Here is a 44,582-nt window from a genome sequence, read left to right as displayed (position 1 = left end):
TGGTGAGCCATGAAGGACTCGAACCTTCGACCCTCTGATTAAAAGTCAGATGCTCTACCAACTGAGCTAATGGCTCATCTGCTATGCAGAAAAACATATATAAAAAAATGGCTGGGCTAGCTGGATTCGAACCAACGCATGACGGAGTCAAAGTCCGTTGCCTTACCGCTTGGCTATAGCCCAACGAATCAAAATAACAAAACATGACCCGTACGGGATTCGAACCCGTGTTACCGCCGTGAAAGGGCGGTGTCTTAACCGCTTGACCAACGGGCCATATCATAATGGCGGAGAAGGAGGGATTTGAACCCTCGCGCCGCTCGCGCGACCTACACCCTTAGCAGGGGCGCCTCTTCAGCCACTTGAGTACTTCTCCATTATGGCTCCGCAGGTAGGACTCGAACCTACGACCGATCGGTTAACAGCCGATAGCTCTACCACTGAGCTACTGCGGAATAATAAGACATGTTTCATTATATCTATGCCAGAAAAATGTGTCAAGAATTTTTAAACGTTTCATTCCTGCTCCATTTGCGACGGCTTTTATAATTTAACATATACTAATATAACAGTCAAGCCTTTTTCCATGCCATTTGTTTAACTTGGCAGAAAGCCCCCGACCTCCACGTAGACCAAGGGCCTTGATGCAGCCTTCCTCATAAGATTAAGACAAATGAAACTTTCGCATCCACTTATAAAAAGTACTTCTTGGCACTCCTGCTAACCTCGCTGCTTCTGACACATGACCTTTTGTTTTATGCAGTGCGTCTATCACTGTTTGCTTTTGAATGCGTTCCCTGAATGTGAGTTCTTTTGAAGTCTCCGGTTGCTCTGCTGGATGCAGCTTCTGTTTTTTCTGATCAATCGCCTCTAATACTGAAGCATATTGCGATTCACCAATCCATCCGCCTTTCGGAAAGAGGACCCTTAGATGTTCAAACAGGTTAAAAAGCTCTCTTATGTTTCCTGGCCAATGATACGCCTGTAATTTCTGAAAAAATGATTCAGGAAACGCTGCATTCCAGTGATGCTTCTTTTGGTAATAACGATACAAATCATGAATGTCTTCTTTTCTTTCTCTAAGCGGCGGGATATTGATCGGATAGACATGAAGACGGTAATACAAGTCTTCTCGTATTTTTCCTTCTTTCAGCAGTTCGTTCATATTACGGTGAGTCGCTGTAATGATTCGAATATCCAAAGGGATTTCGTGTGTCCCGCCGAGCGGTACGACTGCCCTTTCTTCTATCACCCTAAGAAGCGCTACTTGCATCGCATATGGGATTTCGCCTATTTCATCTAGAAAGAGTGTTCCTTTATGGGCTTGTTCAAATTTACCTTTACCTCCGTGGCGTTTTGCTCCTGTAAAAGCACCTTCAGCATAGCCAAACAGCTCACTTTCTAACAGGCTTTCAGGAATGGCTCCGCAATTAACAGCAATGAACGGCCCTTTATGCCTTTCACTGGCGGAGTGAATGGCTCTAGCGGCGAGTTCCTTCCCTGTCCCTGTTTCTCCCCAAATATACACATGAGCATCTGTTTGTGCCGCTCTCTTCATCTCACTAAGCGTCTGTTGAAATACCTTACTTGTTCCTGATTCCCCGGGAAATTGAGCAAAAGAAACGGTCATGCTGCTTTTCGCTACTTCTTCAAGAGAAAGGGATATGCCTAGCACCTTCCCATCTTGCTCTGATTGAATGATCTGCTTTCCCCGGATAACAAATGGATGATCCTTAAGCCGATCAACATCCATTCCATGCCAGTCTGAAAATCGATCTCTAATCGACCTGCTGGCAGACACAATTTGCTTTTTTTCATTACAGACTACATACGGTTCATCTGCTTCCACCTGCTGGAGACAATGAGTGATTAGTTCCATCTCTCTCCTTTTTTGCTGGACTTGAATTTCTCTCTCTATGGCATATGCAACCGTTGAAGCCATTCCAAGCATAAAAGGGTGCTTGTTATCCGTCATACAGGAGATATCAATCACCCCTATGATCGTACCGTCCGCATCGCGAATTGGAGCAGCTGAACAACTCCAATGATGAGAGGCGATAGAAAAATGCTCCGTTCCGTTGATCGTCACCGCTTCTCCGATGACGAGTGCCGTTCCGATCGCATTTGTCCCTACATCTGTTTCAGTCCAGCGTGAACCCTCCATAAAATTAATTCTTCTGGCTTCCACCATCGTTCTTTCGCTTCCTGTCAGACTTAGCACATAACCATCTGCATCGATGAGTAAGGCCAGCATATCAGAATCTTTTAATTGCTGATTGATTTTATTTAAGTAAGGAAGAGCCGCATTTAGGAATAATGAATATTTCTTTTTTTGGGCACTGAATCGTTCCTTTTCTAACAACGACTGTCCTTTATCTAAATACGGATTCACATTTGCCTGTTTACACCTGTGCCATGATTCTGCCACTCTCTTATTCAGACGAGACTGATCAAGCAAACCTTCACGAACAAAACGTTTCCACGTATTTAAATAACAAGGCGTCGGATTCATTCCATCCTCTCCTCTGGGGGCTTTTTATTCATTATAGATAAACATAAAAGCGCTTTCAATTATCATTGGCTAACCCAAGAAGTCAATTGGATAGAAAAGGAGTCTCTTTCAGCAGTGCACCGCTCTTCCAATGGTTTGCAGAACGGCTTCGTGTATTGCCTCTGAAAGTGTCGGATGTGCCGCAATAAACTGCTCTAATGTATCAGCGGTCAACTCTGCATGCATCATCACCGCCGCTTGTCCAATCATTTCTGTTGCATTCGGTCCAATGATTGAAATGCCTAATATTTCTTGATATTGCGGCTCTACAATGACCTTTACGTGACCGGCTGGTTGATTTAAGATTAATGCTTTTCCATTTGCAGAAAATGCACATGTCCCTATCCGAATCTCCTCATATTGTTTTCTAGCACTCTCTTCATTTAAACCAACACTCGCGATTTCTGGAGAGGTGTAGATGCACCTCGGAATCACTTGTTCATTGACCTTTAGATGTTCACCTGATGCATGGGAAGCCGCAACCGTCCCTTCATGAAAGGCAGTATGAGCAAGCTGGACACCACCTGTCACATCACCGCACGCATAAATATGCGGGAGATTGGTTTGCATATGTTCATTGACGTAGATTCCGTTTCTATCAAATTCAATTCCAATCTGATCAAGATTCAACTCCCCAAGTTGCGGAGTTCTGCCAATCGCCATTAAGCAAAGATCCGACTGGATGTCACAACGTTCTCCTTGATTATTCTCCACCACTACTTTTCTTGAAGTGGAATCAAGCTGTTTGACTGTGGCGGACGTCAAAATGTTTACACCCGTTTCTTCGAGCTGCTCGTGAAGACATTGTGCTGTATCACGATCTTCTTCTGGTAAAATGTGCACTGCCCGTTCAACCATGACAACCTTTGATCCCATTCTGCTAAAGATGCTCGCAAACTCACAGCCAATCACCCCGCCCCCAATGATACAAAGTGAATCTGGGATCGAAGAAAGTGACATGGCCTCCTTGCTGTGAATGATCCATTCGCCATCAAAAGGTGCAAACGGTAAAGCCGCAGGCACAGCCCCTGTTGCAATAATGATTTGTTTGGCTTGAATGATTTCAGACTTCCCTTCACTTTCTATGAATAGCTCATGTGCTGATAGAAATGAAGCCTTCCCATTTACCACGGTAATTTTGTTTTTATTCATCAAGTAACGAACACCATCAGTGAGCTGCTTGACGACAGACTGTTTCCGCTTTTGGACAGCATTCCATTGAATGATAGGCTCATGTTCTGGAAGCTCAATTCCAAAATGTCCAGCCGATTTCACATGCTCATACATATCGGCGCTTTGCAAAAGTGCTTTGGTCGGGATACAGCCGTCATTGAGGCAGGTACCTCCCAGCTGACCTTGATCAATTAACACAACCTCTCTGCCAAAACGGGCGGCTGTTATGGCCGCCACATAACCTGCTGGTCCTCCTCCTATAATGACCAGTGTCATGGTACATTCACCTTCTTTCTATAAAAGAATGGATAATGGTTCTTCTAAGTGTGCTTTGACCGTTGATAAAAATGCAGAGGCAGGCGCCCCGTCCAGCACGCGGTGATCAAACGTAAGACTGAGTGTTAGGATGGTCCCTTTGCACAATTCATCTTCTCGATAAACAGGGGTGTCATACATTGTTCCGACACCAAGGATCCCCGCTTCCGGCGGATTCAAAATTGGTGTGAAATGCTCTACACCATACGCTCCAAGATTGGTGATGGTAAAGGTAGAACCTTTGATTTCGTCATGTAGAAGCTTTCCTTCACGTGCTTTTTTACCATACAATTTAATGCCCTTCGCCAGCTCTATCAGCGTTAACCGCTCCGCATGCTGAATGACCGGTACAGCCAATCCGTTATCTAACGCAGCAGCAATCCCAAGATGAACATTCTCAAAAGTTTCAACAACTCCGTTATGATATTGACTGTTCATCGCAGGATGTTCTAGCAACGATAGGATCGCTGCTTTGGCTACAAAATCGGTGATGGTCAACTTTGTCTCGTAACGTGCGATGGCTGTTTCATTCAGCTGTTGTTGTAGGTTTTTCAGTTTTGTCACGTCCGCTTTCATCGTAATGGTTAATTGTGCACTTGTTTGCAGGCTTTCCATCATTCTTGAGGCAATTGTTTTCCGCATCATGTTAATAGGCTGTTGCACTGTCTCGTTTTGTTTCTTCTCTTTCCGTTCAGGAAGTGCACGAAGCACATCCTCTTTCGTAATTCTTCCACCTGGTCCTGTCCCCACTAGCGTATCAATGTCTAGGTTTGCGCTATTCGCCATTTTACGGGCAACAGGGGAGATTTTTTTTCTCTCTTTCTTTGGTTTTGACTGGATTTCTTTTTCTTTCTTTCTCTCCACCTGTTCATTTCCTTCACCGATATAGCAGATGACCGTGCCAGGCGGTACACCTTCTCCCTCGGGCACTTTTATATCCAATATGGTTCCTTCTGCAGGTGATTCGATCTCCATTTCAATTTTTTCTGAGTTGATACTTGCAATGCTTTCTCCTTTATTTACGGTCTCACCGACCTCTTTATTCCAAACAGATACCGTTCCTTCTTTCATCGACATGCCCAATTTAGGCATCACAACTTCGACAGCCATCTCCCTCTCTCCTTTCTCTAGTTCAAGATCTTGTCATAACTCTTGCCAATCATCTCTAATACGGTGTTCACAACTTTATCAGGTGTTGGCAGATAAATATCTTCAAGAGGTGGTGAAAATGGTACCGGTGTATGAGGAGCCGTCACTTTTTTGATTGGTGCGTCAAGTAAATCAAATCCTTTATCTGCAACAAGAGAAGAAATATCAGCGGCAATTCCGCACCTTGGATTTGCTTCATCGACAATGACAAGTCGATTTGTTTTTTCTACTGAAGTCAGAATGGCCTCTTCATCAAGCGGTGACAAGGTTCTTGGATCAATCACCTCTGCTTCAATTCCTTGGGCAGCTAATTGCTCTGCCGCTTCGAGTGCTGTATGCACTTGTTTGCCTACTGCAAAGATGGTTACATCAGATCCTTCTCTCTTCACATCTGCTTTTCCAAGTGGCAGTGTGTAATACCTTTCCGGCACATCTCCTGTGATATTGTAAAGCGTCTTGTCCTCAAAAAAGATGACAGGGTCCTGATCCTCGATCGCTGCCAGCAGCAGTCCTTTGGCATCATAAGGTGAAGAAGGCACAACTACTTTCAATCCAGGGATGCTTGTAAATAGTGCATACAAACTTTGCGAGTGCTGAGCTGCTGCTCTAAAACCCGCCCCATGTGTCGTTCTAATCGTGATTGGTACCTCTGCTTTTCCGCCAAACATGTATCGAAATTTTGCGCCTTGATTCAGCACTTGGTCGAGACAAGTACCGATAAAATCATTAAACATAAGTTCCGCAATTGGTCTTAACCCTGTTGAAGCAGCTGCCATGGCCGCGCCTACATAGCCAGCTTCACTAATCGGTGTATCAAGGACACGTTCACGGCCAAATTCCTGAACGATTCCTTTCGTTACACCAAGTACACCGCCCCATGCTTCATCATCCTGTAAGTGATCTACATGAGCACCTCCTGCAACATCTTCCCCCATTAAAATGACATCTTCGTCTCTTCTCATTGCCAGTTTAATCGCTTCATTCAAAGCACTAGACATGCTGATTTCTCTTGTCATTTCCCTCTCTCCTTTCAGATTTATTGATACGAAACATACACATCAGTTAGCAATTCAGTATGATCTGGATATTCACTTTCTTCACTAAATCTCACGGCTTCATCTATCGCTTCTGCTACAGACGCTTCAATACTTGATATCTCTTGATCCGTTAGCAGCTGCTGCTTTAATAATTCATTTTTAAAAAGAGTGATCGCATCTTTCTCTTCTTGATGTTCGGTTTTTTCTTGATTGGTTTTGTAGCGCTGAGCGTCTCCTTCAAAATGACCATAATTCCGATATGTCATGCATTCAATCAATGTCGGACCTTCTCCATTTTTTGCTCGTTCTATCGCTTGTTCTGCTGCTTGATAAACGGCTGTCACATCTTTTCCATCCACTTGAATACCCGGAATACCATAACTGGCGGCTCGATCCACAATCGATTTGCAGCTTGAAGCATACGAAAATGGCGTCGCTTCCCCGTAACCATTGTTTTCTGCGATGAAAATGACTGGCAGTTTCCAGATGGCGGCGAGATTGATTCCTTCGTGAAAAGTCCCTTGATTATTAGCACCATCCCCAAAAAAGCAAACGCTTACATTATCTTTCTTTTTATATTTAGCCGTGAGGGCTGCCCCGCACGCAAGTGGAAAGCCGCCTCCAACAATCCCGTTAGCACCGAGCATTCCTTTATCAAAATCTGCAATGTGCATAGATCCACCTTTACCTTTACAAAGACCTGTGGCTTTTCCATAGATTTCTGCCATCATTCCTTTTAGATCACAGCCCTTGGCGATACAATGACCGTGGCCACGGTGTGTACTTGTAATACTGTCTTGTTCATTCAGATGAGCGCAGACTCCTACAGCAACAGCTTCTTCACCAGCATAAAGATGGACAAAACCTGGCAAGATCCCTTTTGTAAAAAGCGTGTGTACTTGATCTTCAAATTGGCGAATTTCTTGCATTTTTTGATACATCCAAACGGCTTTTTCTTTTGTAAGTGCCATTTCCATGATAAAACCTCCTATCTTTTTTGCTTGCACTTCTATACAAGCAAAAAGCGTGCCAACATCATGGCGCTTGAAAGCTTAGGATTTGAGCGATTCACATCGATGAAAAAAGAGACAAAATGAGACTCGCGTCTCTATTTGTCTCAATATGTCTACTTCATCTCACAAAAAAAGCACCCCATAAAGGAATGCATATCACTCTGAACCGATTGTACGCTGCCATTTTAATTTTCCTTTGCAGACGCCGCACACATAACGAGAGGTATCAATTTGCCTTTTCCTGATAAAATACTGACCGCATCCTGTGCAAACATATTCTTGTCGCTTCTGTCCACGTCGTTTATTTTGTACGGTCTTTAGAGCTGTACAAAAACGCGGGGCTCCTACTTGTTTTAATAACTCTTTAAAGGATCGGTCACGATGCTGATAGCCTTTTCCCTCAAGATGCAGATGATAATGACACAGCTCATGCTTGATGATCCCGATTAATTCTTCTCGTCCATGTTCTTCTAGGTATCGGCGGTTCAATTCGATATTGTGTGTTCCAAGTAAATATCGCCCGCCTGTCGTTTTTAAACGGGGATTGAAAACAGCCTGATGGCGAAACGCCTTACCAAAGAACTGCTCTGAAATGTCTTCTGTTAACTGCTGTAACTCTCTCTCGTTCAATCAAGATCGTTCCTTTCTATAAAAACCTCGAACGGGACAATTTCCCCTTTGCATACATTGAAGGTACACCCACTGTTTTGATCAAAGGAGGAATGGGCGATGCCCAACTGGCTGAAAAATCAGATGCAGAAAGCATTTTATGAGAAAAATCATTATCAAATCAAATTGCTTAATCAATGCTGGTACTTCTATAGAAAAAAACATTCAGTCACATCAAGGCACACCCCATCCTAAGGTGCGCCTCGTTTTTTGTTTACTCTGGTTTTAGCATCGAAAGAGCCACTCGGCCTTTTGCCTGGTCAACGGAGTCTACCCATACGGTCACAATGTCACCAACTGACACGACGTCAAGTGGGTGCTTCACAAAGCGGTTGCTCAGCTTCGAAATGTGGACAAGTCCATCCTGCTTGACACCAATATCAACAAATGCGCCAAAGTCTACGACGTTTCTCACCGTTCCCTGTAGCTCCATCCCTTGCTTCAAGTCCTCCAATTTCAACACATCTGTTTTCAAAAGAGGTTTTGGTACTTCATCGCGCGGATCACGCTCAGGTCTTGTGAGCTGATCAATGATATCCTGGAGTGTAATTGGACCAATGTCAAGCTGCTGTGCGGCTTCGTCTAGCTTGACCTCTGCGATTTTCTCTTTTAACTGCTCTGTACCAAGATCGTCTGGCGTCATCTTAATCATGCGTAAAAACTGTTTTGTTTCTTTATAGCTTTCAGGGTGAATACCTGTGCGGTCAAGTGGATCTTGTCCATCTGTGATGCGCAGGAAGCCGATACACTGCTCATAAGTCTTTGCACCAAGCCTTGGGATATCCTTCAGCTCTTTTCTGCTTGTGAATCTGCCAATCTCTTCGCGGCGCTTGACGATGTTCCCTGCGACGGCTTTTGAAAGACCTGACACATATTGCAGCAGTGCCTGTGAAGCTGTATTAACGTTCACACCGACTTGGTTGACGACCGTCTCCACCACGAAGGTTAACGAGCTGTTTAATTGCTTTTGACTCACATCGTGCTGGTATTGTCCCACACCGACAGATTTTGGATCTATTTTGACAAGCTCTGCTAATGGGTCCTGCAACCTTCTGGCGATGGAAATGGCACTTCTTTCTTCCACTTGCAAGTCTGGAAACTCTTCTCTTGCCAGCGCAGATGCAGAGTATACACTTGCCCCTGCTTCATTCACGATCAAATATGAAACTGGCTGGTCCAGCTCTTGGATCAAGTCTGCGATGAATTGTTCGGTCTCTCTTGAGGCTGTTCCGTTTCCGATCGCAATGACTTCAATGTTGGATGATTGAATGATTTCTTTCACTTTTTGTTTGGCTTCCGCTTTTTTCTGCACAGGCGGGTGCGGATAAATGACGCCAATATGATGGACTTTTCCTGTATCATCCACGACGGCTAATTTACAGCCTGTACGAAACGCAGGGTCCACCCCAAGTACACGTTTCCCTTTCATCGGCGGTTGAAGAAGGAGCTTTCTTAAGTTTTCAGCGAAAATATGAATGGCTTGTTCCTCAGCTTTTTCTGTCAGCTCTTTTCGTATTTCCCGTTCAATTGATGGCTGAATCAGGCGTTTATATGCATCATCAATGGCCGCTTCAATATAAGGCCTCGCCGTCGTTTGCTTGCCTTTTAAGACTTGTTTATCGAGGTAGAAACGAATATTTTCAGCAGGTGGTTCGATGGCTGCTTTCAAAATCCCTTCTTTCTCGCCTCGATTGACCGCGAGTACACGATGAGGCACAATTTTTTTAATCGGCTCTTGATAGTCGTAATACATTTCATAGACGTTTTTCTCATCGTTTTCAACGTCTTTTCCTGATGTGACAAGACTTCCCTTTTGGTACGTCTCACTGCGAATCCATTTCCGCATATCAGGATCATCCGCAAGCTGTTCAGCAATAATGTGCTGGGCGCCCTCCAGTGCTTCTTCTGCTGTTGTGACTTCTTTTTCTTCATTGATAAAAGCCGATGCTTTCTTTTCGATCTCATCGTTTGGCAGCTTCAGTAAATACTCCGCCAACGGCTCAAGTCCTTTTGCTTTGGCTACATTTGCCTTTGTTTTACGCTTTTGTTTAAATGGTCGATATAAATCTTCGACCTCTTGCAGCTTATGCGCCTGTTCGATCTTCTGTTTTAATTCATCTGTTAATTTGTCTTGTTCAGCGATTAAGCGAATCACTTCTTCTTTTCGATTCGTCACATTTTGGATATATGTATAGCGTTCAGAAATGGTTTGAATTTGCACCTCGTCTAGCGAGCCTGTCTGTTCTTTCCGGTAACGTGCAATAAACGGGACGGTGTTGCCATCCTCTAATAGCTGGATCACACTTCCAATTTGTTTTGTTGAAAGCTTTAATTCTGTCGCAATTTGTTTCAATAAAAAGTCAGATGTCTTCATACTTTGCATCCTCTCACTGTGTCTTCTCTTTTAGTGTATCAAAAAAACCGGCAAAACAGAAAAAAGGTCAGCTATTTCATGTAAGCTGACCAAGTACATAGGTGAGATCGTCTTTCTTGTCTTGTGTGTATGTTTCAAGTTGTTTGGCGATATCTGCAACTGAATGGCTATGCTTTAAACACATTCGCATGTTTGGCACATTCAGTCCGTCTGAATACATAATGAATGTCGATCCTTTTTCGTAGGAATAGGTGTATGTTTTGTATTTTCTAGGTTTACCTGAAAGATATCCTGATGTCGGAAGTGGATAAATATAGTCGCCAGAAGGTGCATTCAAGATAAAACGAATGTTACCAACCGAACAATAGGTAAACTGCTGCTGGGAAAAATTCACCTTTAATATGGCCACAGTGGCCCCGCGTTTATTTTTCATGGCCTGATTGCATCTATCAATGAGGGTTGTTACATCCTCATGTCCATATTCTTCGACAATTTCGCTGACTAAAGAAGATGATTCATTGGCGAACTGGCCGCTGCCTAATCCGTCTGCGACAGCACAAATTAGTTCTTCATCATCTGCTTTAATAAAAAAACTGTCCCCGCAGCATGATTTTCCTTCTTTGTTCGATTGATAGATAATGGCGTTTACATGCTCATGCTGTTCGATCTGCTTCATTACCCTAGCTCCATAGACGCATCTTCTGACAGTGCATCTCGTAGCTTTTTAACAGCCTTCCGCTGCAGCCTTGATACATGCATTTGAGATATGCCGAGTAAATCGCCTGTTTCTTTCTGGCTTTTATTTTGCAAATACGTGAGATTGATAATTTCTTTTTCTCTATCTGTCAGAACGTGAAGCACACTTTCAAGCATCATTTTTTGGTTTACACGTTCGTACCCTTCTTCTTGTGAGCCGACGACGTCTAAAATCGTCACAGTGCTTCCTTCAGAATCTGCCTCTACGCCTTGGTCAACAGACAGCGCTTGATAGCTTTTGCCCATCTCCATTGTTTCAAGAACTTCTTCTTCTGTTACATCTAGATATTCTGCAATCTCTTGTACTTTAGGTGACTTTTGTGTTTCCGTTGTCAGGTGATCAACTGCCATCTTGATTCTTGGTCCAAGCTCTTTAATTCGTCTTGGTACATGGACACTCCATGTTTTATCACGTAAAAAGCGTTTGATTTCCCCGATAATGGTTGGAATGGCAAATGCCTCAAATGACTTACCGACAAGTGGATCATAACGCTTAATTGCGCCGAGTAGACCAATCATTCCAACTTGTCTTAAATCCTCATGAAAGCTTTTTCCTTTGGAGTATTTCTTCGCGAGCATATCCACAAGATTTGTATAACACTCAACTAGTGTCAGCTGCGCCTGCTCGTCTTGGTTGGATTGATAGCTTTGAATGAGGCGATCCACTTCATCTTTAGTTAGTTTCATAGTTTTGGATGGTTGTGTCATGGTCAACTCGCTCCCTGTTTAAAAACTTTGTCATCGCCACGGTAACTCCGGAGTTTGCTTGCACCTCGACTTCATCCATCAATGTTTGCATTAAGTATAAACCAAGACCTCCTTCTGCCAATTGATCCACCGTATGAGCAGATGTGTACGGCCCTAGGTCTTCCTGCTTTTGCTTAAAGTCAAAGCTACCGCCTTTATCAGCGACAATGATTTCTAGACGATCTTCATAGACAAGAAAGCGAACTGCTACCTCTCCATCTTCGCCATCTGCACCTTTATAGGCATGCTGAACTGCATTTGTACATGCCTCACTGACGGCAATTTTCAAGTCCTCAATCTCTTCGTAGGCATAGCCCATCCGGCTTGCAACGCCTGAAAGAGTCAGACGAATGATGCCTACGTATTCTGGTTTCGCCGGTATTTTCATCTCGATTAGATCTACTGTTTCGTTCATTGTACCCCACCCTCTGACTTTGCAGAAATGTCAATGATGTCCTTTAGTCCAGTGATTTCAAACAACCTTACAAGCCGCTCTGATAAGTTCTCAAGCTTTAGTGTTCCACCTGCTTTTTGAGCTGCTTTAAACAACCCAACAAATACACCTAATCCTGTACTATCCATATACGTAACATCCTTCAAACAGATCTCTAGATGCTCTCCCGCCTCGGCTTTAGGCATGAGTGTTTCTCTTAGCTGAGGAGCAGAGTACACATCGATTTCTCCACTAACACTAATTTTTGTTTTTTGATCTATTTGATGCTCTTTTACAGACATATTCATTATGCATTCACCTCGAAATTCTTGTTTCCTTGAATTTTATATACCCGTCTATGCACTTTCTAAACCTTCCTTTTGAGGACAAGTAACGTAAAATCATCATGCAGCTGAAATTCTTGCAGCTTGAGTAAGCTGTCATAGATGGAATCCACCATTTCCTGAGCTGAATAGGATAGGTTCTCAGATATCAGGGCTTTGATATCCTCACGCTCTAGGAAGCCATCCTCCGATTTGGATTCTGTGACACCATCAGAGAATAAGATCACCATATCCCCTACGTCCAAATGCTTCTCATACTGCTTATAATCAAAATCTGGTGCAATTCCAAGGACCAGACCTTTTGCATCTAAATCGTAAAATTGATTCTCTTTTTTGCAATAGAAAAAGCCCGGCTCATGTCCAGCCGATGCGTACTTAAATTCATGTGTTTCTTTATTATAGCTGCCATAAAACATGGTGATAAACATGCTTGGGTCTACGTTTTGCTCGACCACACGATTAAGGGTTTTGAGCACTTTCGTTGGGCCGCTGCCTGACTCTGGCAAGGAATCCATCGCATACTTAATCATCGACATACAGAGCGCAGCTGGAATGCCTTTCCCAATGACGTCTGCAATCGCGATATTGATTGTATCGTGATCTGTTACGAAATGGTAATAATCCCCACTCATCTGTTTTGCCGGCACACTGATGGCTCCGATATCAAATGTATCTCCTTCTGGAATTTTCGTTTCCAGAAGGGTTTGCTGAACATTTGCAGCAATTTCAATTTCCGACTTAATTTCTTGCTGGATGCCTCTTAGTGTTAAATGCTCCTGGTAGGCAAGTCCGTATCCAATCATGACTTCAATTAAGAAGTCTAGTGAATGAAAGACATCTTCCGGCAAATCAGGGTAAAGCTCCTGAATCACTTTTCGGTGAACACTCACTATTTCTTCAGGAGGTATTTGATGCTCAATGGTTTTACGGCTAAATTTTTGAGCTTGATAAAGCGATGTTTCAGTTAAATCACTGATATAACGACTGAGCAGCTGATGGTACCGCTGCTCCATTACCTCCTTAAAATCCATGGTTTCCCTCCTAGCGAAGCCACTTGACAGCTTGTATCTCAGTTCCTTGTTCTGGTGCGGAATCTAATTTAAATTCATCCATCAGTCTTCTGACGCCCGGCAAGCCTGCTCCGAGTCCGCCTGATGTAGAAAATCCGTCTTCCATTACTTTACGTATATCCATGATGCCAGGCCCCTCATCGGCTGCGATGACTTTGAGTCCACGCTTTCCGCGCTCCATCACTTCTTCTATACAAATCTGACCTTTACCAGCGTATAAATAGATGTTACGAGCTAATTCTGAAATGGCCGTCGTAATTCTTGCTTGGTCAACTGTTCCAAAACCAAGTTCTTTTGCAACATTGCGCCCCAATTGTCTTGCTGCGACTATGTCCCATTCCGTCAATATTTTTACACAGGATTGGTCTTTCATATCTATTCCCCCAATTCCCGCTTCAGTGTCTCAAGCCCTTGTTCAAGATCTAGTGCTGTCTGAATTTCTTCCAGTGAAATGCCAAGTTCAATAAGCGTCACAGCGACTGCCGGCTGTATTCCTGTTAATACAACTTTTGCCCCCATGAGCTTGGACATGGTGATCACATCGCCTAATACCTTTGCGATAAATGAATCAATCATATCGACGGATGTTAAGTCAATGACCACACCGTTTGCTCCTGTTTCATGAATTTTATTCAGTAAGTCTTCTTGAAAGTGAAGAGCTGTTTGATCATCAAGCTCCCACTGTATTGAAATCAGAAGACAATTATATAATTTTAAGATTGGAATCTTCGGGTGATTTCTCAATTGGTTATCCCTCCAATGAAACAATTTTTCGATTTGTCATTTCCAAAGCAGTTTGAATTCCTTTTTGAAGGGTATTCTTTGTTGTAACCTGAGATAAATCAATTCCAAGGTTAACGATCGTTTGGGCTATTTCTGGGCGAATACCGACAAGTAAACACTTCGCTCCTACTAATCTCACAGCCTCTGACGCTTGAATAATATGGTGTGCCACCATTGTGTCTACGACAGGTACACCCGTGATATCAATCAGGACGACCTGTGAGCGATGTTTGACGACACCATTAAGCAGGTTCTCCATAATTTTTTTCGCACGATCTGTATCAATTGTGCCAACAAGTGGCATGACGGTGATGTGCTCAAACACAGGGATTAGCGGGGCAGAAAGTTCCTGCAGCGCAATTTTTTGAAGGCTGACGGTTTTTTCCCATGAGATGGAATACTGGTTTAAGATCTCATTATGGATGGGTGTGATGAATCGATCGATTTGCCAGATGAGGTCATGACTTTCTTGTGTTGTATCTTTGTCATCGTTCATTTTTTCATATAAATGTGTACGGATTTCCGTTAGACCGTTTGCCAGTAACTTAAGTGATATACCCATTTGAACGATTTTCAAAGCAAAATTTTGCACTTTTTCTTCAAAATCTTCATTATCCCCCTCTGAAAGAGATGTAATGATGAGTTGAACATATTCCGAACAGATGGTTTCATACATTTTGTCGTTCAGCATCATGTCCGTTTCTTTTTCTCCGAGTCGTTTTAAAATGTCCGTCCACTCTGTTTCTAATTCCTTTTGGTGCTTTCTTGCAAAAGCTAACACGATATGATTCGACATGTTTTACCCCCTACTTACATTTAAAGCTCTTCTTTAGTCTTTCTTCATTATAACGTTAAAAAAAATTGAACACAAAAAAAGTTGCTCCCAATAGAGCAACCAAGTATCACCATATTAAAAATCAATAAGAGCCAAACTAACTTGTAAGGCTTCATCAACCTTCTCCATCATCTCATCATCAAGATGTGTGATTTTATCTGTCAATCTTTGTTTATCGATCGTACGAATCTGTTCCAAAAGAATGACAGAATCTCGTTCAAAGCCGTAGCGCTTTGCATTAATTTCGACGTGAGTCGGTAATTTCGCTTTTTGTATTTGGGCTGTTATGGCTGCAACGATAGCAGTCGGGCTGAAGCGATTTCCAATGTCATTTTGAATCACCAATACTGGGCGAACCCCGCCCTGCTCGGAGCCAACAACAGGAGATAAATCAGCAAAGTAAACATCACCGCGTTTAACAATCAAATGTTTAACCCCCGCTGACTAATCGCTCAACTGTATTCTCAGCCTCAAATTCTGCGTATTGTGCCTCTGAAGAGATATTCAGATTAATTTTCGCCATCTCCATGTAGCCGCGTCTCATCGATTCACGATTTTGTCGAATATTACGTTCACGAATATACGTTTTTGTCGCTCGGTAGATCAATTCATTTCTTGTTACCTTATCCTGCTCTGCTACTCGTTCGATCTCAGACATCAAAGTCTCCGGCAGTCGAATCTTCATTTCGTTTGTTGCGCTGGATTCAGACAAAAAACATACACCTCCACAAAACTTACGGATACCGTATCGATCCATTCCAAGACTAATCATACCATTATTCAATGCACAAGCAAAGCTGTTTTTTCATGATTTCTTATTAGAACATGAAGCGGCTCGCCACCCGTAAATCAAGATGATAATGGAGTTCCTCTTTCCCATTATACGCTTTTTTCCGAAAATCATACGGTATTTCCAAAATCTCTAAAAATGGGAGGATGTTTATGATGCCTTTGTAGAATAAAAGAGAACGATGTCAGTTTGAACATCGTTCCCGTGGATGCTGTTTATAAAAAGCTTGGCCCGCCTTGAAGCAGCGGATTACGTACATGAACCCTTTTGCCGTCCTCTATATAGACTCTTGGGACGCGGTAGCCAACAGAACATGTGACTTCGTAGTTAATGGTTTCAAGCCGCTTGGCTATTTCATCGACAGATATCTTGTCTTCGCCTTGTGCCCCGATGAGCACGACTGGCTCCCCTGCCGGAATGTCCTTTTTCAAATCAACCATGAATTGATCCATACACACCCTTCCAGCAATCTTTCGGCGTTTTCCGCCAACGAGCACTTCTGTTCCAGCAAGCTTCCTGATCCAGCCGTCTGCATACCCGATTGGAATCGTACCAATCCATGTATCTTGATTCGCTGTATAAGTTGCACCATAGCTCACGCTCTCACCCTTTTGAATGGGCTTTACATGTGCAAGTTTTGTATGAAGAGATAATGCTTCTTCCAGTTGAAACGGCAATTCATCTTTGATTTCTTCCGACGGTGACAGCCCGTACATACTGATGCCAAAACGAACCATATTAAATAAAGTGTCTTTAAACCTTAGACCGGCTGCACTGTTGGCACAATGAATGAGCAGTTTGTCCGTATGAAGCGGTTGAAGCAATGTTTTGAACGTATCAACCTGCATACCGAAGTAGTTTTCATCTTTTTCATCCGCTGTGGCAAAGTGAGTAAATACTCCTTCCAGCTGTAAAAAAGAATGATCGTGGACAAGCTCTTTTACTTCGCTCACCTGCTCGATTGTTTTCACGCCTAACCGATTCATGCCGCTGTCGATTTTCAAGTGGAAACGAATGGGTTGTCCCATCTGCCCTTTCATCACTTTGACGACTTCTCTTAGCCAATCGATCGAGTAAGCAGTCATGATAACGTTGTATCTAACGGCGACTTTGACATACTCTGACGGTACTGCGCCGAGCACAAGAATAGGTGCTTTTACACCTTTATTTCTTAAAGAAATGGCTTCATCTAAAAAAGCGACGGCTAACAGGTCTGCTCCTGCTTCGAGGGCAGCTCTTGCCACTTCTATATCTCCATGTCCATATGCATTGGCTTTCACAACGGCCATTAGTTGGACATTTTGACCGATATGATCTTTCATATGTGAAACATTATGCTTAATTGCTGTTAAATCAATTTCTGCCCATGTGTCTCTATAAAAGGCATTTGTGTCCATTCATCACACTTCCCTATTGAATGATTCAATACTTCATTATGATACTAAAAATCCAGAATAATGTGAAACAACTCAAAGAAAATCAGCCCCTGCACAGGGCTGATTTATTGTTATGTTAAGAATCTCGCCTATTTCGCTGACTGTCCTTCTACACTTTTGGCGACCATTAAGAGTTCTTCTTTCGATAAATCACTTGAAGAAATCAAGTAGTCAACTCCATCAGATGTCCAAGAAAGAGATTTGTCTGTCAGAACACCCACTGTCATGCCAAGGTCGACTGGCTCGCCATTCATTGTCACAGGCGTAGACGCTTCTGCTACCCGCGCTTTTTCCTGAATAAGCGTGAAGGATTTCTTTCCGCCATACGTCATCACATACCGCTTTCCAGCATCTGTTGTCATTTCTTTCTCTTCCATTTTCTTCACGCCCTCTGGCATATCCACAGGTGTTTTCACCGCAAAGCTGTCAGATGGATCTGCACTTGTGGCAACATCCATTTGAGAAAGTGTCATATTTTTCTTCTCATCAAAGGCGTCTTTGTCAAAGGATTTGTTGAATTCAAAGTGAGAGAATTCTACTTTCACCATTGGCTTTTTATCGCTATCCAGTACTTTCACACTGGCAGGCGCCATTGTTTTTTTATGAAAGGTAATCTCTTGGGTCGGCAGCATTTGGTTGTGCTGATAGTTGGTTTTTGTTTCAAAAACGTACTTCGACTCTTTTGCTTTGAACTGAGCTGCACTGTCATTTTTAATGTCTTTCACAAGTGATTCAAATAAATACACCTGACTGCTGTTGTTCGGCCAATCGCTATGGAAGCGGAAGCTTTTGTTTAATGAAGGTGTCAGCACAAATACACCATTGCCATTTCTTAAAATGACTTGACTCTGATCCTTCTTCGGATTTTCTAAGTAGACACGGTAAAGCTCCGGCTTCTTGTACCAAATTTCCACATGGTATTCCTGCGGATCATTTCCTGTCTCAATGGTCATTTTTGCTTTGGCTTTGTATGATGTCATTTCCTCTGCCTTTTTGTTTAAATCTCCAACGATATCCTGTTGAGATTTTTGACCGCATGCGGAGAGAATCAGTACAAAAAGGATCCCCGTTACAAGCAAAACAAAGCTTTTTCTCACCCTTTTCAACCCCTTCGTTAATTGTGTTAAAAGGAAGAAACCGCTTGTTTGACTTTAACAGTACGCCTCAAGAGTTAACTGCGTACCGCGAACCATCAAAGCCTGTTAGCAACTCGCCCTTCCTTATCGCACTACCCAATATATGAAGGGGGGACAAACAATATGCAGACTAGCTTGACAACCTTTCAATTAAAACTTGTGCTGCAGCATATTCTTTTGTGTGTGTAATGGATACATGAACGTAGTCTTCTTTTGTTTTCTCACTTTTGATGAGAGGTTTTCCGTTCGCATCTTTTTGTATCTCGATGTCGTGAAAGCTGACATACTGACCAATTCCCGTACCGTATGCTTTTGCGAATGCTTCCTTCGCCGCAAAACGGCCTGCTAGAAACTCCAGCTGTCTCTTTTCACTTAGTGTGCGAAAGACTTCCTGTTCACGTAAAGTCAAAATTCTTTCTGGTAAACGGGGCTGCCTGCTAAGCACTCGTGACAGCCGGCCGATCTCTACAATATCCATACCGATTCCTTTAATCATGAGGTACCTCCTATGATACTCGTACTAATTTGGTTGTTCGCTTCATAAACGTGTTACTATAAACTTACCATTATCTAGTCAAAAGGGGTTTGTTATGTTTATTCGAACGGAGAGCTTTCAACAATTTATTAGATCGTATCCAATCGTAACAGCGATCCTTGCTTTGCAAATCGGCCTATGGCTTTTATTTGCAATCCCTATTCCAATGATCCAGCTTGGGCAGGACCATCTCGTTGGTTTTAATTATGGTGTTGCAGCAGGAGAATGGTGGCGGCTTTTAACGCCTATTTTTCTTCACGGAAGTCTGACACATATTCTGTTCAATTCCATGTCGCTCTTCCTATTCGCTCCAGCACTTGAGTATTTGCTTGGAAAGGTTCGATTTCTTGTGATTTATCTGGGTGCTGGATTCATTGGCAATCTCGGAACCTATTGGGTGGAGCCTTTAGAGTACGTACATGTCGGGGCTTCTGGTGCGATATTTGGTTTATTTGGCGTCTATCTTTATCTTGTCCTATTTAAACCACATATGATGGACCGTGGTAATTCTCAGGTCATCTTAACGATTCTCGGCGTTTCTGTCATTATGACGTTCGTCAACTCGAACATCAACATCATGGCCCACTTATTTGGATTGATAGGCGGCATGATCCTAGCACCGATCACCCTATTCTTCCATTCAAAAAAACGACGCTATTAAGCTCATAAAAAATGTCGATCACTCTGTTTAACGGGAGCTGATCGACATTTTTTGGTTTAAGTTGATTGATTCGTTTCATAGGAATACCAATCGCATACACGTGCAGCGTCTTCCTCTTCAAGGTGATGCACACCAAAGGAATCAAGCAAGGCAGAGGACTTCACAAAGGTGTGAATACTTGCCACCCTCCCTTTCTTTTGAAAATAAGATTGGGTCATCGTATAGTTTTGCATTCGTTTTCTTAAAACAATTCCGGTGGTCTTGCCGATACCTCTTGTCGTTAATTGAATCAGTTGATCTTTGATCACATATCCTGATTGTTTATAGGCTAAATACCCAAAAAACAAGGCAAATGGTAATGGAATCAGCGCCAAATATCCCCATGGTGGAAAACGTACAGAAAGGATTATACCTACAAGTAATGGAACAAATCCGTAAGATATCAGATAACGTTTCAGTGAACGCTTCGGCACTTTTTTCAATTCACTTTCTGGTGCCAGCTGATATTGATCTGTAAATTGCGTTAACAATTCATTGATTTTTTTCTTCCGTATGAGTGGAAATAAGACAGAAGAAGTCTCTTTTTCTGTAATGGAACCTCCTGCGCTGACAAGCATGACCGTCGCAAAACCAAATGGTTCACGCAGAATATTTTCTTTGATTTTCACTGCTTGAATTCTCGCAAGCGGAATGGTCATTTGATGCCTTTCGATGAGTCCTCTTGTGATGATGATGTCTTTCCCTTTTCGTTTTGCGTTAAAATTCGCATATTGAAGGGCTGTTACCCCAACACTAAGAATCCACGCAATCAATACGGCAATAAATATGAGAATCGCATAAATCTCAACACTCGCATGACTTAAAAAAGAAAACCGTTTGAAGAATCCGTCCAAAGGCAGAATTTCATCTATTTGTGTGTAAATGGCGAGACACCCAGAAATAATGACGCCGATTCCGCTTGAAGTGGTCGCAGCCAAAAGCAGCTCTGGTATACCCATTCGGTAGGAAACACTGATTTCTTTTTCTACAGGCTGTTGCGCTGTCAGAGGATCAGGGAGATCTAAATTTTCATCATTCATTTCTTCTTGTTGCAAGCTTTTCTTCCGGTTGAAAATCGATTGCTTTAATTGCTCAGCTTCTGCTTTTGTAATGGCCGTCAGGCTCACTTCAGGTCCATCCGTCCCGCCTGCCGTTTCGATTTGCACCCGAACCAAACCGAAAATCCGCTGGAAGATGCCTTCACTTGTATTCACCGTTTGAATTCGTTCTAATGAGATATACTTTTTCTTTTTGGTGATGACACCTGATTCTACTCGAAATTCATCGTCTTCCATTCGGTAGGTGAATCGTCTCCATGCTAAAACGGTTGAAACAGCTTTCCATAAAAGAAGCACACCAAGAATGATAAACGCATAAAAACGAATACTTGAATTCGAGTTCACAAAAATAAGCACGAAAAAAGGGATAATGAAGTTTTTGATCATGGATACGGCATCTGATATAAAATCAATGAACATCGAGATTGGATGTACACGTTTTGGTTCAGACATCATCTTCCGTCACCCTTGCTAATCGAGATATGTAATCGCGAAGCTCATCTGCCTCTTCTAATTCCAGTGCCGGAATATCATGCACTGTCGCAGCAGTAGAAATTTGAACAGATGCCAACCGGTAGCGCCTTAAAAGCGGCCCTTGGGATGTATCCACATGCTGAACACGTACCATTGGCACAATGACACGTGTGACACGTATCAGTCCGTGCTGTATTTCAATTTCGTTCTCAAATACTTCGTAGCGCCAGATGTGATGACGGATTTTCGGTATGAGCCAGATTCCGAAGATGACCTGTAAAATCCACAAACCGATGAGGATGGCTCCAATCCAATATGGCCATTGAAAATAATAACTAGCTACAAATACCCCAATGATGATGAATAAGAAAATCAATGAGATAATTCCATTTTGAAGACGCCATACTTTTAATCCATTTAAGCTGATTTGACGTTGCGGCTGTTTTCTCACATTCTTCCCCCATTCTCTTACTTTTCTATCAATATATTACGAAAGAAAGCCTAAAAAGTTTCATTAGGCCTGTTAAAAAAAGCGAACCCTGCAAAGGATTCGCTTTTGAATTAGTTGTTATAAGATTTCTTTTGACGACGATCGTTAGAAGAACGATTGCGGTCATTTGAAGAACGCTTTTTATCACCGTAAGATGAACGGCTTTTTCCGCGATAGCCGCCTCCGCCGCCACCGTCTCTACGTTTTGAAGAGCTGCGGTTGTTACGATTGCGTTTTGAAACCATTGGTGCTTCATCTGTCAAACGAACAGGCGTTGCATCTGGCTCTTTTGTCATCATTTTGATGGCAGCCGCAACCACTGTAACAGAATCATGATCTTCTAATAATTCAGCAGCTGCTGTCATGTAGAAGTTTAAGTTGTTTTCACTGATGATTGTGCGCAGACGATCAATGGTTACTTGTTGTTGTCCTTCGATTGCCTCATCTAGTGTTGGTTCTTTCATACGATCCATTTTACGTTTAGTCGTTTGCTCGATCGCACGAAGCATATCTTTTTCACGTGGTGTGATGAATGTCATCGCCATACCTGTACGTCCAGCACGTCCAGTACGTCCAATACGGTGTACATAGCTTTCTGGATCTTGTGGCACGTCAAAGTTATACACGTGTGTTACGCCTGAAATATCAAGTCCACGTGCTGCAACGTCTGTTGCTACAAGCACATCGATTGAACCTTCTTTGAATTTACGAAGCGCAACCATACGTTTCGCTTGAGTCAAGTCACCATGAATTCCTTCAGCTGTATAACCTCTAAGGTTCAGTGCTTCAGTCAATTCGTCAACGCGGCGCTTTGTACGGCCGAAGACAATTGAAAGTTCAGGTGATTGAATGTCAAGAAGACGAGTCAATGTATCAAACTTTTTACGTTCATGGATATCCAAGTAGAACTGCTGGATGTTAGATACAGTCATTTCTTTCGCTTTTACTTTTACGTGTTCTGGGTTTGTCATGAAACGTTCTGCAATACGCTTAATTGGTGCAGGCATTGTCGCAGAGAATAAAAGTGTTTGGTGTTCACTTGGTACATTTGAAAGGATCGATTCAATGTCTTCGATGAAACCCATGTTTAGCATTTCGTCTGCTTCATCAAGCACGACTGTTTCAACATTTTGAAGACGCATTGTACGACGGTTAATGTGATCGAGTAAACGTCCTGGAGTCCCTACGATGATATGAGGATTTTTCTTGAGCGAACGGATTTGGCGACCGATATCTTGTCCACCGTAAATCGGAAGTACGCGCGCACGCTTGTCTTGGCCAATTTTGTATAGCTCTTCAGATACTTGAATCGCTAATTCTCTTGTTGGCGCAATGATAATCGCTTGGATATTTGGAGACGCTGGGTCGATTTTTTCTACAAGAGGAATACCAAACGCTGCAGTTTTTCCTGTTCCTGTTTGTGCTTGTCCAATGACATCTTTATTCTGAAGACCGAGAGGAATTGTTTCCGCTTGAATCGGTGTTGCTTCTTCAAATCCCATGCGGTTAATAGCTTTCATGAGACTTTCGCTTAATTGAAAATCTTGAAACGTTATAGTCAAATTATTCAAACTCCTTCTAATTGCTGTTTCAGTAATCTCGTGAATGATCATTAAAAACTGCCCTTTGTATGAAAGGACAGGTCCATTATATACAAAGCCCGAATTACCCTACATTATATCTTACCATTACACTATTTGTTTTTCAACAAGACAGAAATGGATATATCTACTGCTCGACAATGACCGATTCACCTTCACTTTGATCTCCGTCCATCCATTTCCACTTTTCAAACAGTTGAATTTTTCCGTTATCCAGCTGCTTAGGAGTGGAATGACATGAACCGCTTCTCATGCTGCCATCCTTACTTACATGGTGATATCTAAAATGAAGTGCTCCGTCTTTATTCACAGTTCCTACAAGCACGCCAGATTGAATACTGCCGCCTTGATATGTGCCCGTTAAAATATTCCCGTCCTGACGATATTGAAATATGGTTCCTTCCGATACTTCCCCATTGCTCGAATTAGACTGCGGGATAAAGGTTTTTCCGTCATATTGAAACAACCGAATCGACCACCTTTTCTTACCTATTGTAACATAGGCCTGTCACTCATTCGACAAAAATGATGCAAATTTTAACAAGTGGGATTCAATTTATATTAGTTTAGCCACATTTTAGCTTTTCTATAGATTAAATTGTTTTTTTTAGAAATTGTTCGACTTTCTCAAACAATTGCTGTGCACAAGGCTCATGACAAACGTGATGTTTACAATCAGGTAAATAGAACATTTCTTTCTGACGGGACGGGATTTTATGATAAATGAATTCTGCACTAGAAGCGGGGACGATCCCATCACTTTCACCTTGAACGATCAAGACAGGTAGATGAAGCTTTTCAAGAGAACCTTTCGTTTGCTTCACCAATTTCATAAATTCTACAGCAGCTGATAGCGGTGTACTCGTCAGCTTATGACGATATCGATCATACAATGGGTTCGTCTCAATCAAACCAGACAAGGATTCCTTCACCATCTGCCTTGTGTCTTGAATCATTTGTTTTGGGTTTACATATTTAGCAGCAGCACTTAACAGAACAAGACGGGCCACTGGATACTTCGCTGCTAAATATGAGGCAATCATCCCGCCCATAGAAAAGCCGACCAAATAAATGGTGTCACATGTTCGGTAAAGGGATAAGAGTTCTAATTCAGCGGTGGCAATCCACTCCTGATAGAGAATGCCTTTGAGCTGAAGTTCCTCCCCATGCCCCGGAAGCGTGACAGATTGTACCGTCCAATCTGTCGTCTGCTTTAAATATTCCGCAAGCGGCTCTACTTCATACGGGGCACCAGTAAAACCGTGTATACATAGACAGCCAATCACCCTGTCACCTTCTTTGCCGATCTGATTTATAGTGCAGTAATAACGTCTTCCAATCTCATGCCACGGGAAGCTTTGACCAGAACGACATCGTCAGGTCCTGCCACATCCGCTAGTTTTTTCTTCAATTCTTCTTTGTCCATATAAGAAGACACGCGGTCGTCTCCAAATGCTTTCTTCGCTCCTTCAGCAATGAATGCGCCAAGACGGCCAAACGTTAAAACATGATCAATAAACTCAGGCTTGATGTACTCCCCTACTTCAAAATGATAGGTCTCTTCTTCACTGCCCATCTCCAGCATATCTCCGAGTACGAGAATGCGGTTAGCAAAGCCATCCATATCTCCTACAAGATCAATCGCTGCTTTCATCGACGTAGGACTCGCATTATACGCATCGTTGATAACCGTGATGCCCTTATCTGTTTTAAACAGTTCTAAACGCATGCCTGTCAATTTCGTTTGCATTAGCCCTTGGGCAATTTGTCTTTCATTCAGACCGAAATGCTGGCCGATTGCAATAGCTGCAAGAGCATTCTTTACATTGTGTTTCCCTAATACAGGAATGAGAAACCCTTGAGCATATCCCTCCACTTGAAATTCAGTGCCTTCAGCGAGTTGGTGGATGTGAATCACCTTGATATCACAGTCCTCTGATTCTCCAAACATTTTTACGCTGCGTGCCAGGGCATTTGCTCTTTGGCGGAGTAAAGGCTCGTCTCCTAAATAATAAAAAGTCCCATCCTCTTTTAACCCTTTTGTGATCTCACATTTTGCATCTGCAATGGCTTCTCTTGATCCTAAATCCTGCATATGAGATTCTCCAATATTGGTGATGACAGCTGCATCAGGTTCAGCGAGTTTAGATAAAAATTCGATTTCCCCTTTTGCACTCATGCCCATCTCTAGTACAGCAATCTCGGTTCCTTCTGGCATCGCAAGGATGGTCAGTGGAAGTCCAATGTGATTATTAAAGTTGCCATCCGTTTTGTGGACTCTGTATGTCGTTTGTAAGACTGAATGGATCATATCTTTCGTCGTTGTTTTGCCATTACTTCCAGTAATACCGACAACTCGAGGATTTTCCTCTTTTAAGTATGATTTTGCAAGCTGTTGGAGTGCTGTCAAAGTATCCTCTACAAGTATGACAGGTACATCGAACGGTGGATTCGCTTCTGTTTGATTCCAAAGAACCGCTGCCGCTCCAAGCTCCACTGCTTTTGAAGCAAAAGTGTGACCGTTAAAATGTTCCCCAATAAGCGGGATAAATAGTGCGCCTTTTGATACTTTTCGTGTATCTGTTGTCACTCCGTGTATCTGTTCTTCGCCAAAAGCTTCATTCGATAATGTGCCACCAGCCATTTGGGCGACTTGTTTCACTGTACGTTTGATCATGTTTTTTCGCCTCTCTTTCTCATTTCACGTTTGAAGGAAAAGAGACACTACCTGTAGGATAGTGTCTGCTTGCTTCTTACATTAAAAAGTGGTTTTAATGGTTTGTTTTTCTTGATGGCGTTCAATTGCAAGTGACACCAGCTTCTCAATCAGCTCAGGATACTCTACACCAGTATGTTTCCAAAGCAGCGGGAACATACTAAAAGGTGTGAACCCTGGCATTGTATTCACTTCATTGATCAGCACTTCGCCTTCTTCTGTTAGGAAGAAATCTGCACGTACGAGGCCAGATCCATCAATGGCTTTAAATGCCTTAATCGCCATATCGTGAATCGTCTTGTACTCTTCCTCTGACACACTCGCAGGAATGATCAAATCTGTATCGCCATCTTCATATTTTGCTTTGTAGTCATAAAAATCTGTTTTAGGTGCAATTTCACCAACGACTGAGCATTTCGGCTCGTCATTTCCTAATACACCAATTTCAATTTCTCGTCCTACAACGCCTTCTTCCACAACAACACGACGATCATATTGGAAAGCCAAATCAAATGCTGTTTGCAGCTCTTCTTTACTGCGGCATTTACTAATTCCGACACTTGATCCCATGTTGGCAGGTTTCACAAAACAAGGATACCCGAGAACTGCTTCTACCTGTTCTAGACTGTCTGATATGGCTTTCTCATAATCCTTTTTATTGAAGGAAAGATGCTTTGCCTGCGCAAGCCCAGCTTGAGCAAACACATCTTTCATCATGACTTTATCCATACCCGCAGCAGACGCGAGAACGCCGTTACCGACATACGGGATATTCAATAGTTCAAGTAACCCTTGCATGGTCCCATCTTCACCATTTGGCCCATGTAGCAATGGAAAGACGACATCAATCTTTTCATCAGCTGATGCAGGCTGTGGAAACATGCTTTCATTTAAAGAAGTTGGTAAAAACGTCTTTGCATTTTGTTCAAATTGAAGCATTTTGACGTTTGATACTGGTTCAGTGAGTTTTTCTCCTCTTAGCCATTCGCCCTCTTCTGTAATATAAATTGGATGTATATCGAACTTCTCAGTGTTAAGTGCTTTTGTAACTGCAAGGGCTGTTTGCAGTGATACATTATGTTCGGCTGACTTTCCGCCGTAAACCAATCCTAAACTTATTTTCAATGGATACTCCCCCCACTAAAATTCATCTTTACTATCTTATCACTTTCAAGCAAAAATGCTCTAATTAATTTTTGTTGTTACGGAATTGAAATGATTTGTAAAGGTTGTAAGCGCCCCCCGAGCATTTGTATGTCATTCGCCTTTATTTTATATTAAAATGACATTGAAAAGGAGTTGTGACAAATTGAAAAAAATTACAAGCACTGAACAATTCAACGAAATCATTCAATCAGACAAAGAGGTCATCGTTAAATTCTTTGCGACATGGTGCCCTGATTGCACTAGAATGGACATGTTCATTCCAGACATCTTAGAGGCTTATGCTCAGAATGAATGGTTTGAAATAAACAAAGACGACTTTCCTGAGTTAGCGGAAACGTATCAGGTCATGGGAATTCCTAGCCTGTTAATTTTCAAAAATGGCGAAAAAACAGGTCATTTACACAGTGCCAACGCTAAATCACCTGAAGAAGTAACAGAGTTTCTTCAAGAACACGTTTCATAACTCATTTGAATGGAGACATCAGCCAACTCATGCTGGTGTCTTTTTTTATATCCTTTTAAATCAAATCTCTTCATAAGACGAGATGTGCGGCTAAAATGTTTCAACATCGACAGGAATGTTTGATCTGATTTCATGACAAGGTTTGACAGCGGATTATTTCCTGGGAAAGAATTCATCGTCGATATGGATGGGAATATGTCGGTTACGTGAATTTTCTGAATTGAATCTTTACTTATGACATTCTGCTTTGTATAATGGAGTTGCTAATTGAAAGTGATTATCAATTTCATCTGTGTGAAATCTTATAGAGTCCATTCTACCAAAGGAGCGTTGAGTTACATGTCTAAGAAGAAAATCAAAACGTATCAGCAATTGATTGAAGAAAACAAGGAAGCGATCATGCGAGACCCTAAGATGATGGAAAGTATATACGCAACCATCGACAAAAAGCACCAGAAGCAGCTTGCCGCTGCTGGACGTGAATCATAAACACAAGAAGAGCAGTCAAACAGATGGCTGCTTTTTTATTTGCCTGAAGAAAAGAAAAAGCCGATAAAATCTATTCTTCGATTTTATCGGCTTTTGTTTTAATGTGATTTCGCTACACGGTCTTGTTTCATTCCTAAATAGATGAGCATATATGTTAGATAACCCATTGTCATCGTTAAACCACCGAAGAAGAATTGTGAAAACACGGGTTCTTCAAATGTCGTAACGGCAGCAAGAACGATCCAGCTCGCATATAAATAGACCATGAACCATTTCATGTTTCTTTTAAGTGTATACAGAAAGAAAAGACCCGCTAATGAAAAGATCCCTAGCGCTAGTCTGAAATAAACAAGATGATCAAACTGGAAGGCAAAAGACACAAACGAAAACGACAACAGCAGCAAAATAGGTAAAGCCGTAATAAAATTTTTCACGATAGTGCCACCTCCATGACTCTGTCTTATTATAAGACAAAATCAGCCGGTTATCGTGAAATACAGACTCGTTTTCACAAAGATGTCACGAATTTTTCTTGTTATTTGACACAATTTTTACACATTTACATCACGCTTCCAAAAAAGGAGCCAAGCAGCACCAACAAAGAAAACGAAATGCGCCCCTACAATGAATAGCGAAAACAGAGGGCTCATGCCCTGAAAGAGCGGCGGACCTTGAAAACTGTATTGTGTGAAGTCCGTATTAGCGAAAAGTAGAATTTTCCCCCACTGATTTTCTAACAGAGACATGATCGACACTAATGATTTCGCCGCGTATAAGACGAAAAATGAAGTCACAAGTGCAATCAGACTGTTTCTAAACAAACTTGAGCACAGAAAAGCAAAGCTTGCCATCATGACCACTTCCACCCACTGTGATCCAATCACAGCAAATGTGTGCAGAAATAACCGCCCAGTGCTTTCATCAAAATCAGTACCAAAGAAAATAAGGCCAAAAAGAAAAGCGAACACATAATAAAAAACAAACAGGTAAAGGACCATCAGCACAAGAGTGATGTATTTTGACAAGAAAATATGAAGCCTTGTCTTCGGCCGAATCAACAAGAACTTGATGGTTCTTTTTTGAAACTCTGTTGAGATCAATGTGGCGCCAATCACGACAGCGAACACTTGTAAAATAAACACAACATTCGTGGAATAAGCAAAATAGTTCGCGACTGTATCTTGCCCGCCAAGCCCGGAAATGACTCGTTTTAATGCTAGTGCCATCGTCAATTGAAAGACAACAATCAGTCCAAGTGCAATGAATGTGATCTTTTGTCTCGTGATTTTTTTATGTTCATTCTTGATGAGTTGAAGCATCTGCCGTCCCGCCTTCCGTCCATTTCATAAAGGCCTCTTCAATTGATTGTTTTTGAGGCGTCATTTCAAGTACATCAAATTCTGCTAAGACAAGCTGTTTATTCAGCTCCGGCACACGGTCTTTTTTCAGTTGAACCAGCACATGCTGCTCCCTTTGTTCATATGTATATCCTTGCGTCTCTAGCCATGAAACTGCCTTTTCTACTGGCTGAATATTCATCAGCACCTGCTCTTTTCCTTCCATGTCGCGAAGGTTTGTATTGGCTTTGATCTGTCCTTTTTGGATGATGATCATGCGGTCACAAAGCTCTTCTACTTCATGCAAAAGATGTGTAGCAAATAACACAGAGACACCTTCTTCTTGTACAAGCATTTGCAAGTGCTCTCGAAACTCCTTCATTCCTGCGGGATCAAGCCCATTTGTTGGTTCATCTAAAATGAGCAGATTGGGCTTATGCAAAATGGCTTGTGCAATTCCGAGCCTTTGTTTCATCCCTAGTGAATACGTTTTGACCTTCTGGTGAATGGCGTGCTCCAGACGAACTCTTTTTACCACTTCAAAAATGCGCTCTTCTGAAACTCCATCATGCATAGACGCATACAGCTCAAGGTTTTCAAAACCTGTTAAATATGAATAAAATTCCGGATTTTCTATGATCGCCCCAACAGATGACATCGCCTTTAGATGATCATCATCTTGAGAATATCCATTAATGATGATCCGGCCGTTGTTTTTTTTCATCAAGCCAACAATCAATCGAATCAAGGTCGTTTTTCCAGACCCATTTGGTCCAAGTAAACCGACAATTTCCCCTTGCCTAATGTCCATCGAAATATGTTGCAAAATTTGATGCCGGCCAATTTGTTTATCGACGTTCTCTATGTGTAGAACAGCAGACTGCAAAGTGGTTCCTCCTTCTGATGTAAAACCTATGGCGGCAGTTACGGCCGCTCATCCTGTAAAAAGTATATCACGCTAGACAAGCCGTTCCACGAAAAAAAGGGCTGATCCAGTCAGCCCTTCTTGTTGTTACAGTGATAAATTAGGTGTTGGTGCTTCCTTCTCATGTTTCTTCTCGGTTTCAGAAACAATCACCGCACATGCTGCGTCACCTGTAATATTGACCACGGTTCTAGCCATGTCTAATAAGCGGTCTATGCCAAGGATCAGCGCAATGCCCTCAACTGGAAGATTCACGGAATTTAAAACCATGGCTAGCATGATGAGCCCTACCCCTGGGACACCTGCTGTGCCAATACTTGCTAGTACTGCCGTTAAGACAACTGTCAGCATTTGAACAAGGGTTAATTCAACTCCATACACTTGTGCGATAAAAATAGTCGCAACCCCTTGCATGATCGCTGTACCATCCATATTAATGGTCGCACCTAGCGGCTGCACAAAGCTTGAAATAGGTTCTGGCACCTTTAAGCGCTTTTGAGCTGTTTCCATCGATACTGGCAGCACTGCGTTACTGCTTGATGTACTAAATGCCACAACCATCGCTGGAGAAAATCCTTTGAAGAATGCCATTGGATTTCGTTTAGCTAATAGGGCAACGGTTGACCCATAGGTCAGGAAGAAATGCAAGATCAGCGCAATTAAGACGACTGAGAAGTAAAGTCCCATCGCTTTCATAGCATCGAGCCCCTGACTGCCAATCGCCGTTGCGATCAAACCGAATGTCCCGTACGGTGCGAATTTCATCACAACACCGACAAGATACATCATTAATTCATTTCCTTGTTCAAACAGCTTCAGCAAACCTTCTGTTTTTTTACCGAGCAAGGCAATGCCAAGACCCAAAAATACACAGAAGACGATAATTTGAAGCATATTTCCTTCAACTAGAGATTGGACTGGATTGGTTGGAATAATATTGAGTAGTGTGTCTGCCATTGATGGGGCTTCCTTAGCGGAATATTCTGCCGCTTTCGTATCAAAATTGCCAAATGCGCCTGGCTTAATAAGTAAGGCCAATGAAATGCCAATAATGATGGCAAAAGTCGTAGTGAGTAGAAAGTAAGTAATGGTTTTTACGCCGATTCTGCCAAGTTTTTTCGGATCGCCAAGGCCTGCTACACCAAGTGTGATCGAAAAGAAGACAATCGGTACAACTAACATTTTAATCAGGTTTAAGAAGATTTGACCTAGAGGTGTAAATAGATAAGGGTCTAACACTTTGAATACATTTGGAGCAAAAATGTTGAGCAGTAGTCCTGTGATTGCACCTACAATTAAAGCAATAATAATTTTCGTCGCAAGCTTCAATAAAATCTCCCCTTCCTCGTCAAAAAGGCCCACGAGAGAGTCTTCTCGTGGGCCTGCGTGTCCATACGTGTACCACTGTCTACTCTCTTCACGCTGATGAGGTTAGCTGACGGGTTAGGACGAAGAGATGTCCTTTTTTCTTAAATAAGAAAAATTCACCCCAAAAACTTGGGTCCCCCATTCCTTTAGAAGGATTAAGCGTGTGGTAATATGATATTTTCATACTATTTATACCTTATTTTTAGAAAATTGTAAACAGGTTCATATGAACTTTTTAATTACTTTCTTCCTTATTTGTGACCTCCAAGATATCTAAGATAAACACAAAGATTGGGATGCCGATAATCAGTCCCCAAATGCCAATATAGTGTTCAGAAAAGATCAGGACAATAAACGTGAAGAAAATAGGGAGCTCTGTTTTAGCTGACATGAGCTTTGGATTTAAGAAGTAGGCTTCAATGGCATGGATGATCACGATCACCAGCACAATATATAGGACGTACATTCCGCCTCCAAGTGTATACGCAATGATGCTGAGTGGAACGAGGGAGATGACCACACCCGCTACCGGAATTAAACCTAACAAGAAGACCATGACCGCTAATCCAAATAATTGCGGGAAGCCCATAATGCCAAGCGCAATTGTCGTTAAGACACAGTTAACTGTTGCAATGATGAACTGTGCTTCAAGTACCTTACCAAATGTTCTGGAAAACTTACGTCCAAAGAAGGCAATTTCATGATAGAACACGGAGATTTTACTCGTTTTGAACTTATTCATGAATTGAATGAGGCGTTCCTTTTCGAACAGGAAGAACATGCTTAATATTAAGGACATAATGACCTGGATACTGAACGTGCTGAAATCTGTTAAGTATGTATAGAGGAAATTAAACCCTTTCTCGAAGAAAGAAGATATTTTGAAATCTCCGAACACATTGGTGACGACGTCAAAGAAGGGTAAATCTTGTGGATGATCTGCAATCTTTTTCCCTAAATGAAATAACTGTTCCACCTGTTTAGCAATGATGGGCACAAACACAAAGCCGCCAAACGTCAATCCACCAGCCAGAAGGATGTACAAAATGGTGATGACTGATTTCTGTCCTATTTTCAGGAAGCGATTTAAAAAGCCTCTTATGACCTCTTCTAACCGGTTCATTAAAAAAGTGAAAATGAAGGTTAGGAGGATTAAATTCATCATTCCTCTTAATAGATATAATGCTGTGGCTAATACTACAAATACTGAAAACCTCTTGATACCAGGTTTTTCGAACAATTTAAAAAATGCCGCCATACGTTACACACCTGCCAGGACTAAAGTCTATTTTTCGTTGGATCTCCTATTCATTATATCGGATCTTTCTGTAAATTATATAACAAAAGGTCAATGAGGTCTTACGATTCGTCCTAAATTAATCAAGCTTTTATGTTTTTTCTTTTTTTACACAAGAAAAAACCGAACCCCATGTAGACATAAGGTTTCGGTTTTTGGTTGTTTTTATACTAAACAGCCTGCTTGATATTTCGCATTTCCTGAAGCGCTGTTTTACTCTTCGCTTCGTCAAATTCCCCTTCACTTTTCGCTACAACAATTGTAGCAATTCCATTTCCAATCAGGTTCGTAATCGCTCTTCCTTCACTCATGAAACGGTCGACCCCTAATAGCAGTGCAAGACCTTCTAGCGGGATAACCTGAAGTGCAGCAAGTGTAGAAGCCAGCACGATAAATCCGCTTCCTGTGACTCCAGCTGCTCCCTTTGATGTGAGCATCAGAACAAGGATAATCGTGATCTGCTGTCCGATGGATAGATCCACCCCAAACACTTGCGCTAAGAAGACCACGGCCATGGACAAGTAGATTGAGGTTCCATCTAAGTTAAAGGAATAGCCTGTCGGAATGACAAGTCCAACAACCGACTTAGAGCACCCGTAGCGTTCCATTTTATCCATCATTCTTGGCAAGACAGATTCTGAAGAACTTGTGCCAAGAACAATTAAAATTTCATCTTTGATAAAACGGAGATAACCGAACAGGCTGAAGCCATACATTTTACAAATGATGTTCAGCACGACGAAAATAAACAAGAACATCGTCATATAAACGGAAAGCATCAGACTAGCTAGTGGTTTAATTGAAGCTAAACCGAAGTGTCCGATTGTATAAGCCATTGCTCCAAATGCCCCTAATGGCGCGGCACGCATGATGTAACCAATGATTTTAAAGAAGACAAGCGACAGCTTATCAAGCCATTCGATGATGCCTTTCCCCTTCTCGCCAAGTGCAGCGAGCGCAACACCGAATAAAATAGAGAAGAATAAGACCTGTAAAATATCTCCCTTTGCAAAGGCATCTACCATGTTAGATGGCACAATGTGTGTGACAAACTCCATCCAGTCGATACCCTGTCCCCCATTTTGGGTATATTGCGAGACATCCCCTTTTTCAAGCTTACTATAGTCAAGACCCGCTCCCGGCTTCATGATATTGACCACAAACAGTCCGATGACAAGCGCAAGCGTCGTCACAACTTCAAAATAGATAAAAGCTTTTCCCCCAACTTTTCCAACCTTTTTCATGTCCCCCATCTTGGCAATTCCAAGAACAATGGTTAAGAAAATAATGGGTGCAATGACCATTTTCACTGCATTAATAAATGTGTCACCAAGCGGCTTCATTTCTTTCCCGACGTTTGGCCAAACCATCCCAACAATGATCCCGATAATGACAGCTGCAATGACCTGAAATGACAGGTTCTTCAATAGCCTCTTCATAAAAAATCAACTCCCTCACCCTTTGATGTAAACGCTTAACTGTTATCTGTAGGTAAATGATAGCGATTTCATCAAAGACTGTGAAGCTTATGGACATATCGTACATTTTGGTCTTTTTGGTCTCTTAGTCAGAATGTACGATATATTTATTCACAGGGCGTCCGACCCCGCCATATTGCATATCTAATTTCAGCTCGCCTTCTTTTACAAGGAAGTCTAAATAACGGCGGGCCGTGACACGTGCAATCCCAAGTGCATTGGCGACTTCCTCTGCAGACTGCGCTCCTTCTTGCATACGCATATAGGCTTTAATTTCATTCATCGTATGCACATTCAGCCCCTTAGGAAGCCATGTCTCTTCCTGCTTAACTGCAGGCTTTCGTATGATATCATCGAGCATCTCTTGAGAAAATTCTGCTGCGGTACGAATTTTTGATTTGAACGCTTTATAGCTTTCAAGAGATTCCTTCATCCGTTCAAACTTAAATGGCTTAATGATATAATCTCGGGCACCATTTTGAAGCATGGTGCCGATCGTCTCTTTGTCCTTTGCTGCCGAAATAACAATCACATCCACCTGCATCTTTTGCTTTCTGATGTCTTGCAGTGTTTTGACGCCATCTTTTTTAGGCATATACACATCGAGCACCACAAGATCTGGGCGAATGTCTTTGATTAGCTGGATGCCCTGCTCGCCATTTCCTGCTACAGCCGCAACTTGAAAGCCAGGGACACTCTTAATGAACTCTTTATTGACTTCTTGCACCATCGGGTCATCTTCAATTAATAGCACCTTAATCTGGGTCATCTGTCTCTCTCCTCTATTGTCATTGGGAATTCGATTGAGAAGGTGGTACCAATGCCGATGCTTGATGTGACTTCTACATTTCCCATCCCTTTGTCGATAATCGTTTTTACAATATACAGTCCGTAGCCTGTTCCGCCTTCTTTACCGTGAGTAAAGCCTTTGTCGAAAATATGAGGAATCATGTCCTCTTCTATTCCAGATCCATAATCTTCAATTAAGATCGCAAGGACATCCTCTGTTTGATCAATACTAATAGAAATGAGTTTTGTGTCTCTTTCTACAGTATCATACGCGGCAAAGGCGTTCTCGATCAGGTTGCCAAGTAGCTTCGTCATATCATGCTGATCCAGCCGCTCTGGGAAATCGCGCAGACTGCTATTTTCATCTACTTCAACCTTGATTCCAAGCTCCTTGCCCCTTCTTATCTTGCTCATCAATAAACCTGCCACTGCGTCATGCTGTATCACACGGTGGAGAAAGTCCGTCACATGCTCCTGTTCTTCGGTCGTTTGAAACGCTAAATCGAGTGCTTGATCGACTTTCCCCAGCTGAATTAATCCCGCAATTGTATGAAGCTTATTCATATGTTCATGATTTTGCACCCGCAGGCCATCAACGAAGTTCTTCACCCCGGTTAATTCCTCCGCCAATTTGGCCGCCTCTGTCCGGTCCTGAAAAATCGCAACCGCTCCGATGATTTTCTTTTTCATCACAATCGGAATTCTGCTGCTCATGATCCGCTTTCCGCTCATATGAATTTCTTCATTGTAGACGGGTTCTGCGCGGTCAATGATTTCTGGAAGCCTTGTATCTGATAGCACATCCCAAATATTTCGGCCCACTACATCACCTGTCACGCTGAAAATTTGCTTTGCTTTTTCATTAAAAATGGTGATCATGTGCTGGTTATCAATGGCAATGACCCCTTCATTAATGGAGTGAAAGGTAGCGGTGCGCTCCTCTAGCATTCTGACAATCTCATGCGGCTCCAGCTTAAACATTTGCTGTTTAATATGACGGGCGAGCAAAAATGAACCGACAAGCCCGAAGCTGAGCGTCAGCAAAAGGATCATGAGGATATCCTGCTTCATTTCTCCTAATATATCTGCCATACTCGGCAATGTTCTTCCGACTAGTACAACCCCTGTTTGGTTAAATTTTTCATCCTTTACTGGATAAAAGGCTCTAATGGCTGTGCCAAGCTCTCCCTGTGCTTCTGAGAAATAGATATGCTCTGCAAAGGCAGGTTCTTCATCTGTCCCCTCAGAGCGCTGGCCAATCCTTGTTTTCACTGGATGTGTCAATCGCACGTGATCCATATCCATGACAACAATGTAGTCAGCATCTTGGATAATCCGAATCTCTTCAATGGCATGCTGCAACCGAGCACGCTCCTTTGTCTGATCATCCAATGCCTGCTTTACCTCATTCATCTCAGCTACTGTTCTTGCCGTGTTCATGAGCCTTTTTCGAAGTTCTCGTTCCTCTGTTTGCTGAATTCCCCCGACCAGAACAATTCCTCCGATTAAAAGGGCAAAAATGACAACGAAATATGTGAGGATGGTGAGCTTCCATCTAATAGATAATTGTTGTAATTTCAGTCGATTTCTCATCATTTTTTCACCTGTATCTTTACGAATTCTTCCTCTGTCAAGTATCCTTGACATAAGGAGGATCTGACGCATGAAGAATTTACTCGCCTATACGCTATTGCTCATCATCGGTTTTGTAACCGCTTTATACTTTGGCTTTTATCATATGATGCCTAAATCAGCGACTACCTTCGACGATGAACAGACAGGGCTGAAGGATCAGCTTGTGTTCAAATTCAGCCATGTTGTCGCAGATAACACCCCAAAAGGGCTGGCTGCAAAGAAATTTGCTGAGCTTGTTCATGAAAAATCCGACGGCAGGATCAGCATTCAAATCTTTTCAAACGGGAGTCTTTATTCTGATATCGAAGAAATTAATGCACTAAAAGAGAATCAAGTTCAATTTATTGCTCCGTCTACGTCAAAGCTCGGCATGCTGTCCCCTGAATGGCTGGCACTTGATCTGCCCTTTGCCTTTTCTAACTACGATGCTGTCCAAGAAGGGTTACATGGTGCGATTGGACAGAGACTGTTCGGCACACTGCAAAAAGACGGACTAAAGGGAATGGCCTACTGGACAAATGGCTTTAAGCAAATCACTTCGAATAAAGGCCCAATCAAGCAGCCTAGTGATTTAAAAAAACAATCTCTCCGTATTATGCAAAGTGACATGATTGAAAAGCAATTCAAGCTTCTTGGCGCAAAACCCTATCAGGAATCGTTTAATTCAACATTTCAGCTGCTAGAAACAAAAAAAGTAGACGGTGAAGAAAATACAATTTCAAATATTTATTCAAAAAAATTCTATCATATACAAGACTATATGACGATCAGTAATCACGGGTATTTAGGGTATGTCGTCTTAACAGATCAATCCTTTTTTGATCGTCAAACACCTGAGACGAAGCGAATTTTACTCGAAGCGATGGAAGAAACAACGGCATGGAATGAAAAACATGCCGAACAAATGAACAAGGATCAGCTGGAGGATATTAAACGCGAATCTCCAATTGCCATACACGAATTAACACCAGCAGAGCGGCAAAAATGGATGAAAGCGCTCGATCCTTTGTATGATGAAGCAGAAAGGATCATCGGTTCCACCTTGATCAAACAAATCCGCGAGCTCCGGGCACGCTATGAATATTCTCCGATTCAAGCGTTTGAAGAAGATGCTGAGACCAAATAAAAAATCCCTTTTAGAGAGGGATTTTTTATGCGCCGGAGTCTCGCTGTTCTTGCTGAGCGAGCTCCTCTAATCTTGTTAATATTCTGCGCTTTCGATATTGCATGATGCCTGTTTCGGCAATTCCTTTTAACTGTGAGCGGTTGGACGCTGCACCAAACAAAATCCCCGCAATTGGGACAAGTTGAAACAGCTTCTTCCAGCCAAACGAATCACGGTAGTTATATACGACCTCACGCCATCCTTGAATTTGAGAGATCATGTTTTCGTGCTTCCCTTCTGATGCATGATAGCTCTTCAGCTCTTTTAATATTGATTTTTTCCCAACAACGTCAGCAGAATTCAACTGTAAACATTTAATGATAAAGACTCGTTCTTCTTTATTTTTCGGATCATAGCCATAGGTGACGGCGATATCCTGTAATGTTTTTAAAGAGAGACCGAGGACAGCCGGAATATCTGCCGCTAATGTAAACATACCTCCGACACCTGTTGTCGCACCTTGCACAGTGGCGAGGTTTGTTCGGTTTTTCCCCATCTGATCACTAATGGCATCCATGACCTCGATCGGAGCCGCCTCAATATCTTCAATACGCTGAATCGATTCATCAGCACATTTCTTTTGAAATTGATGAATAATGCCTTTCTCTGACGTCAAATAGACACCGCCTGATTGAATGTAGTGCCCCATCTCATCTAATAACACACCGATTTTCTTTTGAATAAAGGCAGGGGTCAGCTTGTCCAGCATTTGAAATGGAAGCCGGCTGAGTTTCTCCCAAAACCATACCTTTTGCTGGTCTTTCTCCCATTTTTCAATCTCTTTTAATTGTGCTTTTAGCCACTCTCTTTCCTCCATGCCATTTGCCTCCTTAGATGCCGTTCAAGTATATGTCTGTTATTATACACAATCCTTGTCCATCATACGTATCGAACATTGAAGTGGTTCCGAAAGGTTTTAATCTCTTTTAAAACGGTTATTGCTTAGTAAACAAACAAAAGAGGAGTGATCAACATGTTAGGATTTCTGATTTCATTAGTTGTGGCGATTGTCATTGGTCTCATTGGGAGTGCACTCGCTGGAGGCAGTGTACCAGGAGGCTGGATCGGTTCAATGATTGCTGGGCTTGCAGGTGCTTGGATTGGTCATGGATTACTTGGAACGTGGGGTCCTAGTCTGGCAGGATTTGCGATCATTCCAGCGATCTTAGGAGCAGCCATTTTTGTCATTATTTTAAGCTTGATCTTCCGCAGCGTTGGATCAAGGGTTTCTTAAAAAACGATACAAAAGAAGAGGAAGCAGAGGATGCACCGCCTAAGATAAGAGGCGGTGTTTTTTATGTTTTGATTGACAAGGTATCTATTTTTTTCACTTACATATGATAAACAAACCTATTAGTTCAGATAGTTGACTTTTCATGAAGATGGGCATATGATGATTAAAAATTGCATCGAGGAAACTTTTTGTGCCAAAGCAAAACTTTGTAGAATCTAGGTGATGACATATGACAAACAAATACATCGAGGCACAAGCCCACATGTCAGTGGCAGCGGAGCGTGCACTTGAAGGAAAGGTGAAAGGTTTTAGAAGGCTCCTTCCTTTTCTCGGGCCTGCTTTTATCGCCGCCATTGCCTATATTGATCCAGGAAACTTTGCGACCAACATTGCGGCTGGCTCGAAATATGGCTACCTTCTGTTATGGGTCATTCTCATATCCAATCTCATGGCCTTACTCATCCAGTCTTTGTCTGCAAAGCTTGGAATCGCAACAGGGAAAAATTTACCTGAAATTGCTCGAGAAGAGTTTCCAAAACCAGTCTCGATCGGTTTATGGATTCAGGGCGAACTCGTCATTATCGCCACAGATTTAGCCGAATTTATCGGGGCTGCCCTTGGTTTATACTTACTCTTTCGTATCCCGCTACTTGAAGCATCGATTATTGCAGCGATCGGTTCTTTTGCCATTTTAGAGCTCCAAAGACGAGGTTATCGAGCGTTAGAAGCAGGAATTACCGGCATGCTGTTTGTTGTCGTGATTGCTTTCGCTGTACAAACCTTTGTGGCTAAACCTGATCTTGCAAGTGTCGCCGGTGGACTGTTCATTCCAAGGTTTGAAGGGACAGACAGCGTACTGCTTGCCGCTGGTATTTTAGGCGCTACGGTGATGCCGCATGCGATCTATCTCCATTCAGCCTTAACGCAAAGAAGAGTCGTCGGCAGAACGGAAAAAGAGAAAAAGCTGATTTTTCGTTTTGAGTTTTTAGACATCCTCATTGCGATGGTAGTTGCTGGCGCCATCAATGCCAGCATGTTGATTGTAGCAGCTGCTTTATTTTTTAAAAATGGTCTTTTTGTTGAGGATTTAGATGTAGCATTTCAGCATTTTGGAACTCTCGCAGGTCCTGTATCAGCGATCTTATTTGGTGTAGGTCTGCTTGTAGCTGGACTTTCCAGTTCTTCTGTCGGTACACTGTCAGGCGATATTATTATGCAAGGTTTTATTCAGTACCGAATTCCGCTGTATGTCCGCCGGCTAATTACCATCATTCCCCCTATTGCGATCATTGCATCTGGGGTCAATCCGACATCTGCGCTTGTGATGAGTCAAGTGGTCTTATCCTTTGGAATTGCGTTTGCTTTAATTCCGCTCATTTTGTTTACAAGTAAAAAACGAATTATGGGCGATTTGACGAATGCTCGCTGGGTGACCGGAATATCTTGGGTGATAGCAGCTCTTGTTGTCGCACTTAATCTGTTTTTAATTGTGGATACGTTTATGTAAAAGACAGTGATCAGGCTGTCTTTTATATCGGGTTGTGGTAGAATTTCCCTTGAGAGGATGTGATCACATGTTTTTTTATCAGGATCAAGATCTATCCATGCGTCTGCTTGAACCAAGAGACGCGAGAAGTCTGTATCTGCTCATCCAACGCTCAAGAGAGCACTTACGTGAATGGATGCTATGGGTCGATTCGACGCAGACAGAAGAAGACAGCATGGCGTTTATTCAAGGTGCCATGCAGCAAGCTTTGCAAAACAATGGTTTTCAGGCTGGAATCTGGTCACATGGAGAACTCGTTGGTATCATTGGCACCCACCAAATTCATTGGATTAATCGGACGGTTTCCATTGGCTATTGGCTCGGGGAAGGCTATCAAGGAAAAGGCATCATGACAAAAGCATGCAAAGCGGTCATTCACTATTTATTTGAAGAGTGCGGTCTGCATCGCATTGAAATAAGGGCCGCTGTTGATAATCAAAAAAGCAGACGCATCGCAGAGCGTTTATCTTTTTCACTTGAAGGCATATTAAGACAATGTGAATGGCTGGGCGACCACTTTGCCGATCACTGTGTGTACGCACTTTTACAGCCTGAATATATGAAACAAAAAACGAGTTCGATCAATCAGCCCACTTAATTGTGTCGATTGCATGAACTATTTTACAAAGTGAAGCTTTGTAGTATCCGTTGTGATTGGCATCTGATAAAATAGAAGGAAAAAATCGAGGTATGATGTATGTCTCTTATTATTTTATTTTACTTATGGATTGTCCCTTTATTATTTGGCATTTTCTTCTCATTCCTAACAAAGAAAGCCACATACAAACGCCGCTTTGTCCCATCATATAGCATGGCAGGACTCAGCATCGTATTTCTTATTCTGGCACTCGTCTTTTCAGCCAGTCATTTTCTATTCATTTGCGGTATGTTCCTATTCGCCACTACACTTGTCGGCACAGGCATCCCGTTATTTTTAGCCTTTACTAAAACACCTTCATAAAAAAGAAACCACCTTTCCATTAGGAAAAGGTGGTTTCTTTTTTATTGATGAGGCATTCGGTATGTAATAGATGCACCTTGATTTTCTTCAACCGTCTTCACAATGTCTTGCAGAATCTCTGCTGCTCGATCGCTTGAGTCATACTTGCCGAGAGTTTTTGTCCAAGAATCATTTCCCATGATCCCTTCAATTTTTTTACCCTGTACTGTGACTTCATTGACGTGGACCAGACTTTGCTGGTTTTGTGTGAAAATCCATAGCATGGCTGATTCTCCTTTTTTGTGGTGATTGGATTAGATTAACATATTATTATTAGTTAAATAGATCATAAAATTTAATCTTCAATATAGCTTTCTGCTAGATCAATATCTTGTTTCATCTCTAATTCAGGATATTTTTTATCCAACCTACGCAAACATTTAATTAATTCCTTACTTTGTAAAACTTCTGATATGTCTTCAAACACTTCACTTATCCAATATAAATCTTCTTTACTGCAACGATCTAAATATTCCAACGTTCTCTCTTCGTTTTCTCCGAGAATTTCTATTATTTCATCCCAACTCTTCTGTATACCGTAATCATCATTTAAATCTAATTTTTTTCTTTTATCTAATACTCTATTTAATGTATTTTCAATGTCCATCTTGATCCTCCACATTAAGGTTGTTTTGTAGCATCCGGAAAAATAGTTCCTACTTCTCCATTGGTTTTAATAACTCCAACTCTTACTCCTTTATATTCACCAAAGATAGCCACTCCATTTTCCACTTTAGAAAAATCAGGTGACTCAACAATTTTGGCACCCGCTGCCGCAATATCAGATTCTGTCCAGTTTTCTGGGAACCAAGATTGGTTAGAACCTGTTCGTTTTGCTTTCACCTTATGACCAGGCACATTCCCTATCCTAACACCGTTCTCATATACTTTATTTATATTATATTCTATATTATTTTCTTGTAAGAATTTTATATTGTGTTGTCCGTGTCCTCCACCCTTCATTTTTGAAATATCCCCTGTTTTAGGGTTTGTTGTGAAATCTCCTTTATTAGAATGTTTAATGCTATTTTCAGGTATTTTACTTAAACCACTTGTTTTTTTAATCCCCATCTTCCCATGAAACCCTTTCGCCCCAAACGGTAAAAGCATCCCTAGCGCCGCATTCATACTCGCTTCCTGCTGTTCTTTCGAGACTTTATTTCCAAACATATCTCGACCCGTAATCGCTTCGCTGAAGCCGTTTGTTGCGGTGAGTCCATATAAGCCTTTTTGAGATGTTTTCAGGGCGTCAAAAGACTTCTGTGATGTCTTGTAAATGTCGACTGCTCTAACTGCGGCAGACGTGGCTTGAGTCGTTTTATAGACGGCTTTTCCACCTTTGAAAATGCGTCCTGCCCAGCCGACAATCGGGATGTAGCCTGCTGCTGCCATGCCACCTGCGGCGACTCGCTGTCCTGCGGTGAGTTCTTCACCTGTGATCGGATCAACGCCCGTTGCGGCGCGTTTTGCATCGTTCACTCCTGTCAGTTCATTGACGATATTTCCTCCGTAATCAAGAGCTTTTTCATACCACGGACGGTTGGCGAGTGCTTCTTGTTCCTTTGCGATCTTGCGGGCTTCTTCTTGATCTTTTTTGATTTTTAGATATTCAGAAGTTTGCTTCTCAATATCGCTTTTTGCCTTGTAGATTTCGCTATTTTGATACGCTTTCTTGTCAAAATTCATAGGCGAAATGGATTTTCCGTCATTTGTCGCATTCATCATTTCTGCGTACAATGCCATTGTAGCCTTCTCCTCAGTCTCTGACAAAGCATATTCATCTTTTAGATTTTGATCAAGTTCTATTAAATCTTTAACCGTTTTCTTGCGTTCATCTTCCGCATCTGCAATCTTTTCGTCAAAGGTTTTACTATCAAATACCTCCAGAGAAATGAGGTCATCAATATCTTGAAAAATCGTTTTGAGTGCTTTTTTTTGATCCTTTACAATGCTTTTGGCGTTTTTGATGCCCATATGTACAGCGTTGTCTAAAAAGTGTTCTTCTACAAAGGTATCGCCGCCAAAGTTTGTATCATCAAGCGTTCCAGAAACACCTTCATGAAAGGCTTTTTGCTTATCAATAAAGCTGATGAACATGTCCACATTTCCGGCGAGTTCTTTGTAGAAGCTTTTAATATTATCGGCACCTTTTCCAGTAAAGTCATCACCTAGATTCGTCACGCCCTGTAGCGCTTTTTTTAAATCAACCATTTCTTCACGGAGTGCCTGATAGTGTTTCGCCCTTGTATCCATGGCACTGGTTAGTGCTTTTGCATCAAGTATCTTACCCAGAAAAATCCACTCCCTCCATTATTGATCATAAAGTCTATTTTACCTTTCTCATCGAATTGGAAAAATAGGCTTTAAGTTACAAAAATCCAGTCTGGATATTTTTATACAAAAGAAAACAAGTGACAATTGAAATGTTTTTCCTTGTTCAACAAAAAAGTCAGTCCCCCTAATTGGAGGACCGACTACCTGCTGTTTAGAAAAAGCGTTTGAGG

Annotated in this window: 49 protein-coding genes, 5 tRNA genes and 1 riboswitch (1 of these 55 cut by a window edge); of the genes, 9 read left to right on the top strand and 45 right to left on the bottom strand. The window is 42.1% G+C overall.

All coding sequences use genetic code 11. From position 1 onward, the window contains the following. The 11 genes from ACTJJD_RS14545 to ACTJJD_RS14495 all read right to left on the bottom strand — a co-directional run bounded on the left by ACTJJD_RS14545 (position 1) and on the right by ACTJJD_RS14495 (position 7,868). Positions 1-76 (bottom strand) — tRNA-Lys (locus tag ACTJJD_RS14545). A 32-nt stretch (positions 77-108) separates the two neighbouring features. Beyond that, positions 109-183, bottom strand: a tRNA-Gln gene (locus ACTJJD_RS14540). 21 nt (positions 184-204) lie between these two features. After that, positions 205-276 (bottom strand) — tRNA-Glu (locus ACTJJD_RS14535). A 9-nt stretch (positions 277-285) separates the two neighbouring features. After that, a tRNA-Ser gene (locus ACTJJD_RS14530) sits at positions 286-376 on the bottom strand. 4 nt (positions 377-380) lie between these two features. Beyond that, positions 381-455: transfer RNA gene (locus ACTJJD_RS14525), tRNA-Asn, on the bottom strand. Between the two features lie 209 nt (positions 456-664). Further along, a complete protein-coding gene (locus ACTJJD_RS14520) occupies positions 665-2,512 on the bottom strand; it encodes a sigma-54-dependent Fis family transcriptional regulator (protein ID WP_440608578.1) in 1,848 nt (615 codons plus the stop codon). A gap of 108 nt (positions 2,513-2,620) precedes the next feature. Further along, positions 2,621-4,000, bottom strand: coding sequence for a dihydrolipoyl dehydrogenase (gene lpdA, locus ACTJJD_RS14515; RefSeq protein WP_440608577.1), 1,380 nt, complete (start codon positions 3,998-4,000; stop codon positions 2,621-2,623). A gap of 18 nt (positions 4,001-4,018) precedes the next feature. Further along, positions 4,019-5,149 (bottom strand): dihydrolipoamide acetyltransferase family protein, encoded by a 1,131-nt coding sequence (locus ACTJJD_RS14510; protein ID WP_440608576.1) that lies wholly within the window; start codon positions 5,147-5,149, stop codon positions 4,019-4,021. A gap of 17 nt (positions 5,150-5,166) precedes the next feature. Next, positions 5,167-6,204 carry an alpha-ketoacid dehydrogenase subunit beta gene (locus tag ACTJJD_RS14505; RefSeq protein WP_440608575.1) on the bottom strand — a complete coding sequence of 346 codons (1,038 nt, stop codon included), beginning with the start codon at positions 6,202-6,204 and terminating at the stop codon, positions 5,167-5,169. A 20-nt stretch (positions 6,205-6,224) separates the two neighbouring features. Further along, entirely contained in the window at positions 6,225-7,202 is a 978-nt protein-coding gene (locus tag ACTJJD_RS14500) for a thiamine pyrophosphate-dependent dehydrogenase E1 component subunit alpha (RefSeq protein ID WP_061418061.1), read from the bottom strand. A 192-nt stretch (positions 7,203-7,394) separates the two neighbouring features. Further along, entirely contained in the window at positions 7,395-7,868 is a 474-nt protein-coding gene (locus tag ACTJJD_RS14495; protein WP_440608574.1) for a SprT family protein, read from the bottom strand. 99 nt (positions 7,869-7,967) lie between these two features. Here ACTJJD_RS14495 and cmpA point away from each other — a divergent pair, with 99 nt between their 5' ends. After that, positions 7,968-8,102, top strand: coding sequence for a cortex morphogenetic protein CmpA (cmpA, locus tag ACTJJD_RS14490; RefSeq protein WP_008346893.1), 135 nt, complete (start codon positions 7,968-7,970; stop codon positions 8,100-8,102). Between the two features lie 19 nt (positions 8,103-8,121). Here the strand turns inward: cmpA and ACTJJD_RS14485 are convergent, their stop codons facing one another. The 14 genes from ACTJJD_RS14485 to acpS form a co-directional block, all read right to left on the bottom strand. Continuing rightward, a complete protein-coding gene (locus ACTJJD_RS14485) occupies positions 8,122-10,281 on the bottom strand; it encodes a Tex family protein (RefSeq protein ID WP_041507146.1) in 2,160 nt (719 codons plus the stop codon). Positions 10,282-10,357: 76 nt separating this feature from the next. Further along, entirely contained in the window at positions 10,358-10,957 is a 600-nt protein-coding gene (locus ACTJJD_RS14480; RefSeq protein WP_008346897.1) for a PP2C family serine/threonine-protein phosphatase, read from the bottom strand. Beyond that, positions 10,957-11,745: an RNA polymerase sigma factor SigB gene (gene sigB, locus ACTJJD_RS14475; RefSeq protein ID WP_012009000.1), complete on the bottom strand. Its 789-nt coding sequence runs from the start codon at positions 11,743-11,745 to the stop codon at positions 10,957-10,959. The genes ACTJJD_RS14480 and sigB overlap by 1 nt, the downstream gene beginning before the upstream one ends. After that, on the bottom strand, positions 11,711-12,199 hold the full coding sequence (rsbW, locus tag ACTJJD_RS14470; RefSeq protein ID WP_178929502.1) for an anti-sigma B factor RsbW: 489 nt from the start codon (positions 12,197-12,199) through the stop codon (positions 11,711-11,713). The genes sigB and rsbW overlap by 35 nt, the downstream gene beginning before the upstream one ends. Further along, positions 12,196-12,525, bottom strand: a complete 330-nt coding sequence (locus tag ACTJJD_RS14465; RefSeq protein ID WP_017358393.1) for an anti-sigma factor antagonist — start codon at positions 12,523-12,525, stop codon at positions 12,196-12,198. The genes rsbW and ACTJJD_RS14465 overlap by 4 nt, the downstream gene beginning before the upstream one ends. Before the next feature lie 59 nt (positions 12,526-12,584). After that, positions 12,585-13,592, bottom strand: coding sequence for a PP2C family protein-serine/threonine phosphatase (locus ACTJJD_RS14460; RefSeq protein WP_017358394.1), 1,008 nt, complete (start codon positions 13,590-13,592; stop codon positions 12,585-12,587). Between the two features lie 10 nt (positions 13,593-13,602). Beyond that, positions 13,603-14,004 carry an anti-sigma regulatory factor gene (locus ACTJJD_RS14455; protein WP_003214085.1) on the bottom strand — a complete coding sequence of 134 codons (402 nt, stop codon included), beginning with the start codon at positions 14,002-14,004 and terminating at the stop codon, positions 13,603-13,605. A 2-nt stretch (positions 14,005-14,006) separates the two neighbouring features. Next, positions 14,007-14,375: an RsbT antagonist protein RsbS gene (rsbS, locus tag ACTJJD_RS14450; protein WP_003214235.1), complete on the bottom strand. Its 369-nt coding sequence runs from the start codon at positions 14,373-14,375 to the stop codon at positions 14,007-14,009. A 4-nt stretch (positions 14,376-14,379) separates the two neighbouring features. Next, positions 14,380-15,210 (bottom strand): RsbT co-antagonist protein RsbRA, encoded by an 831-nt coding sequence (locus tag ACTJJD_RS14445; protein WP_058336383.1) that lies wholly within the window; start codon positions 15,208-15,210, stop codon positions 14,380-14,382. A 114-nt stretch (positions 15,211-15,324) separates the two neighbouring features. After that, positions 15,325-15,675: a type II toxin-antitoxin system endoribonuclease NdoA gene (gene ndoA, locus ACTJJD_RS14440; RefSeq protein ID WP_003214169.1), complete on the bottom strand. Its 351-nt coding sequence runs from the start codon at positions 15,673-15,675 to the stop codon at positions 15,325-15,327. A 4-nt stretch (positions 15,676-15,679) separates the two neighbouring features. After that, positions 15,680-15,961 (bottom strand): hypothetical protein, encoded by a 282-nt coding sequence (locus ACTJJD_RS14435; protein ID WP_012008995.1) that lies wholly within the window; start codon positions 15,959-15,961, stop codon positions 15,680-15,682. Positions 15,962-16,254: 293 nt separating this feature from the next. Further along, positions 16,255-17,436, bottom strand: a complete 1,182-nt coding sequence (gene alr / locus ACTJJD_RS14430) for an alanine racemase (protein WP_440608573.1) — start codon at positions 17,434-17,436, stop codon at positions 16,255-16,257. A gap of 128 nt (positions 17,437-17,564) precedes the next feature. After that, positions 17,565-18,581, bottom strand: coding sequence for an outer membrane lipoprotein-sorting protein (locus tag ACTJJD_RS14425; protein WP_007496489.1), 1,017 nt, complete (start codon positions 18,579-18,581; stop codon positions 17,565-17,567). A gap of 160 nt (positions 18,582-18,741) precedes the next feature. Next, positions 18,742-19,107: a holo-ACP synthase gene (acpS, locus tag ACTJJD_RS14420; RefSeq protein WP_017366663.1), complete on the bottom strand. Its 366-nt coding sequence runs from the start codon at positions 19,105-19,107 to the stop codon at positions 18,742-18,744. A gap of 94 nt (positions 19,108-19,201) precedes the next feature. Here acpS and ACTJJD_RS14415 point away from each other — a divergent pair, with 94 nt between their 5' ends. Further along, on the top strand, positions 19,202-19,807 hold the full coding sequence (locus tag ACTJJD_RS14415) for a rhomboid family intramembrane serine protease (protein ID WP_007496491.1): 606 nt from the start codon (positions 19,202-19,204) through the stop codon (positions 19,805-19,807). 56 nt (positions 19,808-19,863) lie between these two features. Here the strand turns inward: ACTJJD_RS14415 and ACTJJD_RS14410 are convergent, their stop codons facing one another. The 7 genes from ACTJJD_RS14410 to ACTJJD_RS14380 form a co-directional block, all read right to left on the bottom strand. Continuing rightward, positions 19,864-21,360: a PH domain-containing protein gene (locus ACTJJD_RS14410; protein WP_144668450.1), complete on the bottom strand. Its 1,497-nt coding sequence runs from the start codon at positions 21,358-21,360 to the stop codon at positions 19,864-19,866. Beyond that, a complete protein-coding gene (locus ACTJJD_RS14405) occupies positions 21,350-21,829 on the bottom strand; it encodes a PH domain-containing protein (protein WP_008346922.1) in 480 nt (159 codons plus the stop codon). Before ACTJJD_RS14405 ends, ACTJJD_RS14410 begins: the two co-directional genes overlap by 11 nt. Positions 21,830-21,939: 110 nt before the next feature. After that, entirely contained in the window at positions 21,940-23,430 is a 1,491-nt protein-coding gene (gene cshA, locus ACTJJD_RS14400; RefSeq protein WP_041507152.1) for a degradosome RNA helicase CshA, read from the bottom strand. 166 nt (positions 23,431-23,596) lie between these two features. After that, positions 23,597-23,935, bottom strand: coding sequence for a hypothetical protein (locus tag ACTJJD_RS14395; RefSeq protein ID WP_017358401.1), 339 nt, complete (start codon positions 23,933-23,935; stop codon positions 23,597-23,599). A 127-nt stretch (positions 23,936-24,062) separates the two neighbouring features. Next, a complete protein-coding gene (locus tag ACTJJD_RS14390; protein WP_045035109.1) occupies positions 24,063-24,755 on the bottom strand; it encodes an alpha/beta hydrolase in 693 nt (230 codons plus the stop codon). A gap of 26 nt (positions 24,756-24,781) precedes the next feature. Then, entirely contained in the window at positions 24,782-26,146 is a 1,365-nt protein-coding gene (locus tag ACTJJD_RS14385) for a UDP-N-acetylmuramoyl-tripeptide--D-alanyl-D-alanine ligase (RefSeq protein ID WP_110487757.1), read from the bottom strand. A gap of 81 nt (positions 26,147-26,227) precedes the next feature. Beyond that, positions 26,228-27,310: a D-alanine--D-alanine ligase gene (locus tag ACTJJD_RS14380; protein ID WP_019744208.1), complete on the bottom strand. Its 1,083-nt coding sequence runs from the start codon at positions 27,308-27,310 to the stop codon at positions 26,228-26,230. 184 nt (positions 27,311-27,494) lie between these two features. Here ACTJJD_RS14380 and ACTJJD_RS14375 point away from each other — a divergent pair, with 184 nt between their 5' ends. Both ACTJJD_RS14375 and fbpB read left to right on the top strand, forming a co-directional pair. After that, positions 27,495-27,815: a thioredoxin family protein gene (locus ACTJJD_RS14375; RefSeq protein ID WP_008346934.1), complete on the top strand. Its 321-nt coding sequence runs from the start codon at positions 27,495-27,497 to the stop codon at positions 27,813-27,815. 339 nt (positions 27,816-28,154) lie between these two features. Next, positions 28,155-28,304, top strand: a complete 150-nt coding sequence (gene fbpB / locus ACTJJD_RS14370) for a Fur-regulated basic protein FbpB (RefSeq protein ID WP_017366658.1) — start codon at positions 28,155-28,157, stop codon at positions 28,302-28,304. Between the two features lie 98 nt (positions 28,305-28,402). Here the strand turns inward: fbpB and ACTJJD_RS14365 are convergent, their stop codons facing one another. From ACTJJD_RS14365 to ACTJJD_RS14330, 8 genes are all read right to left on the bottom strand, one after another. Beyond that, positions 28,403-28,738 (bottom strand): hypothetical protein, encoded by a 336-nt coding sequence (locus tag ACTJJD_RS14365; protein WP_017366657.1) that lies wholly within the window; start codon positions 28,736-28,738, stop codon positions 28,403-28,405. A 117-nt stretch (positions 28,739-28,855) separates the two neighbouring features. Continuing rightward, positions 28,856-29,623: an ABC transporter permease gene (locus tag ACTJJD_RS14360; protein WP_024720482.1), complete on the bottom strand. Its 768-nt coding sequence runs from the start codon at positions 29,621-29,623 to the stop codon at positions 28,856-28,858. Further along, positions 29,601-30,527 carry an ABC transporter ATP-binding protein gene (locus ACTJJD_RS14355; RefSeq protein WP_024720481.1) on the bottom strand — a complete coding sequence of 309 codons (927 nt, stop codon included), beginning with the start codon at positions 30,525-30,527 and terminating at the stop codon, positions 29,601-29,603. Before ACTJJD_RS14355 ends, ACTJJD_RS14360 begins: the two co-directional genes overlap by 23 nt. A gap of 126 nt (positions 30,528-30,653) precedes the next feature. After that, complete coding sequence (locus ACTJJD_RS14350; protein WP_082627000.1) at positions 30,654-31,928, bottom strand: dicarboxylate/amino acid:cation symporter; 1,275 nt, start codon at positions 31,926-31,928, stop codon at positions 30,654-30,656. Between the two features lie 44 nt (positions 31,929-31,972). Beyond that, positions 31,973-32,106, bottom strand: a riboswitch (cyclic di-AMP (ydaO/yuaA leader). 63 nt (positions 32,107-32,169) lie between these two features. Next, positions 32,170-33,192, bottom strand: coding sequence for an AI-2E family transporter (locus ACTJJD_RS14345; protein WP_431793239.1), 1,023 nt, complete (start codon positions 33,190-33,192; stop codon positions 32,170-32,172). 209 nt (positions 33,193-33,401) lie between these two features. Next, on the bottom strand, positions 33,402-34,670 hold the full coding sequence (gene dctP / locus ACTJJD_RS14340) for a C4-dicarboxylate transporter DctP (protein ID WP_440608572.1): 1,269 nt from the start codon (positions 34,668-34,670) through the stop codon (positions 33,402-33,404). A 124-nt stretch (positions 34,671-34,794) separates the two neighbouring features. Then, positions 34,795-35,478 (bottom strand): response regulator, encoded by a 684-nt coding sequence (locus tag ACTJJD_RS14335; protein ID WP_326241946.1) that lies wholly within the window; start codon positions 35,476-35,478, stop codon positions 34,795-34,797. Beyond that, the gene (locus ACTJJD_RS14330; RefSeq protein WP_417894831.1) at positions 35,475-37,094 is read right to left on the bottom strand and encodes an ATP-binding protein; all 1,620 of its coding nucleotides are present in this window, start codon (positions 37,092-37,094) and stop codon (positions 35,475-35,477) included. Before ACTJJD_RS14330 ends, ACTJJD_RS14335 begins: the two co-directional genes overlap by 4 nt. Before the next feature lie 67 nt (positions 37,095-37,161). Here ACTJJD_RS14330 and ACTJJD_RS14325 point away from each other — a divergent pair, with 67 nt between their 5' ends. Then, positions 37,162-38,259, top strand: coding sequence for a TRAP transporter substrate-binding protein (locus tag ACTJJD_RS14325; RefSeq protein WP_025206786.1), 1,098 nt, complete (start codon positions 37,162-37,164; stop codon positions 38,257-38,259). Between the two features lie 25 nt (positions 38,260-38,284). Here ACTJJD_RS14325 and ACTJJD_RS14320 read toward each other — a convergent pair whose 3' ends face one another. Next, positions 38,285-39,115 (bottom strand): EcsC family protein, encoded by an 831-nt coding sequence (locus ACTJJD_RS14320; RefSeq protein WP_024720476.1) that lies wholly within the window; start codon positions 39,113-39,115, stop codon positions 38,285-38,287. Positions 39,116-39,271: 156 nt separating this feature from the next. Between ACTJJD_RS14320 and ACTJJD_RS14315 the strand changes: the two genes are divergently transcribed. The 4 genes from ACTJJD_RS14315 to ACTJJD_RS14300 all read left to right on the top strand — a co-directional run bounded on the left by ACTJJD_RS14315 (position 39,272) and on the right by ACTJJD_RS14300 (position 42,039). Next, positions 39,272-39,532 carry a GlsB/YeaQ/YmgE family stress response membrane protein gene (locus ACTJJD_RS14315; RefSeq protein WP_003214275.1) on the top strand — a complete coding sequence of 87 codons (261 nt, stop codon included), beginning with the start codon at positions 39,272-39,274 and terminating at the stop codon, positions 39,530-39,532. Between the two features lie 229 nt (positions 39,533-39,761). After that, the gene (locus ACTJJD_RS14310) at positions 39,762-41,039 is read left to right on the top strand and encodes an Nramp family divalent metal transporter (protein ID WP_008346963.1); all 1,278 of its coding nucleotides are present in this window, start codon (positions 39,762-39,764) and stop codon (positions 41,037-41,039) included. A gap of 67 nt (positions 41,040-41,106) precedes the next feature. Continuing rightward, complete coding sequence (locus ACTJJD_RS14305; RefSeq protein WP_212362190.1) at positions 41,107-41,676, top strand: GNAT family N-acetyltransferase; 570 nt, start codon at positions 41,107-41,109, stop codon at positions 41,674-41,676. Between the two features lie 99 nt (positions 41,677-41,775). Then, positions 41,776-42,039, top strand: coding sequence for a hypothetical protein (locus ACTJJD_RS14300; RefSeq protein ID WP_008346966.1), 264 nt, complete (start codon positions 41,776-41,778; stop codon positions 42,037-42,039). A gap of 41 nt (positions 42,040-42,080) precedes the next feature. On the opposite strand, the gene ACTJJD_RS14295 is transcribed toward ACTJJD_RS14300, so the two are convergent. The 4 genes from ACTJJD_RS14295 to ACTJJD_RS14280 form a co-directional block, all read right to left on the bottom strand. Next, positions 42,081-42,302, bottom strand: coding sequence for a hypothetical protein (locus ACTJJD_RS14295; protein ID WP_017358410.1), 222 nt, complete (start codon positions 42,300-42,302; stop codon positions 42,081-42,083). 71 nt (positions 42,303-42,373) lie between these two features. After that, entirely contained in the window at positions 42,374-42,685 is a 312-nt protein-coding gene (locus ACTJJD_RS14290) for a hypothetical protein (protein WP_017358411.1), read from the bottom strand. Positions 42,686-42,699: 14 nt separating this feature from the next. Beyond that, positions 42,700-44,331, bottom strand: a complete 1,632-nt coding sequence (locus ACTJJD_RS14285; RefSeq protein WP_440608571.1) for a T7SS effector LXG polymorphic toxin — start codon at positions 44,329-44,331, stop codon at positions 42,700-42,702. A 232-nt stretch (positions 44,332-44,563) separates the two neighbouring features. Continuing rightward, positions 44,564-44,582, bottom strand: partial view of a pyruvate oxidase gene (locus tag ACTJJD_RS14280; protein WP_065459891.1) — the 3' portion only. 1,703 nt of this gene lie beyond the right edge of the window; only the last 19 of its 1,722 coding nucleotides appear in the window; its start codon lies off the right edge, out of view; it ends in the stop codon at positions 44,564-44,566.

This window comes from Bacillus sp. 22446 (assembly GCF_052044955.1).
Lineage (GTDB): Bacteria > Bacillota > Bacilli > Bacillales > Bacillaceae > Bacillus > Bacillus altitudinis.
The sequence above is the reverse complement of the archived record's forward strand: the minus strand, read 5'-3'. Positions and strand labels throughout refer to the sequence as shown.

What these genes read in the sequence shown, in the direction of transcription:
- ACTJJD_RS14285 (WP_440608571.1), bottom strand. Translation starts at nt 44,331, where the DNA reads ATGGATACAAGGGCGAAACACTATCAGGCACTCCGTGAAGAAATGGTT.
- ACTJJD_RS14385 (WP_110487757.1), bottom strand. Translation starts at nt 26,146, where the DNA reads ATGATCAAACGTACAGTGAAACAAGTCGCCCAAATGGCTGGTGGCACA.
- ACTJJD_RS14305 (WP_212362190.1), top strand. Translation starts at nt 41,107, where the DNA reads ATGTTTTTTTATCAGGATCAAGATCTATCCATGCGTCTGCTTGAACCA.
- fbpB (WP_017366658.1), top strand. Translation starts at nt 28,155, where the DNA reads ATGTCTAAGAAGAAAATCAAAACGTATCAGCAATTGATTGAAGAAAAC.
- ACTJJD_RS14325 (WP_025206786.1), top strand. Translation starts at nt 37,162, where the DNA reads ATGAAGAATTTACTCGCCTATACGCTATTGCTCATCATCGGTTTTGTA.
- acpS (WP_017366663.1), bottom strand. Translation starts at nt 19,107, where the DNA reads ATGATTAAAGGAATCGGTATGGATATTGTAGAGATCGGCCGGCTGTCA.
- ACTJJD_RS14410 (WP_144668450.1), bottom strand. Translation starts at nt 21,360, where the DNA reads ATGATGTCTGAACCAAAACGTGTACATCCAATCTCGATGTTCATTGAT.
- ACTJJD_RS14315 (WP_003214275.1), top strand. Translation starts at nt 39,272, where the DNA reads ATGTTAGGATTTCTGATTTCATTAGTTGTGGCGATTGTCATTGGTCTC.
- ACTJJD_RS14510 (WP_440608576.1), bottom strand. Translation starts at nt 5,149, where the DNA reads ATGGCTGTCGAAGTTGTGATGCCTAAATTGGGCATGTCGATGAAAGAA.
- dctP (WP_440608572.1), bottom strand. Translation starts at nt 34,670, where the DNA reads ATGAAGAGGCTATTGAAGAACCTGTCATTTCAGGTCATTGCAGCTGTC.
- ACTJJD_RS14320 (WP_024720476.1), bottom strand. Translation starts at nt 39,115, where the DNA reads ATGGAGGAAAGAGAGTGGCTAAAAGCACAATTAAAAGAGATTGAAAAA.
- ACTJJD_RS14335 (WP_326241946.1), bottom strand. Translation starts at nt 35,478, where the DNA reads ATGACCCAGATTAAGGTGCTATTAATTGAAGATGACCCGATGGTGCAA.
- ACTJJD_RS14485 (WP_041507146.1), bottom strand. Translation starts at nt 10,281, where the DNA reads ATGAAGACATCTGACTTTTTATTGAAACAAATTGCGACAGAATTAAAG.
- ACTJJD_RS14465 (WP_017358393.1), bottom strand. Translation starts at nt 12,525, where the DNA reads ATGAATATGTCTGTAAAAGAGCATCAAATAGATCAAAAAACAAAAATT.
- ACTJJD_RS14505 (WP_440608575.1), bottom strand. Translation starts at nt 6,204, where the DNA reads ATGACAAGAGAAATCAGCATGTCTAGTGCTTTGAATGAAGCGATTAAA.
- sigB (WP_012009000.1), bottom strand. Translation starts at nt 11,745, where the DNA reads ATGACACAACCATCCAAAACTATGAAACTAACTAAAGATGAAGTGGAT.
- ACTJJD_RS14460 (WP_017358394.1), bottom strand. Translation starts at nt 13,592, where the DNA reads ATGGATTTTAAGGAGGTAATGGAGCAGCGGTACCATCAGCTGCTCAGT.
- ACTJJD_RS14445 (WP_058336383.1), bottom strand. Translation starts at nt 15,210, where the DNA reads ATGTCGAATCATATCGTGTTAGCTTTTGCAAGAAAGCACCAAAAGGAA.
- ACTJJD_RS14290 (WP_017358411.1), bottom strand. Translation starts at nt 42,685, where the DNA reads ATGGACATTGAAAATACATTAAATAGAGTATTAGATAAAAGAAAAAAA.
- ACTJJD_RS14345 (WP_431793239.1), bottom strand. Translation starts at nt 33,192, where the DNA reads ATGGCGGCATTTTTTAAATTGTTCGAAAAACCTGGTATCAAGAGGTTT.
- lpdA (WP_440608577.1), bottom strand. Translation starts at nt 4,000, where the DNA reads ATGACACTGGTCATTATAGGAGGAGGACCAGCAGGTTATGTGGCGGCC.
- ACTJJD_RS14520 (WP_440608578.1), bottom strand. Translation starts at nt 2,512, where the DNA reads ATGAATCCGACGCCTTGTTATTTAAATACGTGGAAACGTTTTGTTCGT.
- cmpA (WP_008346893.1), top strand. Translation starts at nt 7,968, where the DNA reads ATGCCCAACTGGCTGAAAAATCAGATGCAGAAAGCATTTTATGAGAAA.
- ACTJJD_RS14330 (WP_417894831.1), bottom strand. Translation starts at nt 37,094, where the DNA reads ATGATGAGAAATCGACTGAAATTACAACAATTATCTATTAGATGGAAG.
- ACTJJD_RS14300 (WP_008346966.1), top strand. Translation starts at nt 41,776, where the DNA reads ATGTCTCTTATTATTTTATTTTACTTATGGATTGTCCCTTTATTATTT.
- ACTJJD_RS14455 (WP_003214085.1), bottom strand. Translation starts at nt 14,004, where the DNA reads ATGAAAGACCAATCCTGTGTAAAAATATTGACGGAATGGGACATAGTC.
- ACTJJD_RS14500 (WP_061418061.1), bottom strand. Translation starts at nt 7,202, where the DNA reads ATGGAAATGGCACTTACAAAAGAAAAAGCCGTTTGGATGTATCAAAAA.
- ACTJJD_RS14295 (WP_017358410.1), bottom strand. Translation starts at nt 42,302, where the DNA reads ATGCTATGGATTTTCACACAAAACCAGCAAAGTCTGGTCCACGTCAAT.
- ACTJJD_RS14360 (WP_024720482.1), bottom strand. Translation starts at nt 29,623, where the DNA reads ATGCTTCAACTCATCAAGAATGAACATAAAAAAATCACGAGACAAAAG.
- rsbW (WP_178929502.1), bottom strand. Translation starts at nt 12,199, where the DNA reads ATGAACGAAACAGTAGATCTAATCGAGATGAAAATACCGGCGAAACCA.
- ACTJJD_RS14480 (WP_008346897.1), bottom strand. Translation starts at nt 10,957, where the DNA reads ATGAAGCAGATCGAACAGCATGAGCATGTAAACGCCATTATCTATCAA.
- ACTJJD_RS14415 (WP_007496491.1), top strand. Translation starts at nt 19,202, where the DNA reads ATGTTTATTCGAACGGAGAGCTTTCAACAATTTATTAGATCGTATCCA.
- alr (WP_440608573.1), bottom strand. Translation starts at nt 17,436, where the DNA reads ATGGACACAAATGCCTTTTATAGAGACACATGGGCAGAAATTGATTTA.
- ACTJJD_RS14310 (WP_008346963.1), top strand. Translation starts at nt 39,762, where the DNA reads ATGACAAACAAATACATCGAGGCACAAGCCCACATGTCAGTGGCAGCG.